The 57,671-nt window shown below is 43.2% G+C and carries 49 protein-coding genes (1 of these 49 running past the window's edge); 30 read left to right on the forward strand and 19 right to left on the reverse strand.

Going from position 1 to position 57,671, the window contains the following annotated elements:
• The first annotated feature begins 199 nt into the window (after positions 1 to 199).
• A complete protein-coding gene (locus JMX95_RS05930) occupies positions 200 to 907 on the forward strand; it encodes a hypothetical protein (RefSeq protein WP_193007221.1) in 708 nt (235 codons plus the stop codon).
• Positions 908 to 1,003: 96 nt separating this feature from the next.
• Here the strand turns inward: JMX95_RS05930 and JMX95_RS05935 are convergent, their stop codons facing one another.
• Positions 1,004 to 1,264: a hypothetical protein gene (locus JMX95_RS05935; protein ID WP_193007222.1), complete on the reverse strand. Its 261-nt coding sequence runs from the start codon at positions 1,262 to 1,264 to the stop codon at positions 1,004 to 1,006.
• 539 nt (positions 1,265 to 1,803) lie between these two features.
• Between JMX95_RS05935 and JMX95_RS05940 the strand changes: the two genes are divergently transcribed.
• From JMX95_RS05940 to JMX95_RS05955, 4 genes are all read left to right on the forward strand, one after another.
• Complete coding sequence (locus tag JMX95_RS05940; RefSeq protein WP_045455064.1) at positions 1,804 to 2,193, forward strand: hypothetical protein; 390 nt, start codon at positions 1,804 to 1,806, stop codon at positions 2,191 to 2,193.
• Positions 2,194 to 2,686: 493 nt separating this feature from the next.
• The gene (locus tag JMX95_RS05945) at positions 2,687 to 3,277 is read left to right on the forward strand and encodes a hypothetical protein (protein ID WP_193007224.1); all 591 of its coding nucleotides are present in this window, start codon (positions 2,687 to 2,689) and stop codon (positions 3,275 to 3,277) included.
• 454 nt (positions 3,278 to 3,731) lie between these two features.
• Entirely contained in the window at positions 3,732 to 6,035 is a 2,304-nt protein-coding gene (locus tag JMX95_RS05950; RefSeq protein ID WP_193007225.1) for a TonB-dependent receptor, read from the forward strand.
• 165 nt (positions 6,036 to 6,200) lie between these two features.
• Positions 6,201 to 7,028 (forward strand): sulfite exporter TauE/SafE family protein, encoded by an 828-nt coding sequence (locus tag JMX95_RS05955; RefSeq protein ID WP_201560296.1) that lies wholly within the window; start codon positions 6,201 to 6,203, stop codon positions 7,026 to 7,028.
• A gap of 75 nt (positions 7,029 to 7,103) precedes the next feature.
• Here JMX95_RS05955 and JMX95_RS05960 read toward each other — a convergent pair whose 3' ends face one another.
• Together JMX95_RS05960 and JMX95_RS05965 are read right to left on the reverse strand one after the other, a co-directional pair.
• The gene (locus JMX95_RS05960; RefSeq protein ID WP_193007227.1) at positions 7,104 to 8,042 is read right to left on the reverse strand and encodes a response regulator; all 939 of its coding nucleotides are present in this window, start codon (positions 8,040 to 8,042) and stop codon (positions 7,104 to 7,106) included.
• A gap of 33 nt (positions 8,043 to 8,075) precedes the next feature.
• Positions 8,076 to 10,433, reverse strand: coding sequence for an ATP-binding protein (locus JMX95_RS05965; protein WP_201560297.1), 2,358 nt, complete (start codon positions 10,431 to 10,433; stop codon positions 8,076 to 8,078).
• A gap of 629 nt (positions 10,434 to 11,062) precedes the next feature.
• Between JMX95_RS05965 and JMX95_RS05970 the strand changes: the two genes are divergently transcribed.
• Both JMX95_RS05970 and JMX95_RS05975 read left to right on the forward strand, forming a co-directional pair.
• Positions 11,063 to 11,539 (forward strand): hypothetical protein, encoded by a 477-nt coding sequence (locus tag JMX95_RS05970; RefSeq protein WP_087814501.1) that lies wholly within the window; start codon positions 11,063 to 11,065, stop codon positions 11,537 to 11,539.
• Between the two features lie 205 nt (positions 11,540 to 11,744).
• Positions 11,745 to 13,679 (forward strand): oleate hydratase, encoded by a 1,935-nt coding sequence (locus JMX95_RS05975; RefSeq protein ID WP_201560298.1) that lies wholly within the window; start codon positions 11,745 to 11,747, stop codon positions 13,677 to 13,679.
• 139 nt (positions 13,680 to 13,818) lie between these two features.
• Here JMX95_RS05975 and JMX95_RS05980 read toward each other — a convergent pair whose 3' ends face one another.
• Complete coding sequence (locus JMX95_RS05980; protein ID WP_193008689.1) at positions 13,819 to 14,715, reverse strand: LysR family transcriptional regulator; 897 nt, start codon at positions 14,713 to 14,715, stop codon at positions 13,819 to 13,821.
• A gap of 178 nt (positions 14,716 to 14,893) precedes the next feature.
• Here JMX95_RS05980 and JMX95_RS05985 point away from each other — a divergent pair, with 178 nt between their 5' ends.
• Positions 14,894 to 16,021, forward strand: coding sequence for an alkene reductase (locus JMX95_RS05985; RefSeq protein ID WP_265089718.1), 1,128 nt, complete (start codon positions 14,894 to 14,896; stop codon positions 16,019 to 16,021).
• 78 nt (positions 16,022 to 16,099) lie between these two features.
• On the opposite strand, the gene JMX95_RS05990 is transcribed toward JMX95_RS05985, so the two are convergent.
• Positions 16,100 to 16,501 carry a DUF1971 domain-containing protein gene (locus tag JMX95_RS05990; RefSeq protein WP_193008691.1) on the reverse strand — a complete coding sequence of 134 codons (402 nt, stop codon included), beginning with the start codon at positions 16,499 to 16,501 and terminating at the stop codon, positions 16,100 to 16,102.
• 325 nt (positions 16,502 to 16,826) lie between these two features.
• Here JMX95_RS05990 and JMX95_RS05995 point away from each other — a divergent pair, with 325 nt between their 5' ends.
• Positions 16,827 to 18,305: an MFS transporter gene (locus tag JMX95_RS05995; protein WP_045455078.1), complete on the forward strand. Its 1,479-nt coding sequence runs from the start codon at positions 16,827 to 16,829 to the stop codon at positions 18,303 to 18,305.
• Positions 18,306 to 18,517: 212 nt separating this feature from the next.
• On the opposite strand, the gene JMX95_RS06000 is transcribed toward JMX95_RS05995, so the two are convergent.
• Entirely contained in the window at positions 18,518 to 19,177 is a 660-nt protein-coding gene (locus JMX95_RS06000) for a response regulator (RefSeq protein WP_201560299.1), read from the reverse strand.
• A 74-nt stretch (positions 19,178 to 19,251) separates the two neighbouring features.
• Positions 19,252 to 21,285 carry a histidine kinase gene (locus JMX95_RS06005; protein WP_226950221.1) on the reverse strand — a complete coding sequence of 678 codons (2,034 nt, stop codon included), beginning with the start codon at positions 21,283 to 21,285 and terminating at the stop codon, positions 19,252 to 19,254.
• A 401-nt stretch (positions 21,286 to 21,686) separates the two neighbouring features.
• Here JMX95_RS06005 and JMX95_RS06010 point away from each other — a divergent pair, with 401 nt between their 5' ends.
• The 14 genes from JMX95_RS06010 to modA all read left to right on the forward strand — a co-directional run bounded on the left by JMX95_RS06010 (position 21,687) and on the right by modA (position 38,301).
• A complete protein-coding gene (locus JMX95_RS06010) occupies positions 21,687 to 23,066 on the forward strand; it encodes a NarK family nitrate/nitrite MFS transporter (RefSeq protein WP_201560300.1) in 1,380 nt (459 codons plus the stop codon).
• Positions 23,067 to 23,414: 348 nt separating this feature from the next.
• The gene (locus JMX95_RS06015) at positions 23,415 to 27,173 is read left to right on the forward strand and encodes a nitrate reductase subunit alpha (protein ID WP_201560301.1); all 3,759 of its coding nucleotides are present in this window, start codon (positions 23,415 to 23,417) and stop codon (positions 27,171 to 27,173) included.
• A gap of 92 nt (positions 27,174 to 27,265) precedes the next feature.
• On the forward strand, positions 27,266 to 28,804 hold the full coding sequence (gene narH, locus JMX95_RS06020; protein WP_201560302.1) for a nitrate reductase subunit beta: 1,539 nt from the start codon (positions 27,266 to 27,268) through the stop codon (positions 28,802 to 28,804).
• A gap of 1 nt (position 28,805) precedes the next feature.
• Positions 28,806 to 29,660 (forward strand): nitrate reductase molybdenum cofactor assembly chaperone, encoded by an 855-nt coding sequence (narJ, locus tag JMX95_RS06025; protein ID WP_193008696.1) that lies wholly within the window; start codon positions 28,806 to 28,808, stop codon positions 29,658 to 29,660.
• Positions 29,661 to 29,674: 14 nt separating this feature from the next.
• Positions 29,675 to 30,400: a respiratory nitrate reductase subunit gamma gene (gene narI, locus JMX95_RS06030; RefSeq protein WP_045447153.1), complete on the forward strand. Its 726-nt coding sequence runs from the start codon at positions 29,675 to 29,677 to the stop codon at positions 30,398 to 30,400.
• A gap of 314 nt (positions 30,401 to 30,714) precedes the next feature.
• Positions 30,715 to 31,614, forward strand: coding sequence for a peptidylprolyl isomerase (locus tag JMX95_RS06035; protein ID WP_413469113.1), 900 nt, complete (start codon positions 30,715 to 30,717; stop codon positions 31,612 to 31,614).
• Positions 31,615 to 31,758: 144 nt separating this feature from the next.
• The gene (glp, locus tag JMX95_RS06040) at positions 31,759 to 33,054 is read left to right on the forward strand and encodes a gephyrin-like molybdotransferase Glp (RefSeq protein WP_201560304.1); all 1,296 of its coding nucleotides are present in this window, start codon (positions 31,759 to 31,761) and stop codon (positions 33,052 to 33,054) included.
• 334 nt (positions 33,055 to 33,388) lie between these two features.
• Positions 33,389 to 34,504, forward strand: a complete 1,116-nt coding sequence (moaA, locus tag JMX95_RS06045; protein WP_201560305.1) for a GTP 3',8-cyclase MoaA — start codon at positions 33,389 to 33,391, stop codon at positions 34,502 to 34,504.
• A gap of 66 nt (positions 34,505 to 34,570) precedes the next feature.
• On the forward strand, positions 34,571 to 35,101 hold the full coding sequence (moaB, locus tag JMX95_RS06050) for a molybdenum cofactor biosynthesis protein B (protein WP_201560306.1): 531 nt from the start codon (positions 34,571 to 34,573) through the stop codon (positions 35,099 to 35,101).
• 3 nt (positions 35,102 to 35,104) lie between these two features.
• Entirely contained in the window at positions 35,105 to 35,890 is a 786-nt protein-coding gene (locus JMX95_RS06055) for a molybdenum cofactor guanylyltransferase (RefSeq protein WP_201560307.1), read from the forward strand.
• Between the two features lie 61 nt (positions 35,891 to 35,951).
• Positions 35,952 to 36,470 carry a cyclic pyranopterin monophosphate synthase MoaC gene (moaC, locus tag JMX95_RS06060; RefSeq protein WP_201560308.1) on the forward strand — a complete coding sequence of 173 codons (519 nt, stop codon included), beginning with the start codon at positions 35,952 to 35,954 and terminating at the stop codon, positions 36,468 to 36,470.
• A gap of 52 nt (positions 36,471 to 36,522) precedes the next feature.
• Positions 36,523 to 36,813, forward strand: a complete 291-nt coding sequence (locus JMX95_RS06065; protein ID WP_201560309.1) for a MoaD/ThiS family protein — start codon at positions 36,523 to 36,525, stop codon at positions 36,811 to 36,813.
• 59 nt (positions 36,814 to 36,872) lie between these two features.
• On the forward strand, positions 36,873 to 37,364 hold the full coding sequence (locus tag JMX95_RS06070; RefSeq protein ID WP_201560310.1) for a molybdenum cofactor biosynthesis protein MoaE: 492 nt from the start codon (positions 36,873 to 36,875) through the stop codon (positions 37,362 to 37,364).
• A 100-nt stretch (positions 37,365 to 37,464) separates the two neighbouring features.
• Positions 37,465 to 38,301, forward strand: coding sequence for a molybdate ABC transporter substrate-binding protein (gene modA / locus JMX95_RS06075; RefSeq protein WP_227675989.1), 837 nt, complete (start codon positions 37,465 to 37,467; stop codon positions 38,299 to 38,301).
• 24 nt (positions 38,302 to 38,325) lie between these two features.
• Here modA and JMX95_RS06080 read toward each other — a convergent pair whose 3' ends face one another.
• Entirely contained in the window at positions 38,326 to 38,805 is a 480-nt protein-coding gene (locus JMX95_RS06080) for a hemerythrin domain-containing protein (protein ID WP_201560312.1), read from the reverse strand.
• A 63-nt stretch (positions 38,806 to 38,868) separates the two neighbouring features.
• Between JMX95_RS06080 and JMX95_RS06085 the strand changes: the two genes are divergently transcribed.
• The 7 genes from JMX95_RS06085 (at position 38,869) to JMX95_RS06115 (ending at position 45,779) form a co-directional block, all read left to right on the forward strand.
• Positions 38,869 to 39,309, forward strand: a complete 441-nt coding sequence (locus JMX95_RS06085) for a CopD family protein (RefSeq protein WP_055125096.1) — start codon at positions 38,869 to 38,871, stop codon at positions 39,307 to 39,309.
• Between the two features lie 398 nt (positions 39,310 to 39,707).
• The gene (locus JMX95_RS06090) at positions 39,708 to 41,420 is read left to right on the forward strand and encodes a phosphoethanolamine transferase (protein ID WP_201560313.1); all 1,713 of its coding nucleotides are present in this window, start codon (positions 39,708 to 39,710) and stop codon (positions 41,418 to 41,420) included.
• Positions 41,421 to 41,460: 40 nt separating this feature from the next.
• Positions 41,461 to 42,147 carry a response regulator transcription factor gene (locus JMX95_RS06095; RefSeq protein WP_055125098.1) on the forward strand — a complete coding sequence of 229 codons (687 nt, stop codon included), beginning with the start codon at positions 41,461 to 41,463 and terminating at the stop codon, positions 42,145 to 42,147.
• Positions 42,148 to 42,219: 72 nt separating this feature from the next.
• Positions 42,220 to 43,566 carry a sensor histidine kinase gene (locus JMX95_RS06100; protein ID WP_201560314.1) on the forward strand — a complete coding sequence of 449 codons (1,347 nt, stop codon included), beginning with the start codon at positions 42,220 to 42,222 and terminating at the stop codon, positions 43,564 to 43,566.
• Positions 43,567 to 43,722: 156 nt separating this feature from the next.
• On the forward strand, positions 43,723 to 44,196 hold the full coding sequence (locus tag JMX95_RS06105) for a diacylglycerol kinase (RefSeq protein ID WP_201560315.1): 474 nt from the start codon (positions 43,723 to 43,725) through the stop codon (positions 44,194 to 44,196).
• Positions 44,193 to 44,984 carry a PAP2 family lipid A phosphatase gene (locus JMX95_RS06110; RefSeq protein WP_227675990.1) on the forward strand — a complete coding sequence of 264 codons (792 nt, stop codon included), beginning with the start codon at positions 44,193 to 44,195 and terminating at the stop codon, positions 44,982 to 44,984. Before JMX95_RS06105 ends, JMX95_RS06110 begins: the two co-directional genes overlap by 4 nt.
• Before the next feature lie 174 nt (positions 44,985 to 45,158).
• On the forward strand, positions 45,159 to 45,779 hold the full coding sequence (locus JMX95_RS06115) for a YceI family protein (protein WP_201560316.1): 621 nt from the start codon (positions 45,159 to 45,161) through the stop codon (positions 45,777 to 45,779).
• Between the two features lie 91 nt (positions 45,780 to 45,870).
• On the opposite strand, the gene JMX95_RS06120 is transcribed toward JMX95_RS06115, so the two are convergent.
• The 11 genes from JMX95_RS06120 to betA form a co-directional block, all read right to left on the reverse strand.
• Complete coding sequence (locus JMX95_RS06120; protein WP_201560317.1) at positions 45,871 to 46,284, reverse strand: PaaI family thioesterase; 414 nt, start codon at positions 46,282 to 46,284, stop codon at positions 45,871 to 45,873.
• 29 nt (positions 46,285 to 46,313) lie between these two features.
• Entirely contained in the window at positions 46,314 to 46,856 is a 543-nt protein-coding gene (locus tag JMX95_RS06125; protein WP_087814475.1) for a DUF3124 domain-containing protein, read from the reverse strand.
• A gap of 43 nt (positions 46,857 to 46,899) precedes the next feature.
• A complete protein-coding gene (locus JMX95_RS06130) occupies positions 46,900 to 47,601 on the reverse strand; it encodes a potassium channel family protein (protein ID WP_045447178.1) in 702 nt (233 codons plus the stop codon).
• 57 nt (positions 47,602 to 47,658) lie between these two features.
• Positions 47,659 to 49,419 carry a TrkH family potassium uptake protein gene (locus JMX95_RS06135; RefSeq protein WP_201560318.1) on the reverse strand — a complete coding sequence of 587 codons (1,761 nt, stop codon included), beginning with the start codon at positions 49,417 to 49,419 and terminating at the stop codon, positions 47,659 to 47,661.
• A 373-nt stretch (positions 49,420 to 49,792) separates the two neighbouring features.
• Positions 49,793 to 50,734 carry a DMT family transporter gene (locus JMX95_RS06140; protein WP_201560319.1) on the reverse strand — a complete coding sequence of 314 codons (942 nt, stop codon included), beginning with the start codon at positions 50,732 to 50,734 and terminating at the stop codon, positions 49,793 to 49,795.
• On the reverse strand, positions 50,727 to 51,923 hold the full coding sequence (locus JMX95_RS06145; protein WP_201560320.1) for a flavin monoamine oxidase family protein: 1,197 nt from the start codon (positions 51,921 to 51,923) through the stop codon (positions 50,727 to 50,729). The genes JMX95_RS06140 and JMX95_RS06145 overlap by 8 nt, the downstream gene beginning before the upstream one ends.
• 42 nt (positions 51,924 to 51,965) lie before the next feature.
• A complete protein-coding gene (locus JMX95_RS06150) occupies positions 51,966 to 52,388 on the reverse strand; it encodes a tetratricopeptide repeat protein (RefSeq protein ID WP_201560321.1) in 423 nt (140 codons plus the stop codon).
• A gap of 200 nt (positions 52,389 to 52,588) precedes the next feature.
• Entirely contained in the window at positions 52,589 to 53,077 is a 489-nt protein-coding gene (locus JMX95_RS06155) for a hypothetical protein (protein ID WP_201560322.1), read from the reverse strand.
• 160 nt (positions 53,078 to 53,237) lie between these two features.
• A complete protein-coding gene (locus tag JMX95_RS06160) occupies positions 53,238 to 53,729 on the reverse strand; it encodes a M48 family metallopeptidase (protein ID WP_201560323.1) in 492 nt (163 codons plus the stop codon).
• A gap of 191 nt (positions 53,730 to 53,920) precedes the next feature.
• Positions 53,921 to 55,966, reverse strand: a complete 2,046-nt coding sequence (gene betT / locus JMX95_RS06165) for a choline BCCT transporter BetT (protein WP_201560324.1) — start codon at positions 55,964 to 55,966, stop codon at positions 53,921 to 53,923.
• A gap of 267 nt (positions 55,967 to 56,233) precedes the next feature.
• On the reverse strand, positions 56,234 to 57,671 hold the 3' portion of the coding sequence (gene betA / locus JMX95_RS06170) for a choline dehydrogenase (RefSeq protein ID WP_201560325.1). It continues 263 nt past the right edge of the window; the window shows 1,438 of its 1,701 coding nt (coding positions 264-1,701); its start codon lies off the right edge, out of view; the stop codon is at positions 56,234 to 56,236.

Raw genomic sequence — 57,671 nt, forward strand, 5'->3', positions numbered from 1 at the left:
ATATGACACCTGCTGAGTACAGGCAGGTGGCTTAATTATTCTACGATGATGTTGTGTTAAGAATGGGGTATTTACAGAAGTACCGTTGGTATGGGCGGACTAAAAATAGCAAAGTCTAAGACAGTTAGCAGATGTCATTATTTAAAAATTCGATTATAGTAGATATCAAATCATACATTTAAAAGTTGAGGACAAAATAATGAAGACACTAAGCTTATGTATTGCAGCAGGACTGGGTTTAAGCGCTTGTGCTGGTGGAATGACAGGGAACACGGGTCAAAACAACAATGTCAATGGCATCGTCACTCAATACCCTGTTGAGACTGCCATGCTCAACATCTATACCAAACAACGCAGTGATACATTAGTTGCAGTTGTCGGCAGTCAAAGCGTGTCAGCAGAGATTCAAGTGACGCCTAAAGGCAGTATGATATTTAATAATAAATCTGTACAAGGTACCGAAATAAACACCATCAATAAGATGAATAATCAAATCACCAATCAATCCGTCGCTATCAATTACTTCACCCTGAATCCACTGATATTCCATGGTTTTACAGACGGTACAGGTAAATACTCACTATCTAACCAGACGACCACCATTCCTAAAATGGCGACGGTGGGCGCTTCTAGTAAGCTACTGACGGAAAATGTCTATGCCGATAGCAGCATGCGTAACAAGATAGGGACTTATAACCAAGACTGGTCTTTATCGCGTGATACAAATAATACCGCATGGTTCTGTATAGAAACCTCAAGCAATCTATTACTCAGCTTTGACCCTGCAGGCACTTCATCAGAATGCTACAAGATCAATGCCAAAGGCGATATCTTAGCAAGCAAAGTGACACTGAGTCAGCCTAGTAGTAATGGTAGTACTAAGACGGTTACTTTAAACAGTCAGTAGTGATTATCTTTGTGACATAGCATTTATTACATAACAACGAAACAAAAAAAATAGCGCCTAACATGGGCGCTATTTTTATATCAGTCAGCTGAACGATTAAGAACGATGTCCATTAGTATGCTTAGCTTGATATTTGCTTTTTGCTTTGAGATGAGCCGCTGGTTTTTTTGATTGATGCTTTGACACTACTACCTTTTTCTTAACATGCTGATGTTTATTATCAAACTTTGCATTGACCTTTTGATGCTTCACTTTAACAACATGATGTTTAGCAATTTGCGGCGCAGCACTTGCTTGGCTAACCATTGTGAAGCAAGCAGTAATGGCTAGCATTGAACTTATCATTATTTTTTTCATTATTTTTTCTCGTATAAAGTCATATTGGTTATGAGTTGTGATTGAAAGTGCCTTACTCAATATCAAGCAAAGCATTCACGTGATAAGAAGCATCATGATAAAAATCTGCTCTATCGACAACGAGAATGATAAATGATTCAAACGTTAAGTAGATTTATGAAGATTGAAGAAAGGTAACCTTAATGAGGGAAGGTTTCTTAAGTGGTACGCTATAAGCGTCATATTGGCGCTTTTCTAGACGGGCAAGTAATAGCGAATGAAAAGATATCTTATATATAGCTTAGGATGACTGGCTTTGGCATATTTTTTATAAAGCGTAGACGTTGTCACGATACTTTCATTTTCACCCTATAAAATGCGTTGATTATTCAAAGCCATTGACGATATGCCGCATCACAATAAAGACTTTTAAGGAGTGAAGACCAAACTAAGCAGGCGAGATAAGTATTTGTAAGGGTCATTAGGGTTGGGCTTTTTTTAAAGTAGCCACACTTATGGCCTTCTGAATAGCAATTTTGAAATAACTGAGAATCGATGTAATGAACCATTACTTATGTTTGACAGATTATGAAAAAAACTTGATTGATAGTGCTTTGCTCATTCTGATGAAAAAAAACATCCAATATAGCGATCAATCAAAAGAAAACTCAGTGCAGCAATACTATCAAGATTTTAATCTCACACTTTTTGAGCTATGTGCAAAAATAAAAGCACCTGATTTTGATAAGCAAATGGATTTATCCTCGAAAGAAATCAAAGCAATTAAAAAAGCCCTAACCTCACTGTATGACCGTATCTATCAAAGAACCCTTAAGGACATAGAGGGCAACCAAGAAGATCACTATAAGAGCTGTAAGTTACAGATTATAGAATTAGAGAGAAAAATCGATATTATCGAGAAAAACAGTATAGAGAGCAATAGTTGTTAAATTGTTCTTTTTTACCGAAAAATTTCACTATTTTTAAGTCGCTAGCACCATCAATATTGGTCGCGTAAAACAAAAAATCGCACTCCGCATTACATTAGCCTATCTTTTCCGCTGGGTTTTATTAGCTCTTTCCCATTTGTTTGGCTATCGTCTAGCTACTTCAGTCATATAGTCTTCTCAGTACAAGATGGATATAAATATAGCAAAGGATAGTACGACAAATTAAGGTACGGCAAATTAAGGTACAGCAAATAGCAGGCTGGGCAAATATGACGACGCTGTGACCGATTTCTCTACAATGCCCGATATATCTCTATACAAGACTTGTAAAGAGCATACCCCTTGTCTTAGAATGGCATTGCTAATGATAATGTCTATTTTGTTAAGTATTCTTTCTAAAATGCTTTAAACTGACGTTTTAATTTAGCACACCTCCTTACTTATAAATGTTACCTATGCATCATCAGCATGCTGGTAATACGATGACCCTATCATGTCTACTAAGCGCCGCAAGCTTGTTTTACGATATTCATCACCGGTAACGATGTGGTTCGGCATGTTGGTCGCGTGTTTTGCTTGGATCATGCACATCACGCTGTTGCTCACACCTCTATGGGATGATAATGCCCACTTAGGTCATGGTATCTGTGCAGAGCTTGCACCGATTGTATCGGCAGCTAAGCAGTATGAGCAAATACAGACTGATATTGCGCAAACGAATCACAACATACCCATTGATAGTGCCGCTCGTCATTTCCTTCATCATAATGCATCCCTATCTTTAGCATCGCCTGCGACCGTTGAGCCAGTTATAACGGTTGACGCCGCACCTTCGCACGAAGCTTTGTATAGCAAAGATAAGGTTGAAAGCTCTGAATCTAACCCTGATACCTTAAAATACACTGGCTGTGACCTTTGCACTGCCATGTCTGCGGCACTATTGCCAGTCGCTTTTACACATACTGACTCGGCTTTGATTGAGCTGTCTATTGTCTCAGTCACGTTTTTGTATCGCTCACATACCTACTCTCCTAGTAATTTTTTACGACCCCTCGCACGCGCTCCTCCAGTCACACTCACATAACTATCTACATTTATAGTCCAATATTTTTAGGGCGTGTCCTCATTTTAAAAATGGTGATAAACATGAGATAAATTGCCGTCAAACAAGAAAAGTAGCGCAAATAATATCGAGATATTAATAAGCTATTTGATGATGCTTGGCAAAATTTAGCCATTTTTAGTCCATTTCGAAAGTAATCAATTGAATTGAGGACACGCCCTAGAGCATTAGTGACAATGCTCTCAATCAACGCGCTCATTTGAGCTCTGATTGAGGCACTTGTATGCGTTTGCCTAAAACATTGCGCTCAAAACTGTGCTCATAATATTGTGCTCAAAATGCTATCTATTTATATCGGAAAATATTCAGTAAGTGCCTAGTCTAAGTCCATAAGTGGCTTGGCTGACATTGCAGCTTGGTAAAAACTGAATAACCGATTTCATGAAATATTTTTGCGAATTTCTAGGAAAGTAAGATGTTATCTTCATCAATGAATGCTGTACCTATTTTAAAACTAAGTGTTTTAGCTTTGTCTTTATTGCATATCAGTAGCGCTTATGCGGATTCCACAACCGTAAAGGCGCACATGCCTACTACTGATGATGAGCCACATATTCAATTGCCAGAAATCGTCGTTTATGCGACAGCAGCGGATAAGCGCTCTAGTACCAATGCACTCGGGACAGCCGCCACCCTTGATCAAAAACTTCTTAACAGTAAACAAGTGGCAAGCAGTGATACGGCCACCATACTGACAAAAATACCTGGTCTAAATGTCCAAAGTGCCGGTGGTATCTCGAACTTGCCCGTGATGAGAGGCTTGGCGGATAACCGTCTGCGTATCTTAGTGGATGGCGTTGACTCAATCGCCTCCTGTCCAAACAGTATGAACTCACCCTTGTCTTATATTGCGCCAAGCGCTATAGACAAGACCACCGTCTATGCAGGTGTGACGCCTGTGAGTGTCGGTGGTAATAGCATTGGCGGTACTATCGTTGTCGAAACAGCAGAGCCTATGTTTTCAACGGATAGCGACATATTAACCTCAGGTGAAATTGGCACATTTTATCGTAGTAATGGTGACGCCTATGGTGCTAACTTATCTACCACAGCGGCAAACGAGCAGCTTAGCCTCACCTATAAAGGCAGCTTTGCGCAGGCGGATAATTATAAAGCTGGTGGTGATTTTAAATCTTATACAGAGACAGGAAACGCTGGTAAAACCTTAGCGAAGGACGAAGTTGGTTCAACCGCCTATGAAAGCAAAAACCAGTCAGTAGATGTGGCTTATAAGAATGGCAATCATCTACTACAAGGCACTTATTTGTGGCAAAACGTCCCAAAAGAGCTATATCCAAATCAGCGGATGGATATGCTCGACAATCAGCTTGACCGCATTAATTTGCGCTACAAAAGCGAGTTAAATTGGGGACAGTTAGAAGCACAGGCCTATCATGAAGATGTCGATCACTATATGAATTTTGGGGAAGACAAACAGTTCTTATATGGTAATGCCAAAGGTATGCCGATGTACACCAGTAGCGAGACCATCGGTGCCAATCTTAAAGGTATTATTGATTTAACCAACCAAGGCACGCTCAATATAGGTGCTGAATATCAAGACTACACGCTCGATGACACGTGGGCGGCATCTGGCGACGGTATGATGTCGCCAAACGACTTTCAAAATATCAACAATGGTCAGCGTCAGCGTATCGGTATCTATGGCGAATGGGAAAAAGATATCTCATCTGACTGGAGCACCCAGCTTGGCGCTCGCTATGAAAACGTACGTACCAGTGCTGATGAAGTACATGGCTATCAAATCGATGGTCAAAACAATATGACCAATCAGGTGCGAGATAGCGCTAACTTTAATGCCAGTGACCGCCGAACCACTGATAACAACTTTGATATTACTGCACTCGCACGCTACGACATTGATTCACAAAAAAATCTAGCCTTAGGTCTATCGCACAAAGAACGCACGCCAAGCTTATATGAACGCTATACCTGGTCCACTTGGAAAATGGCGGCCATCATGAATAATACCGTTGGTGACGGTAATGGCTATTTTGGTGATCCTAATCTACGCCCAGAAAAATCCAACACCCTATCTGCCACCTTAGACTGGCGCGGTGCTGATGATAGCTGGGGCGTTAAAGCCACTCCTTACTATTCAAACATTGACGACTATGTCGATGCCGTACAGTGGAACCCCATGGCAAACACAGCAGCTAGCACTCAAACAGCGAATCAATATAATGTGCTGCGCTATACCAACCAAGATGCTGAGATATATGGCATAGATATCTCAGCCAATCGGGAGCTGGCAGCAAATGCTTGGGGATACTGGAATATAGTAGGCTCCTTAAGCTATACCAAAGGGGAAAATAAAGACAGCGGCTCAGACTTATATAACATCATGCCATTCAATGGCAGTGTTGCCCTGAATCGGGAAAATAACGGTTGGACAAACCAAATCGAAGTGGTGGGCGTCGCGGCTAAAAATGATATCTCAACCCCTCGCAACGAAATTAAAACGGCGGGTTATGGCCTCTTAAACCTCAGTACAGGCTATCAGTTTAAAGAGGTAGCGATTGAGGCTGGTATCGACAATGTCTTTGACAAAAACCATGCCCTACCTTTAGGCGGTGCCTACATGGGGCAAGGTAGAACTATGTCTATGAATAAGGAGATAGATGGCAGCTCTAACTGGGGCACGGCTATACCTGGCGCGGGTCGCTCATTCTATGTAGGTGTTAACTATAAGTTTTAGGTGTCATTAAGATAGATTGTTAACTGACTTTATTTCTCTTATACCATTTCCAAAAATTAGAATAATAAGGATAACTTTTTTGACTATGACCGCTAACAGGCTTAGCAAGTCTAATAAAGTTAATCGTATTTTTGGATTTGGTATTATATTATAGGAAGCACTTTCATGACTATGGCACTATTAATTGCAGCATTCTTAATGGGATTTTTTGGCTCGCCGCATTGCTTAGGTATGTGTGGTGGTATCGTGACTGCATTCGGACTATCGATGAAAGAAGCTAGTCCAGCAAAAAAACGCGGCCTCATTGCAACTTACCATCTAGGGCGCTTACTCAGTTATGCCCTATTGGGCTTAATTGCCGGTGTGATTGGCACCACAGTATTAACGCACCTAATGGTTGGCAATAGCACACCTCGCATCCTACTAGGGTTGGTCTTGGTATTTATAGGATTAACCATGCTAGGTTTGCCTTTTTTGAACAAGCTTGAACGTCTTGGTATGCATTTTTGGCAAGCTTTATCACCTCTGCGGCAGAAAGCATTCCCCTTAAACACCTTTCCTCGAGCATTAACAGCAGGTTTATTATGGGGGTTTTTACCCTGTGGTCTCGTTTATGGCGCATTACTTATGGCGGTCATCGGTCATGACCCGCTCACAGGTGCCGTGTTAATGTTTGTCTTTGGTCTAGGAACCGTACCCATGCTCGTCGCTACGCACGGAACGGTCAACTGGATGCGCAATCAAATCGGGCGTTTGCGCCTAAGGCAAGTGAATGGCGTAATCATGATGTTATCTGGCTTAGCCGTCATAGCGGTGCCGATGATCATGGCCAATATGCATGGTGGACACGGGCAAATGAACCATGAGCAAATGAATCATGAGCAAATGAATCATGAGCAAATGAATCATGAGCAAATGAATCACGAGCAAATGAATCACGAGCAAATAAATCACGAGCAAATGAATCACGAGCAAATGAATCACGAGCAATAAAAACGTCTCTCATGTACATAGGAGGCAATGACATTTTAAACTATCGATAGGGCATGTTTAGCGTGCCCTATTTTTTTATCTACTAATGCGCCAACCTCTGAATTTGGCAAAGAAACCTTTCAACCTTTCAGAAAAGTTAAAAGCCTCTGACTCCGGTACTTCTTCAACATGATGACGAGCCGCCAGTATCGGCTGCTGCACCAATCTTTCGTGATGATCAAAAGCGCGATCCAGACTGATACTCATGATAGAGAAGTTGGTCGGCCGTGGTAGACAACGATATACCTGACCTTTATTAATTAAATCAATGACCATATGGGCGTCTTTGAATTCAGTCAACATAAGAACCATCAAATCTGGCTGGATGTTTTTTAAGGCATAAACAATGGGGGTAATATTTTCTTTATTGAGCGTCGAATCCGTAATCGTGACGCCAAAGCGTTTCTTTTGTAATAACTTTGCTGCCTGTTCAAGGTTACTGGCCCAACTCACGGTATAAGCACTCTTAAAGTGACTTTTTATTTGCTGATAGACGCTCTCGTCGTCATCTAATACCAATATATTACGATTGCTACCAGTACTGCCACCACTAACTTGTTGAGTATCATTACCTTGCATAGTGTTTTGGGTGATTTCTTGTGTTTGCTGAGCTATTTCTGTGGCTTTATTGACGATTTGTTTAAGCTCATCATTCTGCCATGGCTTTGTAATATAACGATAAATTTCGCCCTCATTCACAGAGTCAATCACTGCATTCAAATCCGCATAACCGGTCAGCAAAATACGCAGCGTATTTGGTGAGGCCGCTTTGATATCACGTAACACTTCTGTACCTTGCTTATCTGGCATGCGTTGGTCGCTGATGACCACTTGCACATCATGCTCGCTAACATACTTCATCAATTCGCTAGCATCAGTGGTGATAAATACATCATGTGACTGACGAAAATGCATTTTTAAACTGCGTAAAATGCGTGGCTCATCATCGATAAAAGCGATTTTTGGTTTTTGCATGACACTCTCTTTAAATAAGTGATTGGAAGTCTCTCAACTTTCAAATAAAGCTTGTGAAGGTTTAGGTTCATGAGCGCTAGACTGTATCGGTAGCATGAGGGTAAATGTCGTGCCCTCCCCAACGATTGAGCTAACCTCGATGTATCCACCATGTTGTTCAATGATTTGTGCCGTGATAGCCAATCCTAACCCTGTGCCATCGCCTGCTTTTTTGGTGGTAAAAAACGGCTCAAAGATATGCGTTAAAATATGCTCTGCGATACCGACACCATTGTCTATAATACGTACAACAATATATTGCTGCGCCTCATCGACAGACGAGCTGACTTGCAATGTCCCTTTATGATCTGGCGGCATGGCTTGCGCGGCATTATTAAATAGGTTTAGTAATACTTGGTTAATTTGTGAAGGATTACACTGAATGAGCGGCAGCTCGGCTAGATTGGTATTGACGTCTAAGGTTTTTAAATTATTGCGAGCCATAATCAATGAGGTATTGATGCAATCATTGATATCGACATCTTTTACTTTTGATTCATCCAGTCGAGAAAAGTCGCGCAAGCTGACGACCAGTTCAGCAATTTGATCGACGCCATACAGTCCATCTTTGATTAAATCTGCCAAATCTTCATTGACTTCATCTTCTTTAATCTCTTCACAGCATTGTAAAGTCTCTTCTATCAGTATCTTGACTTGCTCTTGATTGATAGTTGGCGCTTTTAACGCCTGCAATAATTGATCGGTATGCTGTAGCAATTCATCAAAACGAACAAGATTATCGCCAACCAATTCCATGTTACTTCGCACGTAGCCCAGCGGTGTGTTGACCTCATGCGCCACGCCTGCCACCATTTGACCTAATGTCGCCATTTTTTCGGAGCGCACCAGATGCACTTGTGAGGCTTTCAACTCATCCATGGCTTGCTGCAAGTCTTGGGTGCGGGCAGCGACTTGTTTTTCTAGATGGACATTGATTTCGGCAAGTGCGCCTTCATTTTCGACGACGCGGTCAATCAGTTGATTGGTCTGCTCGCTGATGATTTGAATTTCGCTGACATTTGAGTGTGGCAGTTTAAGCGCGCTTAATTGTTGATATTTTTTTTGCTCAATTAATGCGCCCATATCAGCCACTGCTAGTGCCATATATTTTAGCGGTCGTGTAAAGTAGCGACGGAACACCCACGCGGTCAACAACAGGATAGGAATAAAACCCAGTAGCATGGTTTGAATCAGTTGGTTCGACAACGCATTTGCTACGCTCATCATGTCATTATTGGGCTTGACGATGACCATCTTCCAATAGGTAAATGGCATACGAAACACAAAGGCGGTGGCGGACTGCTGCAACACAAAATCATTGGGCACAGCGATGGTCTCAATCAAGTGACTGTCTACCAGATTAAACGTTTGGTCAATATTCAATAGCAGCAATGCTGACAGCAACTTGGATTCTTGTTCGCTGATTTTATTCAGATTGGTCGTACTCAAAATACTACGTGCCGCGAGCGTATAACGACTCTCATCTTTGGCAACAGCCTCATCGATGAGTGTTTGGTTAATGCTATCTAGGCTGTCCGCAATAGGGGCAAAGCTTGAATGTTTCTCGGCCAATTGATGCGCGGTTACCATCTCGCCTTGGGGATTATCTTCAGTCGCTTGCGTGACCATAGATTGATCAGGAAAGGTCAAAAATCGATTGTCCAAGTCTACCAAAAAGACATAACCACCCAGCTTATCTTGCCACTTTTTCATGGCTTCATCGAGGTTATCTAATAGCAGATTAAAACTCACTACCCCATCAAAAGCCTGATTGCGACTGTCATACAATGCCTTGGCACACGTCATCATCGGCTGATTGCTTTGCGGATCGACATACGCACGGCTCCAGACACAGTGGTCATGGCGTGCGTACATCGCAGGAATGTACCACCACTCTCTATAATAGGGACTCGGCGTTTGGCGCACTTGATTATACTGCTCTAACGGCTGCATGTTGCCTGCGTCATCACGCGCCCACACAAACGACTGACGCTCTCGGTTTTGAGCGTACATATTTGGATCAAACCACACGCCGCCGCCCATAATCCGTTGATCGGTCTGTTGCATGAGATTACCAAAGGTTTCTCTATAAAGACCGTCTTCTTTTGGCAAGCCGCCCGCCATCGCACTGGTTGCCTTTGCCAGTCCGTCGACATGGCTGATATTCGCCATAATGCTATTAATAGCTTCGTTACCCGTTTCAACCACTGTCTCTGAAGTCATCTCCAATATACGAGGCTTAGCTTGAGTCTCAATAACCCAATACACTATCAGGATAATTAGTAAAAAAGCCAATGCTAAAATAATCAGCATGCGTGTGGAAATACTACCAAGCCGACCAGCAACACTCATAGATAAACCTTATATTGATGCGTCTACCATCATCAATGCATCACTTAATGAATAAAGACATCAGTGATACGAAACCACCATTTATAGTGGGCTCAAGGATACGATGCCGTCATGACAATATGATGACAAAAGTTTTTTTTCTTATCTGTTGACCAGCACCTTTTAATTAACAACAATTAGCTTGCCGTTGATAGATACAACCTTGTACTCATTTAGCGCTGCTCTCTTTTTATCATCAATAACATCATGCAGCTTATTGAGCGCATAGCTGTACTATCAGCCATTGCAAGGCACAAAAAAGCCACTTATTGTTTAAGTGGCTTCTTCATATTCAAGTCAGTCGCTAATTTTTTTATTTATGTCATCAATATCTCTATGATTATAGAGTCTGCCAAGTTTATCTTGTTCTGTACTGTGAAATTTTATACATATGTTATATTAATAATACTAATATAGAGGGTGTGTTTGTATTTTATATAATATCGCGGATCACCGTCACTTATCACTGATTGCAAAGCCTGTCTGCTGTACACTCAGAGCTTAATATCACTCGCTCATACAGCTATTCAACTAACCCTAAAGAAAGGCGCTCACAAAGTCTTTCTCTTTTAAATATTAAAGGAAAAGCGATGCGTCCTTTGTTTTTTAGTACTTTGTGCTTAGCAAGTAGTCTTTCACTAATGGCTTGTAGTAGTCATCAACCAACCACGGCAAAAGAATCAACAGCTATCATTAACAACACGGCAAAAGAGAACGCTGACGAACAGCTAAGCATGGAGCCGTCCAGCCCCGAAGAACCGTTATCAGCGTTCACCGCTTTTGGTAATACAGAAAAAAGTTGGCGCACAGTAATTGATGGCAACCAACTCAGCATTGAAGCAGATTTTTTGAAACCAACGACCATCGTTGTCTCTCGTTCGACCTATGCCGAAGGTGTGGAATACGTGAGTACCGTTAGCGGCAAACCTATTATTATGAATATACACAGCCAGATTTGTACCGATGATAATGGCTATCAAAATGAATTTACGGTGACGTTGACTTATGATAATAAAAGCTATCAAGGTTGTGCCGTTGCTGGAGCGTATGAAACAGCGCCTACGTAATTGCATAGAATTTATTGTGGTTAGCAACCATCATAAATAGCCAGCCATTAGCCAGTGGATAACGCATAACTTGGCAAATAAGTACTTATATTACTTTCAACCGATGTCATTATTGTTTAATAAAAATACCCTATAGTCTGTCTATAAACCCTTCATTTTAGTCAAATAACCTTTTATATCAGTCTTACTCAATAAGGATGAACCTATGAAAATTACGAAGACTCAAACCAATAATCCGGTAGACCACGACACATTTATCCATCAGCCTGATGCCAGTAAAACCCGTGTAGCAAACATACCAGGCAAGCGCTTACCCTTCCCTGACCAAATTGGTAATTATCAGCGCAATATTGGGACGCCCACTGACGCTTATCAGGACAGTAAGGTTTATATCGTTGGGGGCGGTATTGCAGGTTTGGCCAGTGCTTATTACTGCATCCGAGATGGCAAAGTATCCGCTGAAAACATTACCATTTTAGAGCATCTTGACGTGGCAGGTGGCTCCTTAGATGGTAGCGGCAATCCTGAGACGGGTTATATGGTGCGCGGCGGTCGTGAAATGGATTTCACTTACGAAAACTTTTGGGATTTATTTCAAGATATCCCCGCTCTTGAAATGCCTGCGCCTTATAGCACCTTGGATGAGTATCGCATAGCAAATGACACCGATCCTAATTACTCTATTGCACGCCTGATCCATAAGCAAGGCGAGATAAAAGACTTCAGTCAACTGGGATTGAGTAAAGCCAACCAACTCGCTTTAATTCGTTTGCTATTAAAACCCAAGGAAGAGCTAGACGATATCACTATTGAAGAGTATTTTGATGACAGCTTTTTGAGTAGCAACTTCTGGACATTTTGGCGAACCATGTTTGCTTTTGAAAACTGGCACAGCTTACTTGAGTTTAAGCTTTATACGCATCGATTTTTACACGCATTGGACGGTCTAAACGACATGTCTGCACTGGTATTCCCAAGATACAATCAGTTTGATAGCTTTGTTATGCCACTACAAAACTATTTAAAAGATAAAGGTGTGCAGTTTCAGTATGACACGCTCGTTACCGATTTAGACATTGAGTTTGAGCATGCTGACAAGGTAACAGGCACCAAAAAGGTCAAAGCCATCATCACGGAGAAAGCGAGTGAGCAAACCACCATTCCTATGGGTAGCAATGATTACGTCATCGTGACGACTGGCTCCATGACCGAAGATACCCGCTATGGTGATGATCATACTGCGCCGACGCTGGACTTCACAAAAGACACTATGGGGCAATCGTCTGGTTGGAAAGTATGGAATAATCTGGCTAAGCAATCTGCCGTCTTTGGTCATCCAGAAAAATTTAATCAGCATGTGGATAAATCTGCTTGGATGTCGGCGACGTTGACCTGCCAGCCGTCTGCCTTTATTGATAAGCTCAAAACGCTGTCTGTCAACGACCCTTATAAGGGTAAAACAGTGACCGGTGGCATCATTACGATTACGGATTCAAACTGGTTGATGAGCTTTACTTGTAACCGTCAACCGCATTTCCCTGATCAGCCAAAAGACACGCTAGTCGTATGGCTATATGCCTTGTTTATGGATAAAGAAGGCAATTATGTCAAAAAACCCATCCCAGAATGTACAGGCAAAGAGATCTTGAGCGAACTCTGTCATCACCTTGGTATCCTCGATGATATAGAGAATATCATGGCCAATACCATCGTCAGAACGGCTTATATGCCCTACATCACCTCGATGTTTATGCCTCGTGCTAAAGGCGATCGCCCTGAGATAGTCCCTGATGGTTGTGTCAATATGGGTCTAGTCGGTCAGTTCGTCGAGACACATAATGATGTGGTATTTACCATGGAGAGCTCTGTTCGTACTGCTCGTGTCGCAGTTTATGAGCTATTAAACGTGCAAAAACAAGTCCCCGATATAAACCCATTACAATACGATATCCGTCAATTACTAAAAGCCGCGAATACACTCAATGATGGTAAAGGTTTCATCGGCGAAGGTCTATTAACTAAGCTTCTTAAAGGTACTTATTACGAGCACATATTGCCAAAAGCCAATCAATCCACCAACGGCAATGACTCAATATTTACTCAGCAGTGGGAGGCAATCAAAGGACTTTGGCATAAGTAGCTCTGGCATCAGTAATGTTAGTTTTGATAAAAGCAGCTTTGATAAAAATGGCTTTAGTAAAACTAATGACGAAGAATAAAACGATAACGCTCTAGGGCCTGCCCTCATTTTAAAATGCAGATAGAAATGAGGTCATGCCCTAGTCAGACTTGGATAACTGCTGTAATTGCTCAATCAGCCAACGGTGTATACCACTGTGACTGGTACGTGGGTGCCATGCTGCTATCACCTTAAATGTGGGTGGCAGGGCTTCCACTTTGAGCTCTTTAACCCGACTGTTTGGCAATAAACGCGAGGGATAAAATGCAATCATATCGGTTGTATAGAGGATATCTGGCACTGCAGAAAAGCTAGGAACGGACATAACAATGTTTCGTTTAAGACCTTTTTCTGCAAACCACTGATCATGAGAACCACGTAAGTTAGCGCGTGAAGGTGACACCACCAGCTGCGAGTGTGCAGCAATTTGCGCCAGTGACAGCGGCTCTGTTGTAAAACTATTATCGCAACCAGTAATGCAAAAATGTTGTTCTTCAAGCAGCGTCACATAAGCCAAGTTATCAGGGATAAATTCTGGGAAAGTAATCAGCAGATCAAGCTCGCCTGCCGCAATAAGCTGATTGATATTGTCTGAGGCAAAATCACGTACGATTAACTTCAAATCAGGCGCGTCGCGGCGTGTTATATGAAACAACTGCGGTAATAATGCCTGCGTCGCATAGTCGGTCGCGCTAATCGTAAATACGCCTTTATAAGTCTGCGGCGAAAACATATCTGGCTCTAACAGTGCTTCTAACTGCTCTAATATACGACTAATGGGTTGCTGCATCGATAGCGCTTTGGGAGTTGCCACCATGCTATTGCCTTGACGAATAAACAAACGATCATCAAACAAATCACGCAGCTTACGTAATTGTTCGCTGATTGCCTGCTGTGTCAGCCCCATTTTGCGCGCGACTTGTGAGAGATTTTTTAGATCAAGCAACGCATGTAGCACTCGCAACTGCTTGATATCAAGTCGGTTAATTCCATTCATAATATGTACCATTTATAATTGTATCTTAAACAACAAAATCCTGTTTCCGATTGTATCCATAAAACTCTATGCTTGCCAACCTTACTTACGCAGTAATAAAGCATCAAAACAAGCTCAATGGTTTAAACAATAACCCAATCTATTTGTTTTAAAAGAGAGTTTTATGGAACCATCTAATATCGATACCAGCCCATTATTTGCATCTGTCACACTTGGACCATATACGTTAAAAAACCGTATTGTCATGCCACCGTTGACACGCTCTCGCAGCACGCAACCGGACAATATTCCTAATGAATTAATGGCAAGCTACTATACACAGCGCGCCTCTGCAGGTTTTATGGTCACTGAAGGCACGCAAATTGAGCCAAGGGGTCAAGGTTATGCGTGGACGCCAGGCATACATTCGCATGCCCAAATCGAAGGCTGGAAAAAGGTCACTGAATCGGTACACGCAGCAGGTGGTATCATTTTCGCTCAGCTTTGGCATGTGGGTCGCGTGTCTCATACCAGCTTACAACCACAAGGCGCTCAGCCAATTGCACCATCAGCTATCACTGCTGACAATGTAAAAGTATTTATCGAAACAGCACCAGGTGCAGGCGCGTTAGCCGATCCTAGTGAGCCACGCGCACTCAGTACTGATGAAGTTAGTGAACTGGTCGCTATGTATGCGGCAGCCGCGCGCAATGCATTGGAGGCAGGTTTTGATGGCGTCGAGCTGCATTGTGCCAATGGCTATTTGGTGAATCAGTTCATCTCTGAGCATAGCAACACACGTGATGATCAATATGGCGGTTCATTGACCAATCGCTTGCGTTTCTTAAAAGAAATCGTGGCTGCCGTCAGTGAGGTGGTTGGCGCTGATCGCTTAGGCGTACGTTTTGCACCGCTGTTTGCTAGCACAGATGAAACTCGCGTGTATTTAGGGCTAGTGGAATCAGATCCACATCATACGTATATTGAAGCGATTAAAGTACTTGAACAAGCGGGTATCGCTTATTTATCTATTGCAGAAGCTGACTGGGACAATGCCCCTGATTTACCAGAGACTTTTTATCAAGCGGTCAGAGCGGAGTTTTCAGGACGTATTATCTATGCGGGTAAATACACGACGGAAAAATCGGTTCATATGCTAGCTAAAGGTTATGGCGACTTATTTGCTTTTGGTCGTCCCTTTATTGCTAATCCCGATTTACCTGAGCGCATCGCCAATCATTGGCCACTCAACGAGGCAGATCCTACCACGATGTATGGTGGCACCGAAATTGGCTATAATAACTATCCTTACTATCAAAACTCTTAATACAATAAGGCCATTCGTGGCCTTATTTTTTTGCTTATGAATAGGATGTTTTTAATAGCTGATTCATATATATAGCCCTTATGATTCATCCGACTGATCAAATAACTTTTCGATAGGCTTGCTATGTATCTTTGAGCTATTGAACAGCGACTTATTACCAGTATCCGCTTCTGTCCAAAAATTAATATTGAATTGGGCATCATCACTTAATTCTACGCGGTGCCAATATTGAGGCGGACTGACCGCGAACTGCCCTGCTTTAATAACAATTGTTTTTTCAGGTTCAGTGGCGGCTTCATCAGCAAAGCCGTAAAAGGTAACCGTGCCTTGCATGACACAAATTTGGCCGTATACGCCCTCTGCTGTATTGTGATGAGTCAGCAAGGCTTTTGGGACTTTATCTTTAGTAAAAAAGTGGGTCGAACGCTTTATTTTCCAATGGCTGGGTATGACGGGGTTTGAGGCGACAGTATCACTCATGGTAACTCCTTGGCTAATTTGATGGGTGTATCCCAATCCTTTTTATTAACAGCGTACTTGTGAATAAAATTCTATTAATAAACAAGAAAAGCACGCACAGTAATGGTTATTATTACTATAGCGCATCATATTTTTAAATGTATTGCTATCCTCATATCATCTTAGTTAACCATCAATATATAGGATATTAAAGCCACTTTTTAATCCCCATTAAGTAGTATGTGAAATGACATTCATACTGCTTTCGCCTAATGGTTAGCGAGCTTACTTATTGCTACATTAACTCCATCTAAACTATCCAGTTCGACGGTGGAGAATACTTGTCATGCATGCAAAAGAGCTACTTGAGGTTGAACGCCGTGATATAAGAGCGCTTCACTATACGTGGATTGCTTTTTTTCTGACCTTTTATGTCTGGTTCAATATGGCGCCACTAGCCACTTCTATGCTAGAGGCCGAAAGCTACTTAACTTCTGAACACATCAAATTATTTCTCATTGCCAACGTTGCTTTGACCATTCCAGGACGAGTGGTAGTCGGCATGGCATTGGATCGCTTCGGTCCGCGTCGCGTGTTTTCCATACTGATGGTCGTCATGGCGATACCGACATGGTTCTTCGCTTTTGGTGATTCCGCGATGCAGCTGTTCGTCGCTCGCCTATTTATGTCTATCGTGGGCGCAGGGTTCGTCGTTGGCATTCACATGACTGCCCTTTGGTTTAAGCCAAAAGACATTGGCTTTGCCGAAGGATTTTATGCCGGCTGGGGTAATTTTGGTTCAGCTGCCGCAGCGATTACCATTCCCACGGTTGCGCTACAGTTCTTTGGTGGTGATGACGGTTGGCGCTGGGCAATTGCATTATCTGGCTTACTGATGGCCGCTTACGGGGTAGCCTATTGGTTTTTAATCACCGATGGTCCTACACAAGATACCCATAAAAAAGCACGTAAGGCGGGTGCTTTAGAGGTATCAAGTTGGAGAGATTTATTATTATACTGCCTATTTATTATTCCTTTATATGGCGTATTGGGTGTATTGGTTTATCGCACTAAAAACATGGGATTCCTGAGCGAAACAGGCGCTTGGGGGTTTTATACTCTCATCGCTGTGGTGGTTATTTATCAAATTTATAAAGCCATCAGTGTCAATGTACCCATGCTCAAAGCGGGTATCCCTGAGGATGACAAATACCCATTTACCTCTGTTGCCGCCCTAAATGTCACCTACTTTGCTAACTTTGGCGCAGAGCTGGCGGTCGTCTCTATGCTACCGATGTTCTTTGCCGCAACGTGGAAGCTCGACCCTACCGTCGCAGGGTTAGTCGCATCGACCTTTGCTTTTGTTAACTTATGGGCACGACCACTTGGCGGCTATATCTCTGATAAGGTTGGCAATCGTCGCTTGGTGATGTTGGTATACATGTTCGGTATCGGTATCGGCTTTGGATTGATGGGATTGCTGAATGCAGAGTGGCCATTGTTTATCGCGGTCGTCTTTACGATTCTATGTTCAGTCTTTGTGCAAGGGGCAGAAGGTGCAACTTTTGGTATTATCCCCTCAATTAAGCGGCGCTTAACAGGTCAAATTTCTGGTATGGCGGGGGCTTATGGCAACGTGGGCGCTGTGTTCTATCTATTTATATTTACCTTGGTCGAACCAAATCAGTTCTTTTTTATCATTGCGATAGGTGCATTTATCGCTTGGGTACTTTGTTTCTTCTGGTTAAAAGAGCCTGAAGATGCCTTTGGTGACGAATACAAAATGTCCTCGGTCGATCGTCAAATTGCCGCTGAAGAAGGCTAGTTTTATTAGCTTATAAAATAAAAAAGCCACCCAGCATCAATGTTCGGTGGCTTTTTTTGACTGATATAGAGAGCGATCCAGACATGTAATAGGCGTTATTCAGATGACCCATGATTTTTTTATAAAAAGTAGCGATTTCAAAAAGTAGCACTTTCAAAAAGTAGCATTTTAAAACAACAACCACTTCGATAAATAACCATTTTGACAAACGACTACTTTGACAAATGATTCACGGTCCATACTGCTGCCTCTACCCGTGTACGTAGTCCAGTTTTGTTCAAAATATGCTTAACATGCACTTTTACTGTGGATTCTGCGATATCCAGTTTGTTGGCGATCATTTTATTACTTAAGCCTTCAGCAATCATTTGAATCACTTGCAACTCTCTAGTGGTGAGATTGCTAGCGATATCTTCAATGCTTGGTGCACGTAATGTTTGCGCCAATATTGAAGCCAAATTGGGACTGATAACCAGCTCACCGCGCAACACTTTTCTAATATCGACGATGATTAACTCAGGCTCCATATCTTTTAGCAAATAACCATCCACCCCTAATTTCAACGCTTCTTGTACGTCTTCTCCGCTGTCAGAAACTGTAAATAGCAAGGTAGCCACGTCAATATTTCTGGCTTTGATTTCTCTTAAGGTTTCGATACCAGTCAACACTGGCATTTTATGATCTAGAATGACCAGATCGACCGGATTGTTTGCCAAAAAATCCAACGCTTCTTGTCCGTTATTCACCTCACCAACGACCGTTACATCACTTTCGAGACTGAGCAGTTCTGCGACACCGCGGCGCAGCATGGGATGATCATCGACCAATAGTAGCCGAGCCGGAGAAGCAGACGTATAAACTTTAGTAGTCATAAAATACTCACAAATTGAAAAATGCTACAAAAAACACAATACAGTGGTTAAGAGCGTTTACTAAGCCTATTCACTTAGTTTTGCTCAGCCATATAATCCGTAAAGAAACTGGGTACAAACCTGACGATGACACTGGTACCTGCGGGTACATTATTAGAGATGATCAAATCACCGCCTAATTTATAGGCACGCTCTTTCATAATCATTAGACCATGATGCTGGGTCTGATTGACAGTCCCTGATATGCCGATGCCGTCATCATTGACCATCATCGCTACATAATTACTTTCATCATCATAAACCAAATCGATAGTGACGCTGTTAGCGTGGGCATGGCGACTGATATTCGACAGCGCCTCCCTTATAACTTGAATGAGATGCACTTGTTCGGTTGCCGTTAGATTCAAGGATAGGATTTGATTGTTGACCTTTATGTCAAACTGTCCTTTTACAGCAAACTCATCAGCCGCCTCATACAAAGCTTCATCAAAATTGCCGCTATCAATCGTCAAGCGAAAAGTCGTCAATAAGTCTCGCAGCTCATGATAAGCAGAGTTCAGACCCATTTTTATTTGACTGATATGCTGCCCAACTTTGATTTGACTTTGCTCATCAAATACCACCAGCCCACTGTCTTTATCAGTAGACAGTTGCAGATGTTTTTCGAGCACGCTGACTTGTATTTTTAGATAAGACAATGACTGTGCTAAAGAGTCATGCAACTCCCTAGCAATGGTCGAGCGCTCTTCAAGTAGAATAAGCTGATGGTCTTGCTGTCTTTGTCTGCGTAGGGATAAGGCGGTGCTGACGAGATTGGTCAGCACAACAATCAATTCATTGTTTTTAGCAATTAAGTAACTACTATCCACCTCTACTACTTTGATGCGTGTTGAATCTTCCTCGCTTTTTTTCTTATCTTCTGCATAAGCTTTATTGGTCATTAAGACAGATTTTGGTCTTACCTTTAACTCACCAAATTCTATATCTTGATGAATAATCGGAAACGTTTTGGTATAAACGTCTTCTTTAATAGAGCAGCTGTCACAAGTGAGTTTGGTACATAGCTCCTTCATCCTATCATCGTGCAGGGCTATAGAGTTTTTATTGGTTAGAATATTGCTTTGGATACACAGCGTAAAATCTAAATATGGGAATATACACCCAAAGCCAGTAATCAATTCATCAAGCCGGTGTAAGCTCACAGGGCTACTGGTCAACTGCTTTGAGAAATCATAAAACAATGATAAGGCTTGGTTGGCTTTTACCAGATGCTGAGTCTTTGTCTGTACCTCACTCTCAAGTGAACGCTGATACCTCTCAATGGTACTGGCCATACCGTTAAAAGAATTGCCAAGCGCTTCAAATTCTCTATAACCGCTGATAGACACTCTCGTATCATATTTGCCTTCTTTAAACGCCCGATTGGCTTTAATGAGTTGTTGAATAGGCGTTAGCACTGAGTTCTGTAACCTTTGTACGCCTATCAGCATAATAATCATGCTCAGTATCAGTGATAGTATTTGTAGGTTTTGCTGCCATGTCTGACGCTGCTCATTTCTATCCTGTAACGCGCCAACAAAACGATTAACATCGTCAATATACTTGGTTGAATCACTATAAAAACCTTGCTTGTCTTGTGCCAATAATGATGGTTTTAAATCACGAAACCATTGTGATTTTATCTGGCTCCATTGCTCACTGATCGCCTTATCTCTGTTGGCACTGGTCAGTTGATACGCTTGTAATTTGTTGAGACGACTCTCCATGTCTTCAACCAGTATGTCTATTTTTTCAGACTCGCTTTTATTGGAGAAATCCAGTCTGTCTTGCTTTTCTACCTGCGGCGCATTGTCACTATCTAAGCCATCTTGTTTGATATTTAGGCTTGAGCTAAAGGGATGGTTATCCGCAAAGTCAGTCGCTAACTGAAAGCTAATGCGATACGTTGCCATGCGTATCGATCCTGCGGTATTAATCGCCTCAGCATCAGACTTTGCGACCCAAGCGAGCGCACCGCTGCCTATCGCTGACATCAAAAACAAAGTAGCGATGATCGTAATAGCAATCCAAGTATGAAGGAACAAAGACTGCCGTCGTAGATTAGACATGATTAATAGCGCTCCCATCAGATACTTTCTGCACAAAAGATTTGAGATCTTAAAATTGAACGTCGCAAAGGCAAAAAATACACAGCATAAAAAATACTACAGCGCACTTAGCAGTCCATCGACAAGCAAAATTTTAGTGATAAACCTGCTCGCAATATACCCCTTTTAGTCATCAGTATACCACTATGTATGAATACTCTTCATCGGGATAACACAGTACCGTGAGTTATCATTTTTTGAAAGAGCAAGTAATTCATAGCGCTCATAAGCCAGTACGGCGGCTCTTTGTTATCAACAATAACAGGAGTAAGCGCTACGGTTTACTGTAAGTTTAGACAGCCATTTGATGATAAAAAATACTGAACATAACTAGGCATAGCTGATACTAAGTGAGGAATAACATGGGCAATAATTACAACTTCAAAGGTGGTAAGCTCATCACTGACTGGCGACCTGAAGTAGAAGAATTTTGGGAAGGAGGCGGCAAAAAAGTCGCGCGTAGAAATTTATGGATATCCATTCCATCGTTGCTATTGGCATTTGCAGTATGGATGGTATGGAGTGCCGTCATCGTCCGTCTGCCAGAGATTGGTTTTGATTTTGATGATGGGCAGTTGTTTTGGCTCGCCGCGCTGCCCGGACTATCAGGGGCAACGCTGCGAATTTTTTATTCTTTTATGGTGCCTATCTTTGGTGGGCGACGTTGGACAGCGATATCTACCTTATCCCTGTTAATTCCAGCATTATGGATGGGCTTTGCGGTTCAGAACCCTGATACGCCATTTATGATATTTGCCATCATTGCCCTACTTTGTGGCTTCGGTGGTGGTAACTTTGCCTCCTCCATGTCCAATATCTCATTCTTCTTTCCAAAAGCAGAACAGGGCACTGCTCTTGGGCTAAACGCGGGTTTGGGTAACCTTGGCGTGTCGGTGATGCAGTTCGTTGTACCGATGATTATATTAGTAGCAGCCTTTGGTAGCTTAGGCGGCGACCCACAAGTCTCTGCAAGTGGTCAGCTGTTTTATCTACAAAATGCAGGCTTTATTTGGGTACCCTTTATTCTGCTATTTTCAGCACTGGCATGGTTTGGCATGAACGATATTGCTACTGCTAAAGCTTCCTTTAAAGACCAATCCGTTATCTTTAAACGCAAACATAACTGGATCATGTGTATCCTATATATGGCGACCTTTGGCTCGTTCATTGGCTTTTCAGCCGCGTTTCCGATGCTGATTAAAAACTCATTTCCCGCCATTGATGCACTTAAGTTTGCCTTCTTGGGTCCTTTAGTTGGTGCGCTATTTCGCCCCTTAGGTGGCTGGATATCTGACAAAACCAGTGGCGCAAAAGTGACTTTTTGGAACTATATCGTGATGGTATTGGCGGTATTGGCGGTGATGTATTTCCTGCCTAGCGAGACTCATGAGGGCAGCTTTGTCGGATACTTCATCTCCTTTATGGTGCTATTTATTACCACAGGTATCGGTAACGGCTCTACCTTTACCATGATTCCCGTTATCTTCAGAACCTTTCATGAACGCCTTGAACCTCAAAAAGCAGGTACAGAGGACTTGTTTGTCGAAATACGTAAAGAATCAGCAGCAGTGGTTGGCTTCACGTCAGCGATAGCGGCCTATGGCGCATTCTTTGTCCCAAAAATGTTTGGTTCAGGACTGGGTGTTGATGGTACTTTTATCGCTTTAATTGTCTTTTATGTTCTCTGTATTGTGTTGACATGGTGGTATTACAGTCGCCCTAATGCTGAGATTCCTTGCTAAAGTAGCCTTGTATAAATCATCCTCTAAAAACAGATTTTTAAATTAAAAACATCGCTCTTTATAGTGCTACTTGCCAGCGTAAGTAGCACTTTTTTTATTTTTACCAATCCATATTTTGCTTATAAATAAGCCCAACTCATAAATACTTAACGATTTTTTAAGCAAATTTTATCATTTACCGCTACTACTAAGGTGGTAGTGCTCTGCTCATGTTAGCGGATAGCAAGAGGGCGATGGCTTACTTAAAATAATACCATCGAAAAACATTTACAGCTTGGGCAAAGGGTTGTTTTTACCACGCCATTCAGCTTTAGATACCCCATAGGCAATAATACAGAGGATAGCGAAATGAGCCATTTACTCGACCAATTCCGTTTTTTTAAACGTAAAAAGGGCGAATTCTCCGATGGGCATGGTGAGACGCGCGATGAGTCTCGTGACTGGGAAAATGTGTATCGTAGCCGTTGGCAGTATGACAAAGTCGTGCGTTCAACGCATGGGGTCAACTGTACCGGCTCTTGCTCATGGAAAATTTACGTAAAAAACGGCTTGGTCACGTGGGAGACGCAGCAAACTGACTATCCTGAAACCCGTCCAGACTTACCAAACCACGAACCGCGTGGCTGTCCTCGTGGCGCAAGTTATAGCTGGTACATGTATTCAGCGAACCGTGTGAAATATCCAAAGGTACGTAAACCGCTTCTAAAATTATGGCGTGAAGCCAAAGCGCAGTATCCTGATCCTGTCGATGCGTGGGGCAACATTGTCCAAGACCCTATCAAAGCAGAACAGTATAAATCCAAGCGCGGTTTGGGCGGTTTTATTCGCTCAACGTGGGCAGAAGTCAATGAAATTATCGCCGCTAGTAATGTCTATACCGCCAAAACTTTTGGTCCTGACCGTATCGTTGGTTTCTCTCCGATTCCTGCGATGTCGATGGTCAGTTACGCCGCCGGTAGTCGCTATTTATCACTTATCGGCGGTGTTTGCTTGTCATTCTATGACTGGTATTGTGACTTGCCACCAGCGTCGCCAATGGTTTGGGGCGAGCAAACCGACGTGCCAGAATCAGCCGATTGGTATAACTCTGATTATATTATTGCCTGGGGTTCAAACGTCCCGCAAACACGTACACCAGACGCGCATTTCTTTACCGAAGTTCGTTATAAAGGCACTAAGACCGTCTCTATTACCCCCGACTATGCGGAAGTTTCTAAACTTACTGACTTATGGCTCAATCCTAAACAAGGTACTGACGCAGCGGTTGCGCAAGCATTCTGTCATGTGATTATCAAAGAGTTTTATCTTAAGCAGCCAAGTGATTATTTCTTAGATTACGCCAAGCGCTACACTGACTTACCTGTCCTCGTCATGCTAGAAGGTGAAGAAGGCGCGCGCCATGCAGGTCGCTATCTGCGTGCTTCTGACTTAATTGATAATTTAGGTCAAGAAAACAATCCAGAATGGAAAACCATCGGTCTAAATAGTAATGGCGAGCTGGTTTCCCCACTCGGCTCTATCGGTTATCGTTGGGGCGAAAAAGGCAAATGGAATCTTGAGCAAAAGAATGGTACGACAGGCGCAGATATTGACCTCACACTGACGTTAAAAGATAGCAATGAGACCTGCATAGTCGGCTTTGATTACTTTGGTCATGTGTCACACCCACACTTCACCTCTGTACCGGGCGAAGCAATACAGCAAAAAACTGTCCCTTGTAAAACCATTACCCTTGCCGATGGCAGCACCGCTATCGTTGCGACCGTCTTTGATCTAACCGTTGCCAACTTGGGCGTGGATAATGGTGTTGGCGGCGAACACGTCACCGACGACTATGACGATGCAAGCGTACCGGGCACACCTGCTTGGCAAGAAGTCATCACCGGTTTGAGCCGTGAGCGCGTCATTCAAGTCGCGCGTGAATTCGCTGAAAATGCCCATAAGACTCATGGTAAATCGATGATTATCATCGGCGCGGGTATGAACCACTGGTATCACCTAGACATGAACTATCGCGGCGTGATTAACATGCTGATGCTTTGCGGTTGTATCGGTAAATCTGGCGGCGGCTGGGCACATTATGTTGGTCAAGAAAAACTGCGCCCTCAAACGGGTTGGTTGCCATTGGCCTTTGCGCTTGATTGGCATCGTCCACCGCGTCATATGAACGGCACGAGCTTCTTTTACAATCACAGCTCACAGTGGCGTCACGAAACCATTTCTGCCCATGAGATACTCTCGCCTCTCGTCGATAAAAAGTTCTTCCCTGAGCATATGCTTGATTACAACATTCAAGCAGAGCGTGCAGGCTGGTTGCCTTCAGCGCCGCAATTAAACCGCAATCCACTGACCATCGCTGCCAAAGCCAAGGAAAGCGGCAAAGGCGTGGAAGAGTATGTTGTCGATTCTCTCGAAGATGGCAGCTTACGCTTTGCTTGTGAATCACCTGATAACCCAGCCAACTTCCCTCGCAACATGTTTATCTGGCGCTCAAACCTATTGGGCTCATCAGGCAAAGGTCATGAATATATGCTGCATTATTTCTTGGGCACCAAAAACGGCTTGCTCAATAAAGAAAATGCAGAAGGTCACCTGCAACCAAAAGAAGTCGATTGGGTAGAAAAAGGCCCAACTGGTAAATTAGACTTGGTTGTCACATTAGACTTCCGTATGTCTTCTACCTGTTTGTATTCTGACATCGTGCTACCGACTGCAACTTGGTACGAAAAAGATGACATGAATACCTCAGACATGCATCCATTCATTCACCCATTAACCGCCGCAACCGACCCTGCGTGGGAATCTAAGACCGATTGGGAAATTTATAAAGGCATTGCCAAGAGCTTCTCTGAAGTATCAAAAGGTCATTTAGGTGTTGAAACTGACGTTGTCACCTTGCCAATGCAACATGACACCCCGGGTGAATTAGCACAGCCATTTGGTGGCACTGACTGGAAAACGGCTGGCGAAAAACCTGTACCGGGTAAAAACTGCCCAATGATTAAAGTGGTTGAGCGTGACTATCCGAGCACTTATAAAAAGTTCACTTCTATGGGTCCTGCCTTAGAAAAACTGGGCAATGGCTCAAAAGGCTTGAATTGGGACATGAAAACCGAGGTCAAACAGCTGGGGGATTTAAACCACCGCGTGACTGAAACGGGTATCTCTGAAGGCAGACCACGCCTCGATACAGCCATCAATGCTTCTGAGATGATTTTGATGCTCGCGCCTGAGACCAATGGTCATGTCGCCGTAAAAGGATGGAGCGCGCTCTCTGAATTTACTGGTCGCGACCATACTCATCTTGCCAAATCTAGCGAGCACGAAAAAATCCGCTTTAAAGACATCGTCGCACAGCCGCGTAAAATCATCTCAAGCCCGACATGGTCAGGTATTGAGTCAGATCAGGTCAGTTATAACGCGGGTTATACCAACGTCCATGAGCTGATTCCATGGCGTACGATTACTGGTCGTCAGCAGTTTTATCAAGACCATCCTTGGATGCAGGCGTTTGGTGAGCAAATGCAGCAGTATCGTCCACCTATCGATACCAAGACCACTGAGCTGCTCAAAGACGCTAAACCAAATGGCAATAAAGAGATTGTACTGAACTTCTTAACACCGCACCAAAAATGGGGCATCCACAGTACCTACTCTGAAAACTTGCTGATGCTGACCCTAAGTCGCGGTGGACCTTGTGTCTGGATGTCAGAAGTCGATGCGCAAAAAGCCGGCATCGTCGATAACGATTGGATTGAGCTGTTCAATGCCAATGGGGCAATCACTGCCCGTGCTATCGTTAGCCAGCGGGTCAAAGAAGGCATGACCATGATGTATCACGCCCAAGAAAAACTGGTCAATATTCCCGGTTCTGAGCAAACAGGCACGCGCGGCGGTATCCATAATTCGGTCACTCGGACGATTTTGAAACCGACGCATATGATTGGCAGCTATGCCCAGCAGTCTTATGGCTTTAACTATTATGGCACCGTCGGTTGTAACCGTGATGAATTTGTCGTGATTCGTAAAATGTCAAAAATCGACTGGCTAGAAGACAAACCCGATAACGAATTGCCACGTCCGTTACCAACCAGCATTGAAGGGTAAAGCTGTTTCTTCTATCGAAAAAATATCCTGATTTCAGGATATCTAGGAAGAACATAAAGTTGCTTTTTTACTATTATTTGGAGCACAGATCCATGAAAATTCGTTCGCAAGTCGGCATGGTGCTTAACCTTGATAAATGTATCGGTTGTCACACCTGCTCAGTCACCTGTAAAAACGTCTGGACCAGCCGTGAAGGTATGGAGTATGCGTGGTTTAACAACGTTGAATCAAAACCCGGTATCGGCTACCCCAAAGAGTGGGAAAACCAAACCAAATGGAAAGGCGGTTGGATACGCAATGCCAATGGCACTATCAATCCGCGTATCGGCGGTAAGTTCAGAGTACTCGCCAATATCTTTGCTAACCCTGACCTGCCAGAGATTGATGACTATTACGAGCCGTTTGATTTCGATTATCAGCATCTACATACCGCCCCTATCAGCAACCATCAACCTATCGCCCGCCCGCGCTCAGCCATCACTGGCAAGCGTATGCAAAAGATTGAATGGGGTCCTAACTGGGAAGAAATCCTCGGCTCAGAGTTTGAAGAACGTCGCAAAGATAAGAACTTTGACAACATTCAAGCGGAGATTTATGGCGAGTACGAAAACACCTTTATGATGTATTTGCCACGTCTGTGCGAGCATTGCTTGAACCCTACTTGTGTGGCGTCATGCCCAAGTGGCGCGATTTATAAGCGTGAAGAAGACGGCATTGTCTTGATTGACCAAGAAAAATGTCGCGGCTGGCGCATGTGTATCTCAGGCTGCCCGTATAAAAAGATTTACTACAACTGGAAGTCGGGGAAATCTGAAAAATGCATCTTCTGTTATCCCCGTATTGAAGCCGGCTTGCCAACCGTTTGTTCAGAAACCTGTGTTGGTCGTATCCGCTACTTGGGCGTACTGCTTTATGACGCGGACAAAATCGCTGAAGCAGCAAGCACACCTAACGAGCAAGACCTTTATCAAGCACAGCTAGACGTATTTTTAGATCCAAACGACCCTGCTGTTATCGCTCAAGCATTAAAAGACGGTGTACCGCAATCGGTCATTGATTCAGCCCAGCGCTCACCAGTTTATAAACTAGCGATGGATTGGAAACTTGCGCTACCGCTACACCCTGAATACCGCACGCTACCGATGGTTTGGTATGTACCGCCATTATCACCGATTCAAAATGCTGCTGAAGCAGGCAAAGTCGGTATGGATGGCTTGATTCCAGATGTCGACAGTTTACGTATTCCACTGCGCTATTTAGCAAACATGCTTACCGCAGGCGATGAAGAGCCAGTTCGTCTAGCATTGAAGCGCCTACTTGCTATGCGTAGCTACAAGCGTATGCAATTGGTTGAAAAACAAGAAGTCCAAAGTATCTTGGATGATGTGGGTTTGACCAAGCTGCAAGTGGAAGAGATGTACCGCTACTTGGCTATCGCCAACTACGAAGATCGCTTTGTGATTCCAACGGCGCATCGTGAAGAAGCATTGAGTGACGCATTCGCTGAGCGTAATGGTTGCGGATTCACCTTTGGCGAAGGCTGTTCAGGACATTCGGACAATAGCATGTTTGGACAACGCAAAACCAATCGCCGCGATTTTATCGATACTGTCCAAAAGTGGGAGTCATAAGATGCAAACTACTCAACTTAATAACAGCACTTCAGTGCATGAGCCAATTACCCAACCAACCATCGGCCATTCAGACTTAAAACTACTCAAGGTACTCAGTCTACTTATCGATTATCCAAGTAATGAGCTGTTTCTCGGCGATACGCTTGCCGATTGCACAGAGATTGTCGCCAAATCAACACTGATTAGCCCAGAAGTACGTGCGCAAATCATCGACTTGATTGAAGATTTAATCGATACCGGCTCTCTTGAGGCGCAAGCGCGTTATGACGGTCTGTTTGAGCGTGGTCGTTCTTTATCATTGTGGTTGTTTGAGCATGTACATGGCGAATCGCGCGACCGTGGTCAAGCGATGGTTGATTTGATGGGTCAATATCAAGAAGCGGGCTTTGAGATTAGCGTCAAAGAGCTGCCTGATTATCTGCCTTTATATCTCGAATTTTTAGCGTATCAAGCAACCATTATTGAAGACGACATTCAAATTCGTATGGATATCGCTGATGTGAGCCATATCCTCGCTTTGCTTGCCGCCAGATTAGAGGGTCGCGGTAGCTTGTATAAAGGCTGCTTCAATGCGCTATTACAAATCGCTGGTAAACCGCTCGATATCGTTGAAGAGTATCAAGAAAAAATCAGCAAAGAGAAGCGTGATGACAGCTTTGAGGCATTAGACAAAGAATGGGAAGAAGAAGTGGTGACGTTTTTAGATGCGCAACAAGAAGAGCGTTGCTCGTCAAAAACAAGTACCCAAAATCTTGCAGCAAAAGCTGGTATAAAAAATGCCTCTGCTACAAATGCGGTCGATGCTCCAGTGCACTGGGTAGATTTTAAAACCAACCAACCGGTTAAATCATAATAAGGAGAAAGGACATGAATATCGCAGATCCTAGTGTGCAGTCTTTAGCCAACCTAAACTGGCTACAAATTTTCCTTTTTGGCGTTTATCCGTATGTGGCATTGACCATCGCTATTATTGGTACTTGGGTACGTTTTGATTTATCTCAGTATTCATGGAAGACGGGCTCGACGCAGATGCTCAGAAGCAAAAACATGCGCCTTGCCAGCAACTTATTCCACGTTGGCATTATCGTGGTGCTCCTCGGTCATTTATTTGGCATGTTGACGCCGCATTTTCTTTATGATCGCTTTATCAGCGCCGGACATAAGCAGATTTTAGCGGTGGTCGTTGGGGGTATCGCAGGGGTGTTTTGTTGGTTTGGCTTAGTCATGCTCATGTGGCGACGCTTTACCGATGACCGTATCTCAAACACCTCATCGTTCTCAGACAAGCTGGTACTGGTGCTGTTATTTATCCAGCTAAACTTGGGTCTGCTTTCCATCTTTACGTCAGTGAAGCATTTAGATGGCTATACCATGATGAATTTGGCAGGCTGGGCACAGGACATCACAATTTTAAGACCTTTGCAGGCAGCGGCGCGCATTGAGCAAACTGACTTAATTTATCAGCTGCATATGGCGCTCGGCATCACCCTGATTGCGATATTTCCGTTTACACGGCTTATTCATATCATTAGCGCACCAATTTGGTATTTCGGGCGTCGCTATCAAATTGTCAGACAAAAGAACTCTCAGTAAGGCTATAGAGCAGTATCTAAATGGAACGGCGTTTTTGACCCTATCCTCACCTAGATACTGCTCTTTACCCTACCTTTAACGATGAATCAACACGCCCTATATTTTAGAATTTCTATTACCAGAATCCTTAGTGGAGCAAAGCCATGACTGTCAGTACCTACAATCCAGCCGACCATGCGACCAACCAAAACGCTCATGTGCATAGTGGCAATCATCACAGCCATGATAATGACAATCACAGTCACAGTCACAGTCACAGTCACAGTCATGCCGATCACACCCCTACTGGTCGCGGTGATGATATTCTTAGAGTAATGCCAACCTTATCTGATTTGCAAAAACCGCATTCTGACCAAGAGTTCATCGAAAAAGCAATGGCAGAAGAGCGCAGCAACCATAAAAACCTGATTGCCTCTAGCCGTGATGAGCTGCCTTCAGTGACGGTCAATGGGGTGATGATAGATAGAACCAATATCGCCCAAGAGCTGCAATATCATCCAGCAGAAAACAAAGAAGGTGCCGTCTTTTTAGCGACACAAGCGCTGGTTGTGCGCGAATTACTCAGACTGGCGGTTTTAGATGAGCCAAGTCTTGGTGAAGCGGCGTGGGAAAACGACGAAGAGCAAGCTATCTCTACTTTAATAGACAAAAACGTTCAAGCAACGATGCCAGATATGGCAACTTGTGAGCGCTATTATAAGCAGAATATGACTGACTTTAAGACTGACCCCATTATGACCGTACGCCATATTTTATTGGCATGCCCGCCTGAAGATGGTGATGAGCGCTTAAAGCTCAAAAAGACCGCGTACGAGTTTATCGAACAAATCAAAAATAACGCCAATCCTGATGCCGAGTTTATCCAGTTAGCACGCCAGCATTCGGCTTGCCCTTCAAAAGAGCAAGGCGGCGAATTGGGTGTAATTAGCAAAGGTCAAACCGTACCAGAATTTGAAGGTGTATTGTTTAAGCTCGATAAAGGACTTGCACCAAGCCCTATCGAAAGCCGTTACGGTTTTCACATCGTTGAGGTGCTCAATAAAGAACCTGGGATACAGATGACTTATGAGCAAGTCAGCCCTGCAATCCATAATAAATTGAGCCAACAAGCCTTTCACCAATCATTATGCGACTACTTGTTTACCTTAGCGCATGAGGCTGATATCCAAGGTATCGAGATGACGCTTGAGCAAGAGAATATATTCCGCGGCTAAGCAGTCCGCTGTCGGTCACTTAATTCTTATGTTATAAAGTAGCTGCTATGGTATAAAGGTTCTTGTGATACAACACCCTTTTTATGCTATGTGTCGTTCAATATCAATAACACAGTTCAATATTAATAAAATGAGTAGACGTTTATGATTACGGTTGCAGGACTTATCTCTGAAATACAGCAGCGTATAGAAGCTTATAATACTAACGACTATCCGCTACACAAAAGAGTGGTCGAAAGCTACGACTTATTAGACAGCCGTCATCATATATTGGCAGAAGATATTGTCTCGCCTTTTGCCATACCAAGACAAAATCTATCGGCGATGGATGGTTATGCGATCGCTAAAGACAGCATACTCTCAGCAGACAGCACGATTGATATCGTGGGTGAATCACAAGCAGGCAGTCCTTATAGTAGCGACATTTCAGCAGGACAAGGGGTGCGTATTTTTACCGGTGCGGTCGTTCCTGACAGCTGTGATACGGTCATTATGCAAGAAAACACCAACTTTGCCGCCATAAAAGACAGCATTGATAAATCACAGCCTTATGCTATTACCCTCAGTCAAGACGCTAAACCTGATGACAATATCCGCAAGCAAGGCGAAGAGATTGAAACTGGCGAAGCGGTTTTATTAACAGGTAAGCGCTTAAATCCTGCTGATATCAGTTTACTGGCTAATTTAGGCTTTGATAAAATAAAGGTATATCAACCTTTAATCGTTGGGGTACTGGCAACGGGTGATGAACTGGTGGCGATAGGCAATGAGCTGACCAGCTTGGCGCAAATCTATAACTCCAACACCCCTACTTTGAAAAGCTTACTCGCTGATTTGCCTATCACTATTCGTGATTATGGCATCATTGCTGATGATTTAGACAAAACAATTGCTGCCGTAACCCAAGCGATGCAAGAGTGCGACGTGCTTATCTCTACGGCTGGCGTATCGGTTGGCGATTATGATTTTTTAACCACCGTCATTGAGCAGCTTGGGCAAATTAATCATTATAAAGTCGCCATGAAACCCGGTAAGCCGTTTGTCTTTGGCGAGCTGACTAAAGATCTTGCCAAGCCCGTGCTATATTTTGGCTTACCCGGCAATCCGCTATCGACCATCGTTGGTAGCCTACAATTTGTGATCCCAGCCTTGTGGCAAATGGCAGGCGCTGCGCCACAAGAGCGACCCATGCAGTTAAGCCTAACCGCAACGCTTAAAAACGATATTAAAAAATCAGCAGGACGGATGGATTTCCAAAGAGGAATTGTGTCGCAGAATGACGCTGGCGAATTTCATGTTGAGAGCTTTAGCAAGCAACAATCGCACCGTATCAAACAGCTTAGCCACGCCAATTGTTTTATTGTCTTAGCACAAGATTCTGGCAATGTAGCCGCTGGTGAAACCGTAAAAGTGCAACCTTTCCCTTGGTTGCATAGCTGAATAATAGCTAAACAACATCTAAATAATTGAATCATTAATAACGGTATAGCTAAAAAGCTGCATGGCTAATCAATGGTATCAAGCGTTACACAGTTAATCATTCTTTATACTGTTGATTAGCCATGAATCATGAGAAACTGCTTGGGGCGTATGTTGATTTTAAAAATCACAACCAAGTAGCATCTACTACTTTAGTGGTAGTTTTTGGGTCACTTACGGTGAATGGTTATTTGCGTGTAAACTGTCATAATCATACCTAAATAGAATTTCCCACTCACAACCTGAGGCAACGCCTAAAAGTACACACTATACTTAATATTAATGGTAATCATCTATGAACCATCTTGCCCCTACCGTAGGTAATGCGCAATTGTATGCGCCTGCCGCTGCACCCGTTATTTTTGGTGGTGACTCATCATCGAACGTTGCAACGAAAGCTGCTAGCACGTCGACGTATTTTCCGGTCACGCTCTCTCAACCGTTAACCGATGGTTTCGCACGACGTCTCACCTATTTGCGTCTATCGATTACTGATTTCTGTAATTTCCGCTGTGAGTATTGCCTGCCAGATGGCTATCAAGGCAAACCCCCACAAAACGAGCTTAGCGTCACTGAAATTGCCACGTTAATCCGCGGCTTTGCCGAAGTTGGCACCAAAAAAGTCAGGATTACTGGCGGTGAACCCTCTATACGCCGTGATGTGGTAGATATTATTAAAACCATCAAAAATACCGAAGGCATTGAAACGGTTGCCATGACCAGTAATGGGTATAAGCTTGGTAAGCACTTAGCTAACTGGCAAGCCGCTGGGCTGAATCAGCTTAATATCAGTATGGACAGCTTTGATGCCGCGACCTTCCATAAAATGACTGGCTTTGATATGTTGCCACAGCTCTTGGCTGATATGGATACTTTGCTTGCGACCACAGATATTAAGCTAAAGATAAACAGTATTTTAATGGCTGAGACTGCTTTTGAAAATTTGATGAATGCTATCGAATATATCAAAAACAGAGCGGTCACTTATCGCTTTATTGAATTTATGCAGACCAGTGATAATAGCGATTTATTTTTTGCGCAGCATGCACAGTCCGATATTATTACCAATTACTTATTAAAAAATGGCTGGCAAACTCATATACGTGGTAGCAACGATGGACCAGCGATAGAATACAGCCATCCAGATTATCAAGGGCGTATTGGCATGATTGCCCCTTATGCTGCTCATTTTTGTGATAGCTGCAATCGCTTACGGGTTAGCAGTCAAGGCAAAGTACATTTATGCCTATTTGACCAAGGTAATTACGATATTCGTCAGTATCTAGAGCAAGATGATGTGGCAGGACTTGTTAATATCCTCCATAGCTTTATGCCAATCAAACCTGAACATCATCATCTTCACGAATCAAACAGCGGCATGATGAATAATTTGTCGATGATTGGTGGATAAAATCAATAATTTACCAATAATAAAAACTTCTATTTCCATAACAAGCGTATTTATTAAGGATTATTCATGAGTAAGCTGCAAGCACCCTTTACCCCGCTTAATATCGCCATCTTAACGGTTTCTGATAGTCGTACTCTTGCAGAAGATACCTCAGGGCAGTATTTGGTTGACCAACTGACCACAGCAGGTCATCAGCTGGCTGATCGTCAGCTGATTATTGATGATATTTATAAAATCAGAGCCGTCATCAGCGGTTGGATTGCCGACCCAGATGTGCACGCTATTATCACCACTGGCGGTACTGGCTTTTATATTAGAGACAGCATGCCAGAGGCGGTTGGCGTATTGTTTGATAAATCGGTCGATGGTTTTGGTGAGATGTTCCGCTTAATCTCAAAAGACGATATCGGCATGTCTACCATCCAATCTCGCGCTGTGGCTGGCATGGCAAATGGCACGGGCATTTTTTGCTTACCCGGCTCATCAGGCGCTTGCCGCACTGCGTGGGAAGGTATCTTACAAGAGCAGCTCGACAGCCGCACGCGTCCTTGTAACTTTGTGCCGCACTTTATGCGCACCAATCCAGGTCATGATTGATTCATGCTTGAGGTGGCGGATAGCTTAATCCAAACAGATGAATACAATCATTTAGCAGGTATCGTTATCTTGGCAGGTGGCGCCTCCAAACGTATGGGAACGCCAAAAGCTGAGCTTATCTTGCCAACAGGTGAGCGTTTGCTTGATTATCATGTTAGGCAGGCGCTTGAATTAAGTGCCGCGATGATGAGCAATCTACCTATCATGATTGCGGATAATGGGCTTAACTTTACAGTCAATCACGATTTGATCGAAAAAAACCCGCAGTCGCCAATTTTTCATATTGCTGACTATCTTTCGGTTAATAATATTTCGGTTAACAATATCTCTAGCAATGAACTTTCTAGTAGTCATAATAAACCGATTGAAACCGGCGGCGCGTTGGTAGCGATTGAAGCAGCACTGCAGTCATTGAAGATATTAGCAAATGCGCCTGAACTAACCGAAATGCCAGACATACAATCCTCTTGGCTGCTGGTTATTAGCTGTGATAGCTTGATTCCTGTCACCGATTTATGGCAAAAACTGCAACCTTATATGACGAAAAATCCTGACAAAACTGTTATTTGCCTGACCGATGACAGTCATTTATATCCATTGTTAGGTCTATACCGCTTGGATATGGAGCCTGATTTGAAGCATTATATTGACGATGAGCAGCGGCAAGTGATGAAGTTTATTAAACCGCTTGTGCAGCCCGTCCCTTTCGCAAGAGATTGGCAGTATTTGACCAATTTTAATACGCCTAAAGATTTTGAGCATGCCTGTTTAGCTTTAAACGACTTATAAAAAGGTTTATTGAGAGAAGCTGACCATCTGATAAAAACGGACCATTTAAGAGAAATGAAAAATGAATAGCGACCAAGTAAACAACAATAAAAAAAACAATCAATCTGGCTTATCCCATTTAGATAGCGACGGTGATATCACCATGGTTGATGTGAGTGGCAAAACGGCTAGCACCAGAGAAGCACATGCAAGCGGACAAGTGGTTTTTCCTGCAGACATTTATACGCAAATCAAAGCCGCTGACGGTATGACCAAAAAAGGCAGCATCACTCAGACTGCTCATATCGCTGGCATTATGGCTGCCAAACGCACCCATGACCTGATTCCACTTTGCCATCCTCTGCCCTTAGATAAAATCAGCTTAAGCTTTGAATATAACGATGCCCAAAACAGTATCACTGTGACCGCTACCGTCAAAGTCACCCATAAAACTGGGGTAGAAATGGAAGCATTAACCGCTGTCAGTGTCGCTTGCTTGACCATTTATGACATGACCAAAGCCATCTCGCATGACATTGTGATTGATAATATCCATCTCATGAAAAAAACCGGCGGTAAATCCAACTATCAACATGCCTGAAAGTAATTTGAAAACTATAAAGTTAAGCAGTTCATAAATAAGGGAGATTGCTATGAGCACTTTAATAGAAAGCAATACAAATTCTAAGTTAGACACCACGATGAATATCAATATTTTATACTTTGCCAGCTTAGCTGATGAAGCCGATTGTCATGAAGAAAAAATCACGGTGCCACAGTCAACTTCATTGACCGAACTGTACGAACAACTACGCCAAAAACATCGCTTCAGTCGTCCGCAGTCGGAGCTACGCGTGGCAGTAAACGACTATTTTGCCAAATGGACAGATGAGATTTATGAGGGTGATAGTGTGGTTTTTATCACGCCAGTGGCTGGTGGTTAAAACCATTTAACTATCATCTGTATCACTAAGAATCTTAAAAACAATAAGAGAAAATAGTTATGACAGACAATGTACACGGTCAATCGATGAGCATTAAACGTACCATTGATGAGGCATACCTCATCGCTGAACGTGATGGTTTTGCGCTGTTAGATACCGATATTGATGAAAGTCGGCTTAAAAGCACCCTTGATAATGACAGTTGCGGTGCGTTTGTCTGCTTTGAAGGACGGGTACGCAATCACAATAATGCCAGTAGCGTCAATCGTTTGACCTATTATGGCTACGAAGATCTTGCCATCAATCAAGGTCGCGTCATTATCGAAGAGGCCAAAAAGCGCTTTGAGATTACCCATGCCATTGCCATCCATCGTATCGGTGCATTAGAGATTGGTGATGTCGCTATTTGGGTTGGCGTGGTTTCCGCCCATCGCTATCCTGCCTTTGATGCTTGTCGCTGGATATTAGATACTATTAAAGCCGACATTCCAGTTTGGAAGCAAGAATATTACCAAGATGATTCCTCTAAGTGGCTTAGTAATAATGGGTAATAATGCGCTTCAAATGAATACTCAAAGCGATAGCTCTTTAGCAATAACAGTGAGCGATAATGGCGAGCAATAATAAGAAGGTTTTATAATAATGATTAAAATGATAACAATATCATCAGCTTGCTTAGTGTTAACGCTCACCGCTTGTAGCAAAGAGCAAACCACTCAGCCTATTCAAGCGGACACCGACAACACTACTAAGCAAAGTCGAACACTGCGCATCGCAGCGGCTGCTAACTTATCAGATGTATTGCCTGAGATTATTGCGGGTTATAAAATGGATAAGAATTTGCCTGCACAAGCGATTGACGTGACTTATGCCTCTTCAGGTAAGTTATATGCGCAGATTACCTCTGGCGCACCCTACGATATATTTTTATCCGCCAATCAAGAATTCCCTGCCAAACTTGCCAAAGAAAAACTAGATAACGCAAAATCTGCTGACGAAGCAACCCACGAGCCCTTTACTTATACCCAAGGTCAGCTGGCACTTTATAGTGTTAACAAATCCCTTAAAGGACTCAATACGACTACTTTAAATGCATTATTGATGTCTGAATCTGATAGCAAAATCACCATTGCCAATCCAGAACTCGCTCCTTATGGCAAGTCGGCACAAGCCTATCTACAAACGCAAAATATCTTTGACACGCTCACTGAGCAAAGTCGCATTATTCAAGCTGAAAATATCGGGCAAGCGTTTCAATATGCGCACACTGGTAATGTCGATTATGGCTTTGTCGCTCAATCACAACTGACAGCGATTAAAGCCACGCCTGAGCAGTTCTATACGTTAGCGTCAGACGCTTATCCCCCTATTTTGCAAGACGGGTTGGTGATTAGTGATACTACTGCCGCGACCGATTTTTCAAACTATCTGCGCTCGCCTGCTGGACAACAGTATTTTTCTGACGCAGGATATCTCGCTATAGAGTAAGACAACTTTGATAAAAAACGTGCTCTAGCGGTTCTCATCGCAGCGTTTGATACTGTCTGGACTGGCATCATAAATAGCCTCTAATTCTTCTGTTGTCAGATAGCGCTCAACGATAGGAAATAATTCTCGTTCTTCAAAACGAATATGATCGTATAGCAAGGTGGCGAGTTTTTTGACTTGTCCAACGGTGACGTGATTGCTTTGAGATTGTGGCAAATCTTGAACCTCTGCCATGAGTGCATGCAGGGACTTGTGCTGCGCATCAAGTGTATTTAGTACCGATGCCACCTCAGGTTTGGAGCTGCTATGAGGCTGTAAGGCATGAGCCATTAGATTGTCTTCAATCTGAAAATGCTGTTGCATCTCGTTAATATAAGACGTGATATTTAGCCAATGCTCGGCAATTGCGTTAGGTTCATCAGCACACTCTTTAGCATGGCGAGATAGATTCAGACCTAGATGATGTTGACGAGATAATGGTTGTAATTGTGCGGCGCGTTTCATGATTAAGTACCTCAGTTAATCGACATAAAGCCCTATGTCAGTGGCATTTAAGGATTGTTATCTATGCTTAACTATATACTCATACTACACTTGTTAGGCGCTACTGTCTGGACAGGTGGTCATCTGATTTTGACCTTGGTGGTATTACCAAAAGCACTATCATCCCGAAATATTGATGGTCTGATGCAGTTTGAGCAGCTGTTTGAAAGGGTTGGGATGCCAGCTTTGATGCTGCAAATAATCACTGGACTTTGGATGGCCTACCAGCTATTACCCAACATTGCTGCATGGTTTAAACTTGATAATGATTTTAGTATTCTTATTAGTCTTAAATTACTATTATTGCTAATGACTGTTCTGGTTGCCCTGCACGCTCGTTTTTATCGAATACCCAGATTGTCTATTCACACCCTGAAAGGATTTTCAATCAATATCATATTAGTCACTTTGTTTTCTGTCGCCTTTGTTGTCGTTGGCACGCTCTTTCGCACAGGTTTAAATTAGGACGTGTCATCGTTTAGGTTATTAGGGTCTGTTGAACATTCGACCACGGCACTGACAGTGACTATTTTTTAGTCGATTTTAGATTAAAAATATCTAGTTTAGTCGTTCTAAGCGGATGTTTTTAATGACGAAGCGGCAAAAAAGAGTCCTGTCTCTTTGAGCTGATGTTAAAATCGCTTCATACTGTGTTACAAGTCTAGCTAAGGCACGAGCATTATCTTCAATTTGCGCCTTGTCTGAAACGATTTGATCAATCAGCAGTGCCTATTTGTGAATGTTCAACAGACCCTAATATGCCCTAATATATTATTGAATTTAACCACCTTAACATCTTCTTAACAGCGTACTTGTTACTGTAAGGCATTACACTCCTTACCATCCTGTTGAGAAGTACTTGTATGTCAATATCTCAAGCCGCCAAAATCGATGCGCCCAAAGCTAATAAAAAAATCCGCTTCCTAAGCAAACTCTATGATCGTGAGATCAATCTCAATCATCTGATCATAGTTGTTGCTCTGTACTTAGTAGCGACGGCGAATATTGGCTTTTTTGAGCAAGTACTCAGCGTTTATCCATTGAGCACAAACACGGGCTTTATTTTTTCCATCATAGGCTTATTATTTGGGCTGATATGGTTGGTGTTATCACTGCTGTGTCATCGCTCAACGGCAAAAGTAGTGCTTATCGTAATGGTGCTGATTGCAGCTATCTGTGGTTACTTTACCGACGCCTACGGGACGATATTTAATCGTGATATGCTCATTAACGGCTTACAAACCGATCAAGCAGAAGCCATGGGATTAATGGCACCCAGTCTATTTATTCGCCTGTTTCTATTAGGTATAGTGCCTGCTTTCATGATTGGTAACATTCGTCTAAAGCGATTGTCTTGGCAACAAGCAACCCTTCAAAAATCAGTCACCCTATTATTACCTATCGTATTGATAGCGGTGTGTCTGGTGCCATTTGGTGACCAATACGCCAGCTTTTTTCGCCAGCACAAAATAGTCCGTAGTTATGTCAATCCTATTACTCCTGTTTACTCTGTTATCAAACTGGGTACTGATTATATCGCTGAGCGCCGTCGTCCCGATACACTAATCCCTCATGCCACAGATGCAAAACGCAGCATTTCTTTTAACACTAGCAACAGCGCTGTAAAACCTAAGTTGATGGTATTTGTAGTAGGAGAAACCGTCCGCGCTGACCATATTGGCTTAAACGGTTATGAGCGCAACACCACGCCTTTGCTTTCAAAACAATCAGACATCTATAGTTTTAAAGACGCCTCGTCATGCGGCACATCCACCGCCTATTCAGTACCCTGCATGTTTAGCTACGCCAATAGAAAAACTTATGATCCTGATAGCGCCAACTATAATGAAAACGTGCTTGATACGCTACATAAACAAGGCGTCAATGTCATTTGGCGAGACAATAACTCTAGCGCCAAAGGGGTGGCTGACCGCGTAACTTTTGAGGATTATAAAACAGCCGCGCTCAATCCAGATTGTGATATTGAGTGTCGAGACATAGGCATGCTTAATGATTTTGATAAACTGGTTAAGTCAGGCAGCTCACAGAAAGAGACACCTAAAGACACACTTATTTTGCTGCATCAAATGGGCAATCATGGACCGGCCTATTTTAAGCGTTACCCTAAAGATTTTGCAGAATATCAGCCCGTCTGTATGACCAATGAGCTATCAAAATGCGACAACCAATCGGTTATCAATGGTTATGACAATGCCATTCGTTATACAGATTATTTTTTAAATAGCGTGATCGATACCTTAAAACCCTATGAGCAAGATTATGAGGTGATGATGGTATATATTAGTGATCATGGAGAAAGTTTGGGCGAAAACAATATTTACTTGCATGGTCTGCCATATGCTATTGCGCCAAATGCACAAAAGCACGTGCCAGTGATTATTTGGTCACCGACTGGGAACGGCATTGATAGCAGCACTATTGCTAACAGTAGCCTAGCTAACATGATTGATCAGCCCGTATCACATGATTTTATTACGCCAACCTTGCTTCAGTTCTTTGGTATCACCACTGACGAAACCAAAGCAGCACCCACCTTTTTTAAAGTGGATAATTGAATTCTTTATCATCGCTCCGCCTTTTTAGGTAATAATACTCATGTACAAGATACTCATCATTGAAGACAATCCCGATATCGTCGCCAATATTTATGCTTTTTTTGAGCCGAAAGGCTTTGAGCTAGACAATGCCCATAATGGCATTAGTGGCTTAGCGCTCGCATCGAATAATCGATATGACGTCATCTTGTTAGATGTCATGCTGCCGGGCATGGATGGCACTAAACTGTGCAAAAAGCTCAGGGAAGAGCTGCATGACAAAACGCCAGTATTGATGCTGACCGCTCGCGATACGATTTTAGATAAAGTGGCAGGATTCGATAGTGGCGCTGACGATTATCTGGTTAAGCCTTTCTCATTGGTGGAATTAGAATCTCGTATTAAGGCTCTCATACGCCGGCATAAAGATGATCATTTTGAGCATGGTTTAACCGTTGGCACATTGTCTTTAAACCATAGTGAGCATACGATTACACGTGAAGGCAAGTCGCTAAAACTCACACCAACAGGCTTCAAAATACTACATACCTTGATGAGTGCGGCGCCGCGCGTGGTTAGCAAAACCGAGCTGGAAGAAAAAGTATGGGGCGAAGACATACCAAGCAGTGATGCACTGCGCACTCACATGCATGGGGTCCGTGCGCAGGTAGATAAGCCGTTCGATAAAATCATGATAGTCACGTTGCCCGGTGTCGGTTACCAGATTATCGATCCAGATAAAGCCTAAAAAACCATCGTCTGATGTCCTTATTTGACTCTCAACGTCTTTCATATCGTCTTTCACAACGAAGTAAATACCATGTTCAATATCGACTCCATCGCCAATAAGTTTCGACTCTCCTACTTGTTATTTGCCCTATTACTGTGTGCCACTTTTGTCAGTATTTTCATGTATGCCGAAGTCAGAATGGAGCAACAGCTGGTCAAAGCTCGCTTATTGCAACAGTTAGAGCTTAGCCAAGAAAAAGAAGGCGATCAGCCTATTTATACCGCTGAACCGGGTATTAAAATTTATCGCTTCGATAACGCACCGAGCAATCTGCAAAAACTGGCCACCCAAACCGTACAAGAGATGCCCGTCACTGTCACCACTAAAAATGGTCAATCGACAACAGAGTTACATTTTTTTAATTATAAAAAAGACAAAGAAAACTACATTTTAACCTATTTAGAAAACACTGAAATGGTGATGGGGAATTACCCTGTTTTGGCCATATTTGAGCATTTAGAAGACATATTTGCCAACGCCCTAAAAATAGCGGTCATTTTGAGCTTATTGATTGCAGCGATATTTTCATCGCTGTCCTCCAAGCAAATCATTAAGCCTTTATTAGACTTAAAGCAAGCCGTAGAAACAGATCATCGCAACTTGACGGAATTGACGCATCTGCCCTCCGAGGTTGGCGTGTTAGCACGCGCAATCGATGAAAAAAACCACAAACTTGAGCAGTACCTCAAACGCGAGCAGCTATTTACTGGTGATGTCAGTCACGAGCTGCGTACGCCTTTGACGATTATCATGGGGGCATCAGAAGTATTGTCCTCACAACTAGAAAACGACCCTCACTTGAGCGCATTTGCCACTCGTATCAGTACGACCGCCAAAGAAACCTCGGAGATTATCAGCGCCTTATTATTGCTGTCTCGTGCGCCTGAAAAACTGGATGCACCGCCAACGTCTATCAATGACATCGCGTTAAATGAAGTACAGCGCTTAAATTACTTGCTTCGCCATAAGTCAGTCATTTGTAAAATAGTCGCAGAACAACTGTATGTCGCACACGTACGACCTGAACTGCTAAAAATGGCACTGGGTAATTTGATAAAAAATGCGTTTCAGTACACCGATGAGGGTGAGGTCATCATCACTATCGATGCTGAAAAAATCACCGTCACTGATACTGGTCTAGGTATTCCTGAGGTGATGATGCCGCTGCTATATGAGAGATTTGAGCGTCTAGAGCAGCAGTATAAAGACATCTCATTGGATACAGAATCGTCATCGGCAGCTGACGCCCATTATTCAGTAGAAGGCACAGGCTTGGGGCTCAGTATTGTACAGCGTATCATGACACATATGGGCTGGCAGCTTACCCATCAAGTCAATCCGTTAGGTGGCAGCACCTTTATCATCAATTATCATTAGAGAAGATCTCTATTTTAAAAAAGCTTAACGTTTTCTTAATGCCTGCCCGCTTATACTTAATATCTGCTGATTTATTTCGTCCATTTATTTTTTCCACGATTAAATGATTAACATTTATCGCATACCTTGATATTAATAGACTGTGAAGCATTTGACATGAATAAAGCAAATCCTATTAATCTTGAAGACCAGTCTGCCAGTCGTGGGGTTTTAAGCCCAATAACAGGCAAAAAACAACTGCTACCTCATAGCTATGCTAGTGACGCCAAGGGTAAAACAGGATTTTACCGTATTATAAAAGCCGCTGGTTACTCTCTGGATGGCTTCAAAGCAGCTTACAAATTTGAGGCGGCTTTTCGACAAGTATTTTGGCTCAATCTCATATTATTCATGGCGATTATATTGTGCCCTTTCACTGTCAGCGTCAAAATGCTGCTGGTCGTCGCTTCTTTCTTATCGTTAATTGTCGAACTCATTAATACTGGAATCGAAGCCAGTGTCGATCACACATCGACCGCCAAGCATCCACTGGCAAAGATAGCCAAAGATGTCGGCTCTGCGGCGCAATTTTTGGCATTACTGCTGTTATTTATCTTGTGGATGATGGCATTATTGAGTGTTGTATTTTGAAAACATATTCAGCCAATGGAGTCTGGCTTAAACTCCTATGCTTGACCATCATAGCGACACTGCTGTTTGAGCACAGCCAATTAGACATTCATATTAGTGAGCTTTTTTACACTAATGGACACTGGCTACTAGAAAAAGGCACACAACCTTTTGCCTTTATTTTTTATGACTTGCCTAAATTGCTACTCATCTTGCTTAGCATTTATCTCATAGCCGTTCTAATTCTGAGACATAAACAGGATTCAGACATCAATCTGGTAATAAAAAATGCTAAGTACGATAAACTGCTCACGCCGTTATCCACGCGTGAAATAGGTTATCTACTGCTTGTTTTAATTGCCGTTCCCAGTATGATTGCGCTACTCAAAGGTGTCACTCATGTCAGTTGCCCCAATCATTTAATACTGTTTGGTGGCAACCTGCCTTATCTAAATATTTGGCAAAATATAGTCGCTAACACGCCTGCCAAGTGCTTCCCAGCGGCTCATGCCAGTGCCGGATTTTCTCTATATGGCTTGGCATTTTTACCCACTCTACATCAGTATCGCTATAGAATATTTGAAATAGTCACGGTTGTAGGATGGACGATGGGACTGTATAAGATGCTGTTTGGTGATCACTTTTTTAGTCATACATTAGTATCGATGCTTCTGTCATTGACCATAACCTGCGCACTTGCAACGCTATTTTTTAAATATCCAGTAGCGAATAAAGCCAACAGTATCAATGCTAATGGCAAAAAACCTGATGCGGCAAGCTTTCAAAAATCGTCGAAAACCCAATCTTAACTGTTGAATAATAGCCAAATTAAGAATGATAGTCTTATAAAAATAAAGCTACTCAGTATTTGATAAATAATGTATAAATAGTTATTGCTGACTGACTTAACATTGAGTAACAGCATGGATTGCGCTCATCGACGACGTTCTTTATTTATCAATAGCCCGCAAAGAAATGTAGCTATGAGCATCCTATCTTTTATTCTAAAAAAATCACATATCTACCCTTTACTGACATTGACACTGCCATTATTAATAATAAGCGCTGCACATAGCAGCCATGCCGCCAGTTATACCATCAATCCTGCTGGCACCCATGTGCGCTTTGCCATTGAACGCTTCCAATCCCCTGCCACTGCGGGCGGCTTTTATAATGTCCAAGGTCAACTGCAATATGACTCAAGTCTAAAAACTGGCAATATCTCCTTAGTCATTCCGATCAGCTCTCTAAATACAAGGAATAAAGCATTTAACCAGACTTTGATAGGCCCTAGCTTCTTTGATATGCAGCGCTTTCCATTGGCACGTTTTGATTCTAACAAATGGTATTTTAGCCAAGACAAATCACGCCCAATGGTCACAAAAGTAGACGGTCATCTAACGCTGCATGGTGAAACCCACCCTATTAGCTTAACAGCGACTAAGTTTGACTGTTATCTACACCCTACGCTCAAAAAAGATATTTGTGGTGGGGATTTTACGGCGATGATTGATCGCACCAAATGGAATATCGATAAATATGCGTGGTTTGGCGTCACTAAAAACCTTCATTTAAACATTCAGGTCGAGGCAACCAAACAGTAGCAGTCCTTATCAGCGTTAATTTTATGATATTAATTTTTATAGCACTGCTTTTTTAGAGCCTATCCTCATTTTAAAAATGGGCTAAAAATAGCTAAACGTGCTGAGGCGGTACGGAATACGTGCCAACTACGTGAGCCACCATATCACGAGAGCCTTCAGAATAAAGCGCAACCTCGCCAACGATTAGCGTGCGACCTACTTTTATCAACGTACACTCAGCGATAATACGTGCTTCTGCTGAGGGTTTGCGCAGGAAGTTAATGGTCAAACTCGTCGTCACCGTTAATGGCACAATACCTATTTTACCAAGTATCGCCACATAGAGAGCCACATCAGCGATGCTCATCAATACTGGTCCAGAGACCGTACCACCGGGACGCAATTCATTGATACCAATATCGTGTGATAAGGTTGAGCGATTGTCACCGACTGCCTCGATGACACATTTGGTTTGTGGAAATTCCAACGCCATAAAGGTGACAACTTCTTCTTTGGTTGCAGACATATCCCTTCCTTGGATTTTATTATCTTTAATCAATGCACCACTGGCGTACCTTCTGTACTAAATGCAAAGCCTTTATTGCTAAAATTACCGATCATCACCGCCTCAATGACGGGCTTGACCGTCTCGTCTATCCCTTCGACTTCGATGATAAAGTTGGCGCCCGATCCGCCTTTATCCTCTTCTTTTTCGACGATATAATTGAGCGTGGCCATTGCTGGAAGCTCAATCGGTTTGTTTAAATAGGATTTTATAAAGGTTCCATCAGTGCCATAGTAGTCAATTTTATTGATATACAGTGATTTTTTTAGCGTGGTATTGCGTACACTCAAAGTCGCTGATAGCAAGACTTTACGATTGTCTCTATCGGTATAAATGTCAGAATAAATGGGCACATAAAAGGTTTGTTTATAGGCAAACTGGCTACGATCAACCGCTGTTGTCATCTCCAGCTCTTGAATGGGGTCTTGATGTTTTTCTGAATATAACACGTTCGGGTCTTGCGGCGTCTGATCACAGCCTGACAACAATGCCATCGTCGCAAGCAACAAGATGGATATAGTGCGCTTACTCATAAGTTTCCCCTTTGCCTTTTCATGTCACGGCTGTTGCAAATGTTTATTTGATTTTTACACCGACACTACGCAGAAACTCATTGATATGCTTGTTAGCACCGTAGATGACCAATACGTCTTTATCTTGCAATACTTGCTCAGGCGCAGCCAAACCTTTAATACTAGGCTTACTTTGCGTACGACCAAAGCTGTCTTCATAATACTCATAGCGCAGGGTACTAAGCAATCGAATATTAAACTTTTGCTCCAATTGCAAGTCATCAACGGTCTGACCAATCAACGACTTGGGAATGCTAATCTCTACCATACTGAAATGATCACTCAGCTCAAACGAGTCGACGAAATAACGTAGTGACAGCCGTTTAGCCCAGCGATTGGCCGCCTCTTTTTCAGGGTGAATAAGGTCGTCCACACCGATAGCTTGCAACACTTTTTCGTGCAGTGGATTAATACTACGGCTGATCAAACGTTTTGCTTTTAGGGTTTTAAATAATGCAGTCGCCATGACGTTTGCGCCTTGGTCTTCACCGATTGCGACAATAACGATATCGGTGTCGACAATCGGTAAACCATTGACGGTATATTCATCCGTGGCATCCATACAGATGGTATGAGAGATGACTTCCTTATACGCCTCAACCTTTTGCATGCTGCTGTCAATGGCAATCACTTCGTGCCCCTGACGGGTCAACGCCATGCCTAGCGATGAGCCAAAGTTCCCTAACCCTACGATGATATATTTCATAACCTTATTAACCTTTTTCAGTATTTTTTAATGATGAAATGGCTTATTTACGACCATTTAATTGATCGTGATTTCTTCAGTTGGATAGCGATAATTGCGCTGGCGTCTATTTTTAAGTAGGGCAATAAAGATGGTCAACATGCTGACGCGCCCAACAAACATAATGACAGATACCACCATTTTGCTAAAATCTGATAACTCTGTCGTCAAATTCAGACTTAATCCCACCGTGCTGTGAGCTGAAAAACACTCAAAAACCACCTTGATTAAATCAAGCTCTGGTTGATCATAGCTGATGAGCGTCACCCCCATACCGATGACCAATAAAGACAGCCACATAATAGAAAATGCACGGCGAATTGAGATGTCAGCAATCTGCCGCTTAAAGACCTCAACATTGGTCTGACCACGTGCCAAACTCAAAGTATTTAACAGTGCAATCGCAAACGTACTGGTTTTGATACCACCGCCCGTCGAGTTTGGCGAGGCACCAATCCACATCAAAAATATCGTCAACATAATCGTGGGAAACGCGAGTTCACCCATGTTGATGGTATTAAATCCTGCGGTTCGCGGCGTGGCAGCAGTAAACAGCCCTGTGACAAGCTTACCGAAAAAACTGCGATGGTCTGCCAGCACATTATTATATTCAAATATCATCACACCGATGAGACCTACCAGCAATAAAGCGCCCGTCGTAATCAAGGTTATGCGGCTATTAATATTGAGCAACCATGGTCGATAAATATAACGCTGATCATGGCGATATATCAGGCGCTCGGCACGATCACGCAAATAACGCAGCACATTGACCACAATGACAAAACCCATGCCGCCAAAGATAAAGGTCGTGGCGATAATCAGTTGTAATGGGTAATTAAAACGTAGCGCGTCATCATACATGCCAGCGCTAAATGTAGAAAATCCAGCATTACAGAACGCAGAAATCGCATGGAAAACAGAGAAGAATAACTGCTCAGACCAATCCATATCTGGTATGTCATAAATGCTAATATAAATGAGTGCCGCAGCCACTGCCTCAACGGCAAATGTCACATATAAGATGGATTTGAGGGTCGATACCACATCACCCATGCCGCGCATGTAAGACATCTCACTGATGCTCGCCTGCGTCTCATAACTGACCCCGCCCTTAAAGAAATAACTAAAATACGTCACAAAAGTCAAAATACCCAAGCCGCCGATCTGTATCAGCCCCATGATAATGACTTGCCCAAAAGTTGTGAAATAAGTCGCCGTATCTACCACGATGAGACCAGTCACACAGACGGCACTGGTCGCGGTAAAGAGCGCATCAATGAAAGACAGCGGCTGCGTCGTTGCATTGGGCATCATCAGTAGCAATGCACCGACCAATACCAATGACAGGAAGCTTAAGATAAAAAACTGTGCAGGGTTTAGAAAGGTACGATTAAGATTAAAATCATGGTCAGATATTTCACGAATAAAGGTCACAAAGACGGCAATTTTGATGGCAACGAAGCCATCAACAGCGACCGACATCCCAGAGCGCACCAAATCAGTGAAATGCGCTACCAGTAAAATGACAATCGCGATACTGGTCAGTAAGTCAAAGACCGCGACTTTATTTAGAGTCAGCGGCTTTTTGCTATAGAAGTAACGCCCTGCCGTTACAACAAAGCCTAAAAAAATAATCGCCAGATAAAAAATATGGAAAACCTGTTGTAACCACATCGGCAGCGTGAAACCACTGTCTAATAAAGCAATGGCTACGCCGATAATACTAATGACAATAGTGACATTATTTAACAATCGATAACGCTTGGCTGCATGCATCGCCCTAATCCATGATAGGAATAACCACGATATTTATACTCCTTTTTTGTGTTACTCACAAAAACTGATTTCAGATAATCGTAACCAATTATGATGCTCTGTTGAACACTCATACCTAGCCATGCTGATTGCTAAAATGGCTGTAAATAAATTATAGATTGGCAGTAACGGTAATATTTACGTTCTAACGAGGTTTTGTGAGGTTGGATTAGATAAAAAATGATCACTGTGAGGGTTGCATAGTGGCATTTCTACATAGTGACATTTTTCCATGGCTACACTTTTGGATAGTTGCAGTGCAAACATATGCTCTAGTAGGGTCATTAGTCTATAGGTTAGCGTATTTATGAGCGCTATATTCTGACGGTCATCTTTACGTAGTTTCTGTCGGTGTGGTCGCCATTCTCACCCCGCCCCATGTCACCAAACCAACGCCCAGTGCGATCAATGAAGCACCCAAAAACAGCCCTTCTGGCGGCATCTCACCCTGCAAAAAAATAGCCACTGGCACACCGACAACTGCGCCGACCGAGCCTAATAAACTTAATAAAACAGGACCGCCGGTTTTTTGTAGTAAAAACAACAATAAGAATTGACCTGCAAATACGGCGGCTTGTATGCCAATCAAACCTAGCTGCACCCAGTCTAGTGGCATATTAACTGAAAAATTAGGCAATACACTAAATGACAGCAGCAACAGCGACGCCGCGATTAGCATACCTGGCGCGAGTGCGCTAGGTGATGCCTTATCAGGCCAGCGTAGGGTACGATATATATTACCAATAGCCAGTAATACTGGCCCGCAAAGCGCGATCAAAATCCAAAAAGTACTGGCGTCTGGCGTCGAAAACTTACGCGCTGCCAATACTCCTGCACCAAGAAGCGCCGCGGCCACACCCAAAGCGCGGACGATATTAAACTGCTCCATCCGCAGTGCCAATACACCAAGATAAGTCAGCAATGGTGGAAGCGAGATAATGAGCGCAACGAAACCTGCACCCACATGTGGGATAGCCGAAAACAGTAGTAAATTAGAACCCGCAACACTGATGAGCGCCGCCACAAAATAGTATTCAAAACTACGCGCATTTAAGGGAGGTAATTCGTGGCGTATTAATGCAACGATCAATAAAATAGCAGCAGCGCCCGTGATGGACCAAAAGAGAAATGCCAGTGGTGTAACACCTATCTCACCAGCATATTTTGCCAAATTGGTAGAAATACCAATCAGACCTCCTCCGCCTAACAAGCAAGCAAAAGGGATGAACCATGTGCTGGTGTTGCGAGAAGCTTGCTGTTCTAAAGACTCACTCATCAACTATCCCATTGGATGGTAACGCTGATGACGATAGCTCATCAGACAAACCTAAACCTAAACCTTGTACTGCCTTATGTGCTGCGTCGATAGCACCAGCAATATAACCAGGAAACGCGTCTGACCATTCACTAGCGCTGCCCGTTAGGCATTCTTGCCATACCCCTGTATTCGGCTTAGCGTTCGGTGCGACAGCATGTTGACCTGAGCCACTGGCATCAGCAGGCGTCGCGGTCAATGAATCTTGCGCCCAGTCTTTCAGATACTCAGCCGTTGGCGTCTCTGCCTGTGCACCAAATAAACGTACCAACTGCGCTCGGCAATGGGCTTTTAGCTCCATCTCTGAGACGCTTTGGCGTATGTGAGCAGGAACGCCAAAGAAGCCAAATAATGCACCATTGCCCTCTACCAAGGACGCATCATGAATCTCAGTAAGTGGCCCTACTGCACTTCGCGCTGAACCCGATAGTCCTTGATTGCGCCAAAATGGCGACTCATAAACCGCCACATATTTGGCATGTGGCGCCATCCATGTCGCGGTCTCTTGCAACTCTGCCACCAAATCCTGCGGTAAAGTCGGTTCAAACTTGATGTTACTCGCCGCCAAACGAGGCGGTAGCGCAAGGAGCACATGCTGCGCGTGATAAGTAGTTATTTGATCAGCTGTCATCTGTTCAGCGCTGCTCTCGCTCTCTATGCTGATACAGCGCTCAGTCTTGATCACACGCTTTACGATTTGCCCCGTGATAATGCGCGTAGGATTTAAACGCGCATACAGAGCGTCAGTCAAGGATGCCATACCACCGACGAGGCGCATAGACGGTGGCGAGCTTTGATAGCCTTGGGTACGAACAGGCAGCTCATTGGCGGCACGTTCCACCATCATGTCGCCATCCTCGAACTGCGCAAAACGTGGTAAATTCAACGTTTCAATAAGACTGCTCAACTGCGGCTGATAATCCGGCCAAAACCACGATGGCCCTAAGTCGAAGCCATCGTTTGATTTTTTATTCTCGACACTGTGACTACTAGCATGCTGATCTACTGATGATTTCGCAACAGCGATGCGCCCACCCAATCTATCACGCGCCTCAAGCAATATATAATCAATACCTCGTTGCTCTAATAAAAATGCTGCATATAAGCCACTCAAGCCACCACCGATAATTGCAATAGGTAGGTTTTGCATAACAAATCATTCCTGCTTAGTTGAAGCTATTCAGTATTGAGATTATTCAGCCAACAACTTGGTAAGCAGCTCGTCTATCTCAACCTTAAACTCTTTATCTTCAATCTTATTAGCCGTAATTTTAGCATTCTGTAGATTTAGAATAGCCGCATCCTTTTCACCCATTTCGATCTGTAGAACCGCCATAGAAAAGGCAATCGATGACATGTGGTCTTTTGAATTGATCGCAGTCGCTTTGGCTAAGGCCTTATCATAAATAACTAAGGCTTCATCCAAATCTTCTGTAAAGTCAGCCAATGTTTCCCACTGTTCTGGATGGTCTTTATCGGTGTTTTCATTATCGTTACAAATGGCTTCTAATTCAGCGTAAAACCCATCAAATGCTGCTTGATTGCCTATACGATCAGCTTCCAATAACTCTTCAGCTAAGGTATAGATTGCTTTATAAATTTTGGTATTAATCATTGCTCATAACCTTTTATGAATTAGGATCTATGGTACTTGTTTTTCAGCCAAGAGTACTTGGCGAATATTACTTGGTAAACAGTGCTTAGCTGGGATTATAACGCAATTCCACTAGCCAAAATGACTGACACAAAAAAAGGATGCGATAGTCGATATCACACCCTTTTTATTCATCAAACTACTAATTATTTTTTATCTGCCTAAAAGCTCATTATCTTGGTGGTTTGATCGACCATTAACGCTCCGATATCAGCAGGATCAGCAGCACTCACGCCGTCAATCAGTGCCGACTGGTCAATACCCTTACCCGGTAGATAAAGTGCACAAACCTCAACCTTGGTATTGGTATTTTTCATAACCATTTGCATCAAACCCTGTGGGCTGATATTTTTAGGCGGTTGCGCTGTGGTCACACTTTTGGGTGCGTCACGGAGTGCCATATCACCGGCTGGACCGCAGAGCAATACTCGAGTATTGGCACCTTGCTGCGCTGATTGCATGGTCAGTACCATCGACATCAGCTGCACTTGAGCGTCCTCTGATGTCACATTAATCAACATCGATGGCGTCGGTTTCTTATTCTCTGGAATGACGTCACTCTTTTGTGACATGGCATTGGTCGCTGTACAGCTAACCATCAGTGAGGCGGCGCTTATAGCAAGTGCAGTAGCAACTATCCGTTTCATCATCTTCTCCATTTATCAACAATCATTAAAATCATCGTTATTAAATTATACACTAAAATATATTAATAAAAGGTATAATATTATTTATGATAAGAAAGTTATGATAAGAAATATAATCTGTGGCGTGTCCTCATTTTGAGAAGAAAAGAATACAGCACTGCGATCAACTCAGTTCGCGCCAGTGCAACCACAACTGCGTATCAAGCTCAAACTGATGATACTCAGGCTCCATATGGCAGCATAATTGATAAAATGCTTTGTTGTGCTCATGCTCTTTAAAATGCGCCAATTCATGCACGACAATCATGCGCAAAAACTCAGGCGGCGCTTCTTGAAACAAGCTCGCTACCGTGATGCTGTTATGCGATTTGAGCTTACTGCCCTGTATGCGAGACTGGGTAGTATGAATACCCAGCGCATGCTTGAGGACCGTTAATTTACTACTGTAACTGACATTCGATAACTGTCCCACTTTGCGCATATATTGGTTTTTTATCTCATTGATATACTGATAAAGCGCCTTATCACTTTTTATTTGGTGCTGAGTGGGATACTTTTTTTCTAGATATGCGCCTAATTTACCATCGCTAATCAGCAATGCCGCTTGGGTCTGAACTTGCTCAGAATAATGAGCGATGTACTTTAATGTGGTCACAAACTTATCCTTTGCTAATATTTCGAAACTGATAATCCGAAACGTATCTTTATATATTTTACCCTATATCTACTGATTTTATTTTTCATAAAACAAACCCCACAAGCTGCATTCAACTTATGGGGTTGTTTCTTACGATATTTTTACTTAAGTGTTTTTACTTAAATATTTAGGACGTGTTGATAAATCAATTAACGCTCTAGATGTAGATACTGCAAATGGCGCTCGTACTGATTTAAGATATCGACCAACACTTGCTCTTTGGAGTAACCAACCAAGTCATACTCTTGTGAGCCTTCACTTAAGAACACTTCCGCACGATAATAGTACTCTGCATTCTTAGTTGACGTGCTCAACGTAAAGTTAGGACGCTCAGCTTTGATCAAATTCACTTCATAAATAAAGTCGTCTTCATCGCCATGTCCAACCCGTAATTTTAGACCATCTATTTGACCGCTACTCTCATCCATGCCTTCATCTATATCTTGTCCGATATGTTCAGGGTTACGGATGTCCAAAGAGGTTTTTAGACCGCCTGCCGCAAATTCTTTTTCAACTTCTGTCATGGCAGGTCTAACCACATTTTGTAAAAAACGTTCAACTTGTGCATGTCTAGGGAAACTGACGATACGTTGCAAGCGTGCTTTCCAGCTCTTACCACTATCCAGCACATTAGCCGTACCAATCGTACTGGCCTTACGTTTATTGCCTTCTTCTTTTAACGACCTCCACATCGACACCATATAAAGTACAAGGATAAGCGAGAATGGCAAACCAGCAATCACAGATACTGACTGCAATGACGCAAAGCCACCAGCAAATAATAGTCCTAAAGTGATAAGACCCGTTGCCGCTGCCCAAAACAGACGCAACCAAACCGGAGCATCGGTGTCATTGGTCATGCCGCGTGAGCTCAAGTTCGCTAATACTAACGCGCCTGAATCCGCTGAGGTCACAAAGAAGACTAAACCAATAACCACACCAGCGAACGACAAAACGTCACTGTAAGGAAAATACTCGAACAAGGCAAACATACCCATGGCAGCATCATTGACAGCGATTTCACCAAGTTCAGTTGCACCATTAGCAACCAAGTCTATCGCTGAATTACCAAAGATAGAGAACCAGGCAAAAATGAAACCAAGCGGAATAAACATCACGCCAAAGACAAACTCACGCAAGGTACGACCACGGCTAATACGTGCGATAAATAGACCAACGAACGGTGCCCAAGCGACCCACCATGCCCAGAAAAATATCGTCCAGCCTGATTTCCAATCGGCACCAGCAGTACCGTCATAGGCATATACATCAAAAGTTTTAAAGAGAATAGTTTGGAAATATTGACCAATATTTTGGGTAAAGGTATTCAGCAAATACACTGTATTACCCATCACCAATATGGCGATTAATAGCAATATCGACGATAGCATATTAAATTCAGATAAGCGGCGTACGCCCTTTTCCACACCTGTCATCGCCGAAATAGCCGCAGCAGCAACCACCCCTAAGATAATCAGGCTCTGTACCATTTTGCTAGATTCAATACCGAAAACATGGGTCAAACCCGCATTGGCTTGCAATACGCCGATGCCTAAGCTGGTCGCAATACCCATCAAGGTACAAACAACACCAAAAGTATCAATACCATCGCCAAGCCAGCCCTTGATTAAACGCTCGCCAAAGATAGGCGTCAATGGTGAACGCAGCGCCAACGGCATGTTTTTACGATACGCAAAGTACGCCAATGCCATACCGATTAAGGCATAAATACCCCAACCATGTAGCCCCCAATGTAAAAAGGTTTGCGCAAGTGCTTCGCGCATCGCTTCTGCACTGGCAGGCTCCAGCCCCGTATGCGGCGTTAAATAATGCATCAATGGCTCAGAGGCACCAAAAAACAGTAAATCAATACCGATACCCGCAGAGAACAGCATCGCCGCCCATGCTAGGAAAGGAAACTGTGCTTTTTCGTGATCTTGCCCAAGCTTGATATCGCCGTATTTAGAAAAACCAACAAATAGTGCAAATATACTATAAGCGGCAACCACCAGCATGTAATACCAGCCAAAACTCTCTGATACCCATGCCATGCTTGAGCTTAACAATGTCTCACTATAATCTGGAAACGCAATCGTCCAGATAATTAATAAAATAGAAATAATAGCTGAACCTAAAAAAACCGTCTTGTTTAGAGTCAGGGGTTTCGTCGCATCTTTTGATGGCGAGCTGTACATAAAAGACCTCAATAGGTAAATTAAACAGGGTCTGATATTGATTTGTCCGTCATAACTTGATGACTGTATGACGCACAAAGCAGTACCAATAAATGAAAACTGCAATGTAAATAAAAAATTTAAATGACAATTAAAGGCAGCCACAACAGTATTAAAAATACTTAATACGTTAGCGCTGATGAAAAAGACCTTTGCATGGAAAGGTCTTCTTATTGAAATTGCTTATATATTTCATTGCCTAATAGCTCATATAGCTCATATAGCTCTTTATACAGTAGAGCGGTAAGCGCGCATCGGCTCAGTTCTAAGCGGTGCACCATTGGCAACGTAATAGTCTACCGTCGAGCGTGGCAACTGCTTACCACGCATCTTATCGACGATTTTTTCTGCCAGCATAATGGTGGTGGCGTTTAAATTGCCACTGATGATATTTGGCATAATCGACGCATCAACGACGCGCAAGCCATCGATACCATGTACGAGCCCTTCGCCATTGACCACCGAATCATTACCTTCACCCATCGCACAAGTACACGACGGATGATAAGCCGTTTCGCTATGATTACGAACATATTCGTCTAGCTGCGCATCGGTCACCAAGTCATCGGTTGGCGCAATGGCGCGACCACGATAAGGATCGAGCGCTGGCTGATGCATAATTTCACGGGTGATACGCATTGCCGCACGGAACTCGTGCCAGTCTTGGTCGTGAGACATATAGTTAAACAAGATACTCGGATGCGCGCTTGGATCTTTTGAGGTCAGCTTGACGCGACCACGACTTGGCGAGCGTAATGAGCCTACATGCGCTTGAAAACTGTGCGACTTCACTGCACTACGACCATCGTAGCGCACTGCTAATGGCAAGAAGTGGTACTGGATATTAGGATGGGTAAATTTCTCATCGGTACGAATGAAGCCGCCACCTTCGAACTGATTTGACGCGCCCAGCCCTGTGCCATTGAACAACCACTCGGCACCGATGGCTGGCTTATTCCACCATTTATTGGCAGGCGCAATTGACACTGGCAGCTTACATTCGTACTGCATATACAGCTCTAAATGGTCTTGTAGATTATTACCAACACCCGGTAAATCTAAAATCTCATTGACACCCAAATCTTTGAGCCATTGACCAGGACCAATACCAGAGCGCTGCAATAATTGCGGTGATGCAATCGCACCAGAGGAGACAATCACTTCACGAGACGCGTAGAAATTCTTGGTTTGACCTTGATGCGCGACTTTAACGCCGACAGCGCGCTTGCCATCGAACAAAATCACGTCAGTCAATGCACCCGTTAAAATGGTGATATTGCTACGCGGTTTGGCGCGGTCGAGATAACCGCGAGCGGTCGAAGCGCGGCGACCATTAGGCGTGACAAAACGATCCATCGGCCCAAAGCCTTCTTGTTGATAGCCGTTTAAATCATCCGTGCTTGGATAGCCTGCTTGCACGCCTGCTTCGATCATCGCTTGGAACAGCGGATTGACTCCTGGCTTTGAAGTGGTCATCTCGACGGGACCACCGACGCCATGATAGTCATTTTCACCAGCATCGCGATTTTCTAACTTTTTGAAATACGGCAAGCAGTCCAAATAGGTCCAATCTTCTAAACCTTTGATTTTCGCCCAATCGTCAAAATCCAAGGCATTACCACGGATATAACACATCCCATTAATCAGAGACGAGCCACCTAACCCT

Origin of the sequence: Psychrobacter sp. NC44 (assembly GCF_904846655.1) — a bacterium.
Lineage (GTDB): Bacteria > Pseudomonadota > Gammaproteobacteria > Pseudomonadales > Moraxellaceae > Psychrobacter.

Bases quoted from the DNA above. Each gene is read 5' to 3' on its own strand.
- JMX95_RS05930 (WP_193007221.1), top strand. From the start codon at position 200: ATGAAGACACTAAGCTTATGTATTGCAGCAGGACTGGGTTTAAGCGCT.
- JMX95_RS05935 (WP_193007222.1), bottom strand. From the start codon at position 1,264: ATGAAAAAAATAATGATAAGTTCAATGCTAGCCATTACTGCTTGCTTC.
- JMX95_RS05940 (WP_045455064.1), top strand. From the start codon at position 1,804: ATGAACCATTACTTATGTTTGACAGATTATGAAAAAAACTTGATTGAT.
- JMX95_RS05945 (WP_193007224.1), top strand. From the start codon at position 2,687: ATGTCTACTAAGCGCCGCAAGCTTGTTTTACGATATTCATCACCGGTA.
- JMX95_RS05950 (WP_193007225.1), top strand. From the start codon at position 3,732: ATGTTATCTTCATCAATGAATGCTGTACCTATTTTAAAACTAAGTGTT.
- JMX95_RS05955 (WP_201560296.1), top strand. From the start codon at position 6,201: ATGACTATGGCACTATTAATTGCAGCATTCTTAATGGGATTTTTTGGC.
- JMX95_RS05960 (WP_193007227.1), bottom strand. From the start codon at position 8,042: ATGCAAAAACCAAAAATCGCTTTTATCGATGATGAGCCACGCATTTTA.
- JMX95_RS05965 (WP_201560297.1), bottom strand. From the start codon at position 10,433: ATGAGTGTTGCTGGTCGGCTTGGTAGTATTTCCACACGCATGCTGATT.
- JMX95_RS05970 (WP_087814501.1), top strand. From the start codon at position 11,063: ATGCGTCCTTTGTTTTTTAGTACTTTGTGCTTAGCAAGTAGTCTTTCA.
- JMX95_RS05975 (WP_201560298.1), top strand. From the start codon at position 11,745: ATGAAAATTACGAAGACTCAAACCAATAATCCGGTAGACCACGACACA.
- JMX95_RS05980 (WP_193008689.1), bottom strand. From the start codon at position 14,715: ATGAATGGAATTAACCGACTTGATATCAAGCAGTTGCGAGTGCTACAT.
- JMX95_RS05990 (WP_193008691.1), bottom strand. From the start codon at position 16,501: ATGAGTGATACTGTCGCCTCAAACCCCGTCATACCCAGCCATTGGAAA.
- JMX95_RS05995 (WP_045455078.1), top strand. From the start codon at position 16,827: ATGCATGCAAAAGAGCTACTTGAGGTTGAACGCCGTGATATAAGAGCG.
- JMX95_RS06000 (WP_201560299.1), bottom strand. From the start codon at position 19,177: ATGACTACTAAAGTTTATACGTCTGCTTCTCCGGCTCGGCTACTATTG.
- JMX95_RS06005 (WP_226950221.1), bottom strand. From the start codon at position 21,285: ATGTCTAATCTACGACGGCAGTCTTTGTTCCTTCATACTTGGATTGCT.
- JMX95_RS06010 (WP_201560300.1), top strand. From the start codon at position 21,687: ATGGGCAATAATTACAACTTCAAAGGTGGTAAGCTCATCACTGACTGG.
- JMX95_RS06015 (WP_201560301.1), top strand. From the start codon at position 23,415: ATGAGCCATTTACTCGACCAATTCCGTTTTTTTAAACGTAAAAAGGGC.
- narH (WP_201560302.1), top strand. From the start codon at position 27,266: ATGAAAATTCGTTCGCAAGTCGGCATGGTGCTTAACCTTGATAAATGT.
- narJ (WP_193008696.1), top strand. From the start codon at position 28,806: ATGCAAACTACTCAACTTAATAACAGCACTTCAGTGCATGAGCCAATT.
- narI (WP_045447153.1), top strand. From the start codon at position 29,675: ATGAATATCGCAGATCCTAGTGTGCAGTCTTTAGCCAACCTAAACTGG.
- JMX95_RS06035 (WP_413469113.1), top strand. From the start codon at position 30,715: ATGCCAACCTTATCTGATTTGCAAAAACCGCATTCTGACCAAGAGTTC.
- glp (WP_201560304.1), top strand. From the start codon at position 31,759: ATGATTACGGTTGCAGGACTTATCTCTGAAATACAGCAGCGTATAGAA.
- moaA (WP_201560305.1), top strand. From the start codon at position 33,389: ATGAACCATCTTGCCCCTACCGTAGGTAATGCGCAATTGTATGCGCCT.
- moaB (WP_201560306.1), top strand. From the start codon at position 34,571: ATGAGTAAGCTGCAAGCACCCTTTACCCCGCTTAATATCGCCATCTTA.
- JMX95_RS06055 (WP_201560307.1), top strand. From the start codon at position 35,105: ATGCTTGAGGTGGCGGATAGCTTAATCCAAACAGATGAATACAATCAT.
- moaC (WP_201560308.1), top strand. From the start codon at position 35,952: ATGAATAGCGACCAAGTAAACAACAATAAAAAAAACAATCAATCTGGC.
- JMX95_RS06065 (WP_201560309.1), top strand. From the start codon at position 36,523: ATGAGCACTTTAATAGAAAGCAATACAAATTCTAAGTTAGACACCACG.
- JMX95_RS06070 (WP_201560310.1), top strand. From the start codon at position 36,873: ATGACAGACAATGTACACGGTCAATCGATGAGCATTAAACGTACCATT.
- modA (WP_227675989.1), top strand. From the start codon at position 37,465: ATGATAACAATATCATCAGCTTGCTTAGTGTTAACGCTCACCGCTTGT.
- JMX95_RS06080 (WP_201560312.1), bottom strand. From the start codon at position 38,805: ATGAAACGCGCCGCACAATTACAACCATTATCTCGTCAACATCATCTA.
- JMX95_RS06085 (WP_055125096.1), top strand. From the start codon at position 38,869: ATGCTTAACTATATACTCATACTACACTTGTTAGGCGCTACTGTCTGG.
- JMX95_RS06090 (WP_201560313.1), top strand. From the start codon at position 39,708: ATGTCAATATCTCAAGCCGCCAAAATCGATGCGCCCAAAGCTAATAAA.
- JMX95_RS06095 (WP_055125098.1), top strand. From the start codon at position 41,461: ATGTACAAGATACTCATCATTGAAGACAATCCCGATATCGTCGCCAAT.
- JMX95_RS06100 (WP_201560314.1), top strand. From the start codon at position 42,220: ATGTTCAATATCGACTCCATCGCCAATAAGTTTCGACTCTCCTACTTG.
- JMX95_RS06105 (WP_201560315.1), top strand. From the start codon at position 43,723: ATGAATAAAGCAAATCCTATTAATCTTGAAGACCAGTCTGCCAGTCGT.
- JMX95_RS06115 (WP_201560316.1), top strand. From the start codon at position 45,159: ATGAGCATCCTATCTTTTATTCTAAAAAAATCACATATCTACCCTTTA.
- JMX95_RS06120 (WP_201560317.1), bottom strand. From the start codon at position 46,284: ATGTCTGCAACCAAAGAAGAAGTTGTCACCTTTATGGCGTTGGAATTT.
- JMX95_RS06125 (WP_087814475.1), bottom strand. From the start codon at position 46,856: ATGAGTAAGCGCACTATATCCATCTTGTTGCTTGCGACGATGGCATTG.
- JMX95_RS06130 (WP_045447178.1), bottom strand. From the start codon at position 47,601: ATGAAATATATCATCGTAGGGTTAGGGAACTTTGGCTCATCGCTAGGC.
- JMX95_RS06135 (WP_201560318.1), bottom strand. From the start codon at position 49,419: ATGCATGCAGCCAAGCGTTATCGATTGTTAAATAATGTCACTATTGTC.
- JMX95_RS06140 (WP_201560319.1), bottom strand. From the start codon at position 50,734: ATGAGTGAGTCTTTAGAACAGCAAGCTTCTCGCAACACCAGCACATGG.
- JMX95_RS06145 (WP_201560320.1), bottom strand. From the start codon at position 51,923: ATGCAAAACCTACCTATTGCAATTATCGGTGGTGGCTTGAGTGGCTTA.
- JMX95_RS06150 (WP_201560321.1), bottom strand. From the start codon at position 52,388: ATGATTAATACCAAAATTTATAAAGCAATCTATACCTTAGCTGAAGAG.
- JMX95_RS06155 (WP_201560322.1), bottom strand. From the start codon at position 53,077: ATGATGAAACGGATAGTTGCTACTGCACTTGCTATAAGCGCCGCCTCA.
- betT (WP_201560324.1), bottom strand. From the start codon at position 55,966: ATGTACAGCTCGCCATCAAAAGATGCGACGAAACCCCTGACTCTAAAC.